The organism is Deferrivibrio essentukiensis (assembly GCF_020480685.1).
GTDB lineage: Bacteria > Chrysiogenota > Deferribacteres > Deferribacterales > Deferrivibrionaceae > Deferrivibrio > Deferrivibrio essentukiensis.
On the sequence record NZ_JAJAFU010000001.1, the window covers coordinates 173,015 to 224,694 of the forward strand.

The window sequence follows — 51,680 nt, forward strand, 5'->3', positions numbered from 1 at the left end:
GTTTTAAGCCTTCTTCTTCCTTATGATTATCCTCATCTACAAGATTATGAATTTCATGTGTCCCTTTATAAATTAGAAAAAGTCCGCCTAACAGAAGGATTAAATCTTTGAAGGAAATTCCTTTATCAAATACTGTAAATAGAGGATTTGTCAGCATCATGAGCCACGTAATGCTGAGCAGTAGAAGTAACCTTGTTACAAGTGCTAATGCTATGCCTAATTTTCTTCCAAGTTTTTGTTGATGTTCAGGTAGTTTCCCGGAAAGGATTGATATTACTACTATATTATCAACACCTAATACAATTTCAAGTATACTTAGCGTTAATAGGCTAACAAAGAAGGCTGATGAAATTTCCATATTTTACCTCACAAAATGCCACAAAGTTTTAAAAGATTTTTATTGTCAACTTTTCTACCTGCAAACTTCTCGTAAGCTTCTGTAATATTTATGCTACCACCTTTTGATAATACGTTGTCAACAAAATTGTCGGCGAGTTTTTTGTCAAATATATTGTTTTCTACAAACAGATAAAATGCATCAGCACTGAGTCTTTCAGCCCATTTGTAGCTGTAATATCCGGCAGCATAGCCACCTGAAAATATATGGGAAAATTGATTTTCAAATAGTACATATTCAGGCACTTCAAACAGAGAAGTTTTTTCTCTTATCTGTTTAAGGATATTGTGAGCAGTATCAAAGTCAGTGACATTTTTATGATGAATCTCCATATCAAATATGGCAAACTCAAGCTGTCTTAAAAACATTATGCCTGAGTTAAAGTTTTTTATCTTTTTTAATGTTTTTTTCATATCGTCAGGCATTTTTTCGCCTGATTTATAATGACTTGCAATCATATCTAAAACTTCACTTTCGAAATAAAAATTTTCTAAAAACTGTGAAGGAAATTCTACTACATCCCACTTCACGCCATTTATTCCGCTTACAAAAATATTGTCTACGTTACTTAAAAGATGATGCAAAGCATGTCCCATTTCGTGAAAGAGTGTTTCTACATCTGAAGGTCTTAAAAGGGAGCATATTCTTGATGTTGACTTTGGAAAATTTGCTACCACAAAGGCTGACGGAAGGTGAGTATTCCCTTTTAAATCTTTAAATCGTGTTTCATAGTCATGCATCCATGCCCCATCCCTTTTCCCTTTTCTCGCCTCTAAGTCCATGTAAAGTCTGCCGATAATTTTTCCATTCTTTTTTAAATTGAAAGCATCTGCTTTTTTGTGCCATAGAGGGATATCAACTTTTTCAAAAGCAATACCTAAAAATTTTTCCAGGAAAGAAAACATTCCTTTTACTACACGCTCTTTTTCAAAATACACCCTGAAATCTTCATCTTTGTATCCAAATTTTTTTATTTTTAACTTTTCTGACAAAAATGCCGTATCGTAAGGCATTATTTTGCTTATTCCAAATTCACGGGCAATATCTTTTAGCTCTGCTAATTCACTTTCTGCCTTTTTTTTACAAGGCTCTATCATTTCATAAAGGAAGTCTAAAACTTGCTGCGGAGTGTTTGCATCTTTTGTGGCAAGGGATAGCTCGGCATAATTTTTAAATTCTAAAATCTTTGCCATTTCATCTCTTAACAAAAGTATTTCGGATATAATTTCACTATTTTGTTTAGCTCTCGTGTAGTAATGTTTGTACATATGCTCCCTTTTTTCTCTGTTGTTGCAGAATGTCATGAATGATATATAGCTTGGAGCATGAAGCGTAAATTCAAATGTATTCCCTTTTTTATATGTGGCCTTATCTGATTCGGGCATATCTTTGATATCTGCCTCATCTGCCTGCATTTTAAAGGCATTAGTATCGTTTAATACATTTTGAAAGAAATTGTTAGTAAGCTCACTCAGCTTCAAATTTATCTCTTTAATTCTCTTTTTCTTGTCCTTTTCAAGGCCTACACCTGAAAGTTCATAATCTCTTATTAAGTTGGTCAACACTTCCTTTTTTTCAGTATCAATTTGAAATTGATTCTGATAAGTTTTAAGCTTTTGGTAAATATCTTCATCCTGAGAAAGCTGTGTATGAAATTCTGTAAGGTAGTTAATAGCTTTGGAATATTCTTTTTGGGTAATTTTGCTGTTTTTTACTGAGTTTAAATGGGAAAGAGGGGTGAATTCCAACCCTACTGGGTAAGTGGTTTCCTGATATTTTGATAAAAAATTATCGTCAATGTCACCATTTTTAATGTTGTTAATTTTTTCTTCAGTTTCGCTGATTAATGCTTTTAAACGTTTTGCTGAGCCTTTTGTCTCAAATTTGCTGATATCACAAAACATGTTGCCTCCAAATATATTTGTTATTTTTTGTAGTTATGTTATAATAATTTTAAAATAGTGTAAACCAATTAAATAATGAGGTGAAACATGGAAAAAGAAAAATTTATCAAATATTTTGAACATGAAAATAAAAAATATCAATATTTTGACATTTCAGAGTTATCGCCGGAGGTTAAAAATCTACCCTTTTCAATAAGGGTACTTCTTGAAAATATTTTAAGAAAGTATGACGGTAAAATAGTCAAAGATGAACATATTAATGAAATATTAGAGTATAAAGGGAAATATGACAAGCCATTTGAAATACCTTTTTATCCGGCAAGAGTGTTAATGCAGGATTTTACCGGCGTACCCTGTGTGGTTGACCTTGCAATGCTTAGAGATGCAGTTAATGAAAAAGGGCTGGATGCCTCCATGATTAATCCTCAGGTGCCAGTGGAGCTTATATGTGATCACTCTGTTCAGATAGATTATTATGGTGCTTCTGATGCGCTTAATAAAAATGTTGCCCTTGAATACAGCCGAAATAGTGAAAGATACAAATTATTAAAATGGGCGCAGAAAAGTTTTGAAAATTTCAAAGTAGTTCCGCCAAATTCAGGAATTTGCCATCAGGTAAATCTTGAGTATCTTGGCAGAGTAGCTATGACAGATGAGGTAGGTGGCTCAGACTTAGTTTTCCCCGATACTGTTGTAGGGACAGATTCTCACACACCTATGATAAATGGTATAGGTGTACTTGGTTGGGGGGTTGGTGGTATTGAAGCTGAAGCTGTTGCACTGGGGCAGCCTTATTTTATGGCACTTCCAGAAGTAATAGGTGTGAGACTCTATGGAGAATTGAAAGAAGGGGTAACAGCTACCGATTTAATTTTAACAATTACGGAGATGTTAAGAAAATATAAAGTAGTAGGTAAATTTGTCGAATTCTTTGGGCAGGGTGTTTTGAATCTTCCTATTCCGGACAGGGCTACCATTTCCAATATGACTCCTGAATGCGGGTCTACTGTCAATTTCTTTCCTGTAGACAGTCATGTTGTTGATTTTCTGGGAAGGACAAATAGGAAGAATTATGCGACACTTACTGAAAAGTTTTACAAGCTCAGCGGTATGTTTTTCAAGGGGGATGAGAATCCAAAATATACCGATTTATTAGAGCTTGACTTGTCAAAGGTGGAGCCTTGCCTTGCAGGACCTTCAAGACCTCAGGATAAAATTTTCCTTAAAGATATCAAGGTGAAATTTGATGAAATAATTGAAAATAAATATAGCCAAACCGAAATTGTACTAAATGATGAAAGGGTTACCTTAAAAGATGGCAGTGTTGTGATAGCTGCAATCACCTCATGTACAAATACTTCAAACCCTTCTGTAATGATTGGTGCAGGACTTGTTGCTAGGAAAGCCGTAGAAAAAGGGTTAAAGGTTAAACCATATGTAAAAACCTCCCTTGCTCCAGGTTCCAAAGTAGTTACAGATTATCTAAAAAAGTCAAACCTTTTGCCATACTTGGAAGCACTTGGTTTTCATGTTGCAGCCTATGGATGTACCACTTGTATAGGCAACAGCGGTCCACTTAACCCTGTAATTGAAAAGGCAATAGTTGATAACAAGTTAAATGTTGCTTCCGTATTGTCAGGCAACAGAAATTTTGAAGCAAGGGTACATAACAGGGTCAGGTCAAATTTTCTTGCATCCCCTATGCTTGTGGTTGCTTTTGCCATTGCGGGAAAAGTAAATATTGATATGGATAAAGAGCCACTTGGATATAACCCTAACGGTGAGCCGGTATATCTAAAAGATATATGGCCAAGCCAGGAAGAGATAGCAGAATATGTTCAGAACAGTATAGACCCGGAATTTTACAAAAAAGAGTATAGCGTAATTTTTGATGGCGATAAATTCTGGCAGAGTCTTGATGCTGAAAAGAGTAAAGTATATAGCTGGGATGAAAATTCTACTTACATCAAAAAACCACCTTTTGTGGATGATTTTGATAAAGTAAAAGATAATGGTGATATAAATGATGCTTATGCGCTTCTTGTTTTGGGGGACAGTGTAACTACTGACCATATTTCCCCGGCAGGCTCTATTCCAAAAGATTACCCTGCAGGGAGATATCTTCTTGAGCATGGAGTAAAGGTTGAGGATTTCAATTCTTACGGTTCAAGAAGGGGGAATCATGAGGTTATGATGAGGGGTACATTTGCAAATGTCAGAATAAAAAATAGATTGGTTGCGCCAAAAGAGGGTGGATTTACCGTTAAATTTCCTGAAAAAGAAGAAGGATATGTTTTTGATATTGCTATGCAATATTTAAAGGAAGGAAGAAACCTCATTGTCCTTGGCAAAAAAGAATATGGGAGTGGCTCATCAAGGGATTGGGCGGCAAAAGGGACAGTGCTTCTTGGTGTAAAGGCTGTAATAGCAGAGAGTTTTGAGAGGATTCATAAGAGCAATCTTGTAGGAATGGGTGTCTTGCCGCTGCAGTTTAGGGAAGGTCAGTCTTATGAAAGTCTTGGAATAAGCGGAAATGAAAAATTTTCGATTTTAGGGCTTGGTGATTTAAAGCCCGGGCAAATTTTAAAAGTTATAGCCGAAAAAGAGGATGGTGCAAAGATAGAATTTGAAGCCCTTTCAAGACTTGATACTGAAATAGAGGTAGAGTACTATAAATCTGGTGGAATATTACCTTATGTGCTAAAGAAATTTGTGGGGTAAAAAATCGAGAGGTTGCAATGGCAAAACCATTTGTTAAATGGGCGGGCGGGAAATCTCAGCTTTTAGATGAAATTGGTAAAACAATACCTGCCTGCTTTAAATACAAAAAATTTACTTTTATTGAGCCTTTTGTTGGTGGAGGTGCAGTTTTATTTTATATGATTGAAAATTATCCCGAATTGGAAAAAATAGTTATAAATGATATTAATTCTGATTTGATAAGTACTTACAATGTAATAAAAAATGATATAAATGAACTGATTTTAGTCTTGAAAGAATTGGAAAAAGAATATCACTTACTTGAAGACAATTTAGATGCAAAAAAACATTTTTATTATTCAAAAAGGGACGAATTTAATATGCGAGGTTCAAAACCAACTATGCAGGCAGCTTTGTTTATTTTTCTGAACCGCACATGTTTTAATGGTTTATATCGTGTAAACCGTAAAAATGAATTTAACGTTCCTATAGGTAGTTACAAAAAGCCCATGATTTGCGATGAGGAAAATTTAAGAGCAGTAAATAAAGCATTACAAAAAGTAATTATATTAAATGAAGATTTTGAAGAAACATTGAAATATGCTGAGGAGGAAACTTTATTTTATTTTGACCCTCCATACAAACCTTTAAGTAAAACCTCCAGTTTTAATTCTTATTCAAAAGAAGAGTTTGACGATGCGGCTCAAATAAGACTCTCTAATTTTTGTAAAAAATTAGATTCTTTAGGTTATTGTTGGATTTTAAGCAATTCCGATGTAAAAGGAAAAAATCCGAACGACAACTTTTTTGATGACTTATACAGTGAATTTCATATAAAAAGGGTGTTTGCAAGAAGGAATATAAACTCAAATCCGGATAAAAGAGGAGAATTGACAGAACTGTTAATAACAAATTTTTCTTTAAATGAAATGGAGCTTATGGATGGACAGAGAAAAAGCACATTTACTACTTCAGGAACTTAAAGGTAAGGATTTAAGAGAATTAGCTAAGAGTTATGATGTAACCGTATTTAAAAATGGGAAGAAAAATAAAGGTTGGGCTGGCCATGTTATAGAGCATTACCTAGGTTTACCTATTAATTCAGCTCAATCTCCTAACTTTGGCTCATGGGAGTTAAAAACAATATCTTTAAAAAAACTTAAAAACGGAAATTTAACAATCAAAGAAACTATGGCAATTACCATGATTGATCCGTTTAATGTTAAGAATACACCATTTGAAGAAAGTCATTTACTGGCAAAAATGAAGAAAATACTGATACTATCCAGAATATGGGAGGGTGTTAATGAGCCGGCTTCTGTGGTATATGGAATACATACATTCAATATTGAAAACGATGAAATATATGCACAAATTAAAGAAGACTATGAATTGGTAAGAAAGACGATTATAGATAAAGGGTTTGATGCATTGAGTGGTAAAATGGGAAAATTTGTCCAGCCTAGAACAAAAGGTGCCGGTCATGGTTCAACTTCACGAGCTTTTTATGCTAGGGTTCCTTTTTTAAAAAAAGTAATATTGTTAAATGATTAAACCATATTTCAAATCAAAAGACAAAGCATTTATTTTACTACACGGTGATGTGTTTGAACTTTTACCGCAATTTGACTTTAAATTTGATATGGTTTTTGCCGACCCACCTTATTTTTTGTCTAATGATGGGCTGACTATAAAAAACGGGAAAATAACGAGTGTTAATAAAGGGGAATGGGATAAATCAAAGGGTTTTAAATTCGTTAATGATTTTAATCGAAGGTGGCTAGAGCTTATTCGAGATAAAATGAAAGAGGACGCTACTATCTGGATAAGTGGCACTATTCATAATGTTTTTAGTATTGGGCAAATTTTAACTGAGCTTGATTTTAAAATATTAAATGTAATTACTTGGCAAAAAACAAATCCGCCTCCAAATTTTTCATGTCGTTATTTTACTCACTCAACAGAGCAGATAATTTGGGCAAGAAAAAATGCAAAAGTGCCGCATTATTTCAATTATGAATTAATGAAAGAATTAAATAACGGAAAGCAAATGACAGATGTATGGAGATTACCTGCTATTGCAAAGTGGGAAAAAACTTGTGGCAAACACCCAACACAAAAACCATTATCTGTATTAACACGAATAATTCTTGCTTCAACCAAACAAGATGCTTGGATTTTAGATCCATTTACTGGAAGTAGTACAACAGGAATTGCTGCGAATATATTAAATAGAAAATTTTTGGGGATTGATATTGAGGAAGAATATCTTGAAATAAGTAAAAATAGAAAAATTGAAATAGAAAATGAAACAATATTGAATGAATATAGAAAAAAACTGCAAGGGTTTAAAAATGAAAATCAGCTGGAAAGTTGCTTGCTAAGAGAGCCTATTGAAGAATATGATTTAGATTTACCTTTATAATTCAGTGATGATAAGAATAGTTATTGATTTTGTTATGGTAAATTGAGGTAAGATATGCAATAGTTTAAAACTTCTGTTGATTATTTCACTCAAAAGTAATAAATGATTCAAAAAAAATAAGGATGTAATATGGGAAAAACACAATATATTCAGGACACGCCGCTTTATGTTGGCACAAGCGGATACAAGTATGATGACTGGAAAGGGACATTTTATCCCCAAAATGTATCAAATTATGATATGTTAAATGAGTACTGTAAATATTTTAACTTTTTAGAGCTTACCTATACTTTTTATAAGATGCCAATTTTAAAAACTACTATGAGTATTGCTGAAAGGTTGAAAGGGAATACCAAAGTATCCATCAGAATAAATAAGATATTTATGAAAGGGAAATATACGGCAGATGATTTAAAAGAGTTTAAAGATGCTGTGGCCCCGTTGTTAAAAGAAGATATAGGGATAGCGTATCTGTGTGATTTTAGTACAAAATTTTCTGCTTCAAAGGCAAATTTTGAACTGATGCTTAAGCTGAAAGATGATTTTAATGAGTTACCTATATTTTTTGAGCTGCCAAGCAGGACTTGGTATAAAGAAAGATATTTGGAAGATATGAGGACACATTCTCTGGGCTTGGTTGTTGTAGACATGCCTAAAACAACAGGATTTGCGCCATATTATCCTGTAACAACAAACAGTAATACTTATTTTAGACTTTATGGTAGAAGCAATCTTTGGATGATTCCTGAAGAGAAGATTTTAAACTACTCTTACAAAGAGGAAGAGCTTCAGAAAGTTTATGAAGATATAAGAAAGCTTAGTATCGTTTCTAATAATGTGTTTGTTTCATTTTGCAATCTTGAAAATGGCAGAGCAGCAGTCAATGCGCTGTATTTTGCCGATATGGCGGGGAAAAAAGATGAATAAAATTTACAAAAAATATTCTGCAAAATTTTTTGAATCGGGGCAGCTTTTCAATGAAAAGTTTTTGAATATTTTTCCCGGCGGTGTTTGTCACGATATAAGGTTTTTTGAACCTTTCCCTTTTGTGATAAAGAAATCCAAAGGCCCTTATATATATTCTATTGAAGGTAACAGGTTGATAGATTTATGGATGGGACACTATGCAAATATCCTTGGTCATTGTGATAAAAATCTTTTAAAGCAAGTGATTCAGGCAGAAAAAAATGGATGGCATACAGGTATTATAAATGAATATCAGTTAAAGTTGGCAGAGTCAGTTAAATCAGCAATCCCTGAAGTTGAAAAACTAAGGTTTTGTACTTCAGGGACAGAGGCCACAATGTACGCCACAAGACTTGCAAGGGCATACACTGAGAAGAGTATCGTTGTTAAAATTAAAGGTGGCTGGCACGGTGGTAATTCTGACCTTGCATATCAGGTAAAGCCTCCATTTGAAAACAGATGTGATGAAACTGTTGCAATCCCCTTTAATAACATTGATGAGTCAAGTAAAATTTTGAATGCAATAAAACAGAAAGTTGCATGTATTATAATTGAGCCTGTGTTGGGTGCTGGCGGTGGTATTGCTGCGGATGAAAAATATCTTAAATTCTTAAGAAAATTTTGCGACGAAAATGGCAGTGTTTTGATTTTTGATGAGACTATTACAGGGTTTAGATTCAGGTACGGTAGTATTTCTGAGGTGTTTGGTGTGTCGCCCGATATGATTACAATGGGTAAAATCATTGGTGGCGGTTTTCCGATTGGGTGTTACGGTGGTAAAAAAGAGATAATGGAGTTGATATTAACCAAAAAGGTTATTACCGGTGGCGGTACATTTTCTGCAACTGTGCCTGCTATGGTTGCAGGGGTAACAACACTAAAGCAGCTAAAATATCTTAATTATGATGAACTGAATAAATCGGGTGAAAATCTTATAGGTGCGGTATCGGAAATTGTCAAAAACCTTAAAATAAATGCCCTTGTCAAGGGCTACAGGTCACTTTTTTCTATCTCATTTTTTGAAAAAGGATTTAGCCTCAACGATTTTTCAGTTGGTAATATTTTGAGTAATGAGTCTTCTCGACTTGATAATCTTTTTAAGGTAATTTTAATCAATAATGGCATATACACAATGCATGGTGGTGGCGCCTTGTCGTTTTCTCATATTGAAAGAAAACTCGAAAAGAAAATTGCCGATATATATTTGAAATCTCTAAAAGAATATAAAAAGTTTGCCTAATGAAATTTACAAGAAAAAAAGCTACGGCACTAAAATATGACCCTGAAAAAAATAAAGCTCCGGTGGTTACTGCCAAAGGTCAGGGGTATGTGGCTGAAGAGATACTAAAGCGTGCCCGTGAGCACGGAATTGAGATAAAAGAAGACCCAAATCTTGTAGAAGCACTTTCCAAAATAGAAATTTATACTGAGATACCGGAAGAGCTTTACAAGGCAGTAGCTTTGATATTGTCTGAAGTTTATAAAATCAACGAAAAATTTAGAAGAAAAGTTTGATTCTTGTTTAACGTGTTTTTTTAATCTTTATCCTACTAAATTTATATGTTTACTTTTTAAAATTTGCTCATATATTTTATCAACATAACAAATACAAATGATTGAGGTTAAATATGGATTTGAATAGCATGTTGGCAAATTTTAAACAAGAAAGGCTTAAAGAGATTCCAGATGAAATCAAATTAATAATGAAAAAAGCGACTGATGATTTGGTGGCATCCAAAATAGAGGAAAAATTGCCAAAAGTTGGGAGTAAAGCCATAGATTTCACGCTGAAGAATCATTTGGGGAAAGAATTCAAATTGTCAGAAGCTGTAAAAAACAGATTTGTTATTTTGACTTTCTATAGAGGTGGCTGGTGTCCATATTGCAATCTGCAGCTTAATTATCTTAATAGCAGACTTGATGAATTTAATTCTGTAAATGCTGACCTTGTGGCCGTATCCCCCGAGTTGCCAGATTTTGCTGACAAAACCATTGACAGACACGGATTAAAGTTTCAGGTATTATCTGATGTAGGGAATAAAGTTGCAAAGAAGTATAATCTTGTGTTCAAACTTCCTGATGAATTGGTTGCTCTATACTTAAAACTTGGGCATAATTTAAGTGCATATAATGGAAATGAAAATGCTGAAATACCAGTGCCTGCAACTTTTGTAATAAACAGCGATATGAGAATTAGTTACAGTTTTGGTAAGGCTGACTATACAGTTAGGGCTGAGCCTGATGAAATAATTGAAGCTATAAAAAGGGAGACAGTGTAGTTATTTTGACTTTGAAAGATATTTTTTTGATGTTTATTTACTTTAAATATGCTAAAATTATTTTGCTATGCGGACAGTTAAAATTGAAGTCAGTCTAAAACAGATTTTTTTGCTGGTGTTCCTTTTCTTGTTATTTGTTGTTGTCAATAAATTAAAAGATATAGTAACCACTTTTGCCATATCAATACTACTTGCTTATTTATTTGACCCGTTAATTGATTATTTGGAAAAAAAGAGGATGGGGCGTACTTTTGCAATTGTAGCTGTGTTTTTAATATTTTCATTAATTCTTGCTATGGTTGTTATATTTGTATTGCCTATTTTGTATTCTGAGCTTCTGACAATAATTAATAATTTTCCGAAATATTTTCAGATTTTTTCCGCAAAGATTGAAACCTACGCTAAAAATATAAACCCTGAATTTGATATAAATATGCTTAAAGATTTTGTTTTAGGAAAGTTTGATGTACTGTCAAAGTTTTTATTCTCCTTTACAAAGAATTTTACGTCCTCGGTTTATACGTTTGTTCAGTCTTTTTTTAATTTTATGATTATACCTATATTGGTTTTTTATTTTTTGAAAGATTTTGATTTGATAAAAGATAAATTTTTTAAAATCGCCAACAAAAATTTTGGAAACTTGAATATAGAGAATTCATTTTATGAGTTTAATGAAATTATCAGCAGGTATTTTAGAGGTCAGCTGTTTGTAGTCACTTTTCTCGGGATAAGTTACTCAGCTTTGCTGGTAATTGTGGGGGTAGATGGCGGACTTTTGATAGGAGTAATATCGGGGATACTAAGCTTTATCCCTTATTTCGGGTTTTTGTTTGGTTTTGTTTCTTCAATTGTAATGTCTTATTTGCAATTTGGTGATTTCTTTCACCCTCTGTATATCATAATAGGTTTTACCGTGATTCAATTTATAGAAAGTAATATTGTTACGCCTAAATTTGTTGGTGAATCTTTGGGACTTCATCCTACTGCTGTGATATTTGCTTTGATGGTGGGGGGCTATCTTTTGGGGCTTGGCGGGATGATTTTTTCTTTACCGGTAGCAGCATTCCTCAAAATTTATCTTAAAAGAAAATTTGTGTAATACAATCAATACTTAAAAAAGCTTATTGACGTTCTTTGTTAACTTGTATATACAAGTATATACAAGTTAGGAGTGTTTATGATTCCAAGTTATGTTAAAATAAAAAAATTTATTGTTGATAGTATTCAATCTGCCAGCTTGAAACCAGGAGACAGAGTATTTTCAGAAAATGAGCTCGCAAAAAAATTTAAAGTCAGTCGGATGACTGCAAATAAAGCGATAAATGAGCTTGTGTCGGATGGTTTCTTAGTGAGAATTCAAGGGAAAGGGACTTATGTGGCAGGTGAAAGCAGAGTCTCAGAAATTTTGGAAATTAAAAATATCAAAGAGGAGATAACCCAACTTGGCAAAAAATACTCAATTAAAGTTTATGAGATAGAGGATATAAAAGCAGCCTCAAGTATCAGTAAAATAATGGGGTTAAAAGCCGGGGAAAGGGTATATCGCGGAATATTTGTACATTTGGCTGATGGTGTCCCTTTTCAGTTTGAAGAAAGGTATGTTAATAAAAAACTGGTACCTGATTTTATAAAATGTGATTTTTTTATTGAAACTCCCCACGAATATCTTATGAAAACTATACCGCTAAGTGAGGCAGAGCACATAGTGCAGGCAGTATTGCCGGATAAAGATGTTAGCCAGCTTTTAGGTATATCTTTAAATACCCCTTGTCTGTGTCTTACACGTCGAACATGGTTTGATGATACAATAGTTACATATGCAAGATTTATTTCGCCTGGAGACAGGTACAAAATAGGCACTAAGTTTAAGTTTAATCAGCATGGCTCAATTGTAAGAAAATCGGTTAATTTGGAGGCAAAATGAAAAAGTTTTATTTAGGTAAAGACAAACTCACCCTTTTTATTATCAATAAGATACTAAATAAAGACGTTGTGTTGGAGATTTCAGAGGAAGTTAAAGAGAAGATTGAAAAATCATATCGTGCTACACAGACGGCAGCTGCAAGAGAAAACCCTGTATATGGTGTTAATACAGGCTTTGGCCCCCTATGTTCTACTAAGATTTCAACATCTGAAACGGTTAAACTCCAATACAATATTTTAAAAAGCCATAGTGCGGGAGTGGGTGATAATTTGCCAGATGATATTGTTAAGATTATGCTTATTCTAAAAGCTCATTCTTTATCTTTTGGATACTCAGGTGTGAATATTGATACTATAAAAAGGATGTTGTGGTTTGTGGAAAATGATGTTTTCCCTGTTGTGCCATGTCAAGGCTCGGTAGGAGCTTCTGGTGATTTAGCTCCGCTTGCTCATCTATTTTTGCCTTTGATAGGTCAGGGGCAGGTAAAATATAATGGTAAAGTTTGTGATACTTTTGAAGTGTATAGCAAGTTCGGCTTAAACCCTGTTGAATTGGGGCCTAAAGAAGGGTTGGCATTAATCAACGGGACACAATTTATGGCGGCTTTTGGTGTAAAGTCCCTGCTTAGAATGAATAATCTTCTTGATAATGCTGATATAATAGGAGCGATGTCCTTGGAGGCACTTATGGGCTCTGTCAAACCTTTTGAAGAAAGGCTACATAAATTAAGAGCCTATGTAGGTTGTCTTTATGTAGCGCACAGATTTAGAAAGCTGCTTGAAGGCTCAGAGATATTGAAAGCGCATGAATATTGCGATAGGGTGCAAGATCCATATTCACTAAGATGCATCCCGCAGGTTCATGGTGCTTCACGAAATGCCTATCTGCATATGAAAGATATCGTTTTGACTGAAATAAACTCTGTAACGGATAATCCTATTATTTTCGGAGAGGATGATATAATTAGTGGAGGTAATTTTCACGGTCAGCCTATAGCACTTCCAATGGATTATGCTTGTTTTGCTATGAGTGAAATCGGCAATATTTCAGATAGAAGGATATATTTGCTTCTTGAAGGGAAAGTGGGGTTACCAAAACTATTAATGAAAGATACTGGGATAAATTCCGGTTTTATGATTCCACAGTATACATCTGCAGCCCTTGTGACTGAGAATAAAACACTATGCTTCCCTGCCAGTGCTGACAGTGTGCCAACATCACTTGGACAGGAAGACCATGTGAGTATGGGTTCAATAAGTGGAAGGAAGCTTGATAAAGTGCTTGATAACTTGGAGAATATTTTGGCAGTTGAACTTCTGTGTGCTGCCCAGGCCTTTGATTTTAGAAGACCTTTAAAATCGAGCATATTTTTGGAAGAGTGTCACGAAGTTGTGAGAAAAATAATTGATCACGCCGATGAGGACAGAATATTTGCTGAAGACCTGAAAAAAGCGGCAGATATAATCAGGCAAGGATTGATGGTGAGTGTAACGGAAGAGATAGCAAAAACGAAGAATATAGATTTAAAAGGGGGATTTGATGAGTTATTTGGAATTTATTAAGAGATATGCAAATCATCCGGAGTACAAAGCTCCTACAGGTGATAAGCTTAATGCAAAATCATGGCAAACGGAAGCACCTTTACGCATGCTTTTGAATAATCTTGATAGAGAAGTGGCGGAAGACCCTGCAAATCTCATAGTTTATGGCGGGACTGGACAGGCGGCAAGAAACCCGGAAGCTTTAAAAAATATCATAAACATCTTGCTGGAGCTTGATAATGAACACAGTTTGTTAGTCCAGTCGGGTAAGCCTGTTGGCGTGGTGAGGACTCACGAAGAAGCACCAAGAGTACTTATTGCCAACAGCAATTTAGTCCCGAAGTGGGCTGATTGGGAATATTTTAATCAACTTAAAGAAAGAGGGCTGATTATGTATGGTCAGATGACCGCTGGAAGCTGGATTTACATAGGTTCTCAAGGAATTTTACAAGGGACTTATGAAACTTTTGTAGAATGTGGGAATAAATATTTTAATGGTGATTTGAGAGGTAAGCTTCTTGTTACAGGGGGATTAGGTGGAATGGGTGGCGCTCAGCCTTTGGCTGCTACTTTGGCAGGTGCAACATTTTTGGGGATAGATGTTGACCCTGAAAGAATTAAAAAAAGACTTGATACAAAGTATTTGGACGTGATGACCGAGTCCTATGAGGAAGCAGTCAAACTTGTATTAGATGCTAAAACACAGAAAAAATCCATCTCCGTAGGACTTGTGGGAAATGCCGCTGATGTATTGGAAAAACTGCTAGAGGATGGGATAATCCCTGAAATAGTAACTGATCAGACATCTGCCCATGACCCAGTAAATGGGTATGTCCCATCAGGTATGAGTCTAAAAGAGGCGTTTGAGCTTAGAAAAAATGACCCGAAGAAATATAGGGAATTATCCATTAGGACTATTGCCCGTCACGTAACTGCTATGCTTAAAATGAAAAAGAGAGGGAGTATAGTTTTCGATTATGGTAATAATATAAGAGAATTTGCTAAAGAGGGAGGAGTGCAAAATGCGTTTGAATTTAACGGCTTTGTCCCTGAGTTTGTAAGACCACTTTTTTGTGAAGGTAAAGGACCTTTCAGGTGGGCTGCATTATCCGGCGACCCGGAAGATATTTATGTGACTGACAGGGCTTTAATTGAAGCTTTTCCCGAAAATAAACACATGATTCACTGGCTTGAAGAGGCACAGAAAAAGATTACTTTTCAAGGTCTGCCCAGTAGAATTTGCTGGCTTGGCTTAGGTGAAAGGGAGAAAGCCGGGCTAATATTTAATAAGCTTGTAAAGACCGGCAAGGTAAAAGCGCCGATTGTTATTGGTAGAGACCATCTTGATTGTGGCTCTGTAGCCTCTCCTAATAGAGAAACTGAAGGGATGAAGGACGGAAGTGATGCCATTTCTGACTGGCCGCTTTTAAATTTAATGTCAAATACAGCCGGCGGAGCCACATGGGTATCTTTTCACCACGGCGGAGGCGTCGGTATAGGTTACTCTCAGCATGCAGGGATGGTTATTTTGGCTGATGGTACAGAGAGAGCTGAGCGCTGCATTAGGCGCGTCCTTTTTAATGACCCTGCTATGGGAATCTTTAGACACGCAGATGCGGGTTATGAAAAAGCGATAGAAGTAGGTAACAGATTTGGGATTTTGGGGTAAGCTGTGGCTAAGTATATCAATAACTTATTTGAATGGAAAGGTAGAGTGGACTCTGCCGACAATAGGCTTGCTTTTAGATGGCATCAGGTGATTAGTAACATTGACTTAATGGAAGCTGATTTTGATTTGAAAAATACGGTAGTTATAATCGGATTTTGTTGTGATGAAGGTGTTAAAAGGAATAAAGGGAGAATAGGTGCAAAAGATGCTCCGAAAACAATAAGAAATATGCTTTCGTCTCTGCCATGGCATTTTGATAAATTAAAGATTTGTGATGCCGGGGATATAGTTGTGGATGAAGATTTGGAGAAAGGGCAAGCATTACTTGGTAGTCTTGTAAAAAAAATTAAAGATTTTGGTGGATTCCCTGTTGTTTTGGGGGGTGGACATGAGGTTGCTTATGGCACTTACAAGGGGATTAAAGAGCACTCCCCTGCAATAATTAATTTTGATGCACATTTTGACAATCGCCCATTTGAAGACACTGTTTCCTCGGGTACAATGTTTGCTCAAATTGCAGCTGAAACCGGCAGTGATTATAGATATTTTTGCTTAGGTGTTCAAAATTATTCCAATACAAAGGAGCTATTTAAAAGAAATATGGAATTTGGCGGCAAATTTTTAGAGGCAAGTCATGTGAAGATGAGGATAATGGATTCAACTTTTCAGTCTTTCGTAGATAAATCGGACAGACTTTATGTGACAGTATGTATGGATGTTTTTTCTCAAGCTTATGCCTGCGGAGTGAGCGCACCCAATCCTTTTGGCATTTGTCCTGATGATTTTGAATTTTATGCAAAAGAAATTTTCTGGTCAGGTAAAGTTACAGCGTTTGACATAGCAGAAGTAAATCCTGCATTTGATTTTGACAATCAAACGTCAAGGCTTGCTGCGGGCATAGTTTTTAAAGTAGCGGAATTTATAAGTAATTGGGGTTACAAATGAGAACTGTTGTTAAAAATATAGGGCAGCTTGTCACTCCGGTAAATCCAAAATTTGCCGTTAAAGATGAAGTTAAAAAGCTCAAGATACATGAAGATGTGAATTTGATAATAGAGGATGGCATATTTGTTGATATAACTGAAAAAGATGTAAAAGGGGATAATGAGATAGATGCATGTGGCAAGGTAGTATTGCCTGCATTTGCAGATCCTCACACTCATATCCCTTTTGTTGGCTCGAGAGAGAGAGAATTCAATGAAAGAATTTTGGGAAAATCGTATATGGAAATTGCAAAAGGTGGCGGAGGGATTAATTCAACCGTTGCTGCAGTAAGAGATGCGACCTTTGATGATTTGTATAACGCGGCAAAGAAAGACTTAGAGCTGCTGATAAAGCATGGTGTCGGCTCAGTAGAGATGAAAAGCGGATATGGGCTTGATTTGGAAACGGAGATAAAACAGCTTAAAGTTATAAACAAACTGAAATCTGAATATTTAGTAGATATAAAAGCTACTTTTATGGGTGCACATGAAATACCTTTGGAATATAAAGATAAAAAGGATGCATATATTGACAAAGTGATCAATGAAATGCTGCCAGAAGTCAAACGTAATGACTTGGCGGAATATGTGGATATTTTTTGTGAAAAAGATGTGTTTGAGATTGATGACTCAAGAAAAATCCTAACTGCTGCAAGTAAAATGGGGTTTAAGATAAGGATTCATGCTGATGAAATTTATCCTCTCGGCGGTTCAATTTTGTGTGCTGAATTTGATGCCGTCAGCGGAGAACATCTGGTAAAAATTAGCGATGAAAACATTCTAAGGCTGATTGATAAAGGGGTGGTATTTAATCTTCTTCCTGCTACTACGTTTTTTCTTATGTCAGATGAGTATGCCCCTGCAAGAAAGATATTGGAAAAAGGTGGGATAGTTGCACTCTCTACTGATTTAAATCCGGGTAGCTCTTACACTCACAATATATGTTTAGTGATGGCAATTGCTTGTTTGAAGATGAAGATGACAATGGAAGAGGCGATAAACGCTGTCACAATAAATGGTGCGTACTCTCTTGGTTTGTCGGACAAAACAGGCTCGATACATATTGGCAAACAAGCGGATTTTCTGATTTTTAATGCACCTGACTATAAGTATCTTGTTTACAATTTCGGCGTAAATAGGGTGGAAAAAGTATTTAAAAAAGGGGTAGAAATATACAGTCATGAATAGAATAAATTACTTCTTATTCTAAAATCAGGCCTTTTTAAATTATATTTCTATATATATAAAAATATCTTGACATTTTCCAAATCTTGAGTATTTTTGTCAGAAAAATGAAAGTGGTTTAGTATGAAGGAAAGGAATAAATTTCTTACATTACTTGGTATTTTTCTTTACGTATTTATAGTTGATTTTGATACACCAAAGGTTTCAGGTGCAATACTTGAAGGATTTTTCATGCTTCAGGAATATATTAGAGAGCATACGTTGACATGCCTTATCCCTGCTTTATTTATCGCAGGGGCTATGAGTGTGAAAGTTTCGCAGGCATCAGTAATAAAATATTTTGGTGCCGGGGCAAAAAAAGTGGTGTCATACGGAATTGCTTCAGTGTCAGGGGCAATTTTGGCTGTATGCTCATGCACTATTTTACCTTTGTTCACGGGGATATATTCCAGAGGCGCAGGGCTTGGTCCTGCAATAGCTTTTGTGTATTCCGGCCCTGCTATTAATATCTTAGCGATAGTCTTAACTGCAAGAGTGTTAGGTTATCAGATGGGTTTGGCAAGAGCTATCGGAGCTGTATCTTTTTCTATCGTAATAGGTCTATTGATGGCTTTAATATTCAGAAAAGAGGAAAAAGACAGGCAGGTAAATATCCCAAAAACCAATATTAAAAGCCAAAGTGGCTCGCCTGCCAAAACAATTATATTTTTTATCTCTATGATTGGTGTATTAATTTTTGCTACTTGGGCAAAGCCGATAGAAGAAGGGACACTGTTTGCCACAATTTATCATCTTAAATGGTATTTGACAGCAATCTCTTTGGCATTGGTGGTTATATTTTCATTTGTTTCATTGGATAAAGACGGGAGAATATCTTGGTTTGATGAGACATGGAGTTATTCTAAGCAAATCATACCACTTCTTTTCATAGGTGTGCTTGTCGCAGGATTTTTACTTGGAAGGCCGGGGCATGAAGGGATAATTCCTGCAAGATATGTGGAAGCGTTGGTAGGTGGAAATTCTGTTTTTGCAAACTTTTTCTCATCAATTGTAGGTGCTTTTATGTATTTTGCCACATTGACCGAGATTCCAATCTTGCAAGGCCTTATGGGTGCAGGAATGGGGAAAGGTCCTGCATTGGCATTGTTATTGTCCGGCCCTGCATTGAGCCTTCCTAATATGCTTGTAATAAGAAGTGTCATTGGCACTAAGAAAACTATTGTGTATGTTATTTTGGTAGTTATTATGTCAACTATTGCCGGAATAATTTATGGTAATTTTGCAGGGTAGTGTTATGATGAATGATAATGAAAAATTTCATGATGGGCATGATCATGATAATGAGCATTCGTGTGAAGGGCATCACCACAGCCATGATCATGATCACAATCACCACCATATTGATGTAAGTGAAGTATCTGCTCAAAAGCTTTTTTGGGTTATTTTGCTAAATTTTGGTATTACTTTTGCAGAGATTATTGGTGGGATAATTTCCGGAAGTTTATCATTAATATCCGATGCATTACATAATTTTAGTGATGCAATTGCGGTAATTATTAGTTATATTGCTCTAAAATTGGGCCAGAAAGAAAATTCTTTAAAACATACATTTGGACTTAAAAGGGCTGAAATTTTGGCTGCCCTTTTAAATTCAGCCGTACTTGTGGGTATATCTGTATTCCTTTTTTTCGAAGCTTTTAAGAAATTTTATTATCCGGAACCTATTTTGGGCTCTACAATGCTTACTATTGCCATAATCGGTCTTGTAGGTAATTTACTCAGTATATATTTTCTTGAGGCTGGAAGTCATGAAAATATGAATATTAAATCTGCTTATTTGCATATGCTTTCGGATGCTATATCTTCTGTGGCGGTTATACTGGGCGCACTTGGTATAATTTTCTTTAAAATTTACTGGATTGACCCGGTACTGACAATAATAATCGGTGTGTATGTACTAATTGAAAGTTTTAAAATATTGAAAAAATCTGTACATATTTTATTGGAAGGTACACCCGTGGATATATCAATTGAAGAGATTAAGAATATTGTCGAGCAGATAGATGGACTTAAAAATGTGCATCACATTCATATCTGGTCTGTGGGAGAAAAAGATATATTTTTTGAAGCGCATGCCGAGCTTGAGGACATGATGCTTAGCGATGCGGGAAAAATACGAAAAAAGGTTGAGGAAAAATTGTTAGAATATGGTATAAATCATGTTACTTTGCAGTTGGAAGTTGATGAGTGTGTAGAAAAGGGTATACTTTGTGGTTAATGTTTTTTTAAATTTAACTTATTTTTTTAGATATATTTTTATGATTCCACAAAAATAAAAACGAGAGGTGTAGAATGAGAATAAAAGTTTTAGGAACAGGCTGCAGAAATTGTGAAATTTTATACAACACAACATTAGCAGCCGTTGAACAATTAGGTCTGGAAGATGCTTCTGTTGAGTACGTTAAAGAGATGTCTGAGATAACTAAATATGTTATGTTTACTCCAGGCCTTGTGGTAGATGATGTTGTTGTGCACGAAGGGAAACCTTTGCCAAACATTGAGCAGGTAAAAGAGATTTTAAATCAGTATAGGGGTTAACCCCTTTTTTTGGGTAGTGTCAGAGTTACTGACGGTAAAAAGATTTGTCCAGACTGTTTTGAGTATTAAACAATTAAAGGGGTCTAAATAAAATGTAGACCCCTAAATGACTTATTGTAAGGTTAATTTTCAATATAGCTTTTTAATTGTATTGTAACATTTTTGGCTGAGGGCAATCCTTCATCTGGTAAGAAGTGAGAGATTAAACTTACACTATCCCCCAATGTTATAAGATATGGCTCTTGATAGCCATTTTTATAGGTATTTCCATATCCGATATTTGCAAGGAGAGCATTGCAAAGACATTTTCGTCCAACAGTTTCTTCAATTTTTCCGCCTTTCTTTAAATATTCATTTATCGGTTCAGCAGGGCATCTGTAACCTATATTTCCATTTTCATCCTTGTAAAGCTCTGCCAGATATCTTAAGTTGCAGACTCTCGGCCTATTGTCGTAGATATCCTGTTCGGATAACGTCCCTTTGATGCTAGCAACTTTAAAAGGGAAACCAGTTGGTGAAGCAAGAGGGTCTGTGAAAATATTAATCGTATTGTTTTTTATTTTATTTACTATTTCCAGTTTAATACTTTCATCAAAACCTGATTCACTGGTAAGTGCAAATATAGTCCCTACCTGTATTCCAGATGCGCCAGCTTCATCTATCGTTTTACTAATAATCTCAGGAGTAACAAAACTGCCCGCGAGAAAAAAAGGTATGTCTAATTCCTTGATTTTATTAAGATTTACAATGTCTTTGTCACCATAAACCGGGGAGCCATTATTGTGAAACACCCCTTTTACTCTTGGGGGAGCATTATGCCCTCCGGCAGAATAATTTTCAATTATAAGCCCGTCAATTTTGCCATTCGATTTTTTTATGAGTGTTGTTGCAAGTGTATTCGACGATACAATAGGAAAAAAGTAAGGGCGTTTTAGGTTTAATTGCTTGCCCATAAACTTTTCAGGGCTAAAATACATTTTATAAGAATTGTTACTTTCAGCACCGGTAACATATAGGCTTAATTCTGCATCAAGCCCGTTTGCAAACCTATCAAGAATACCAGGAATCTCCCTTGGAATACCTGCACCCATAATCACATAATCAACGCCTGCAAGCATTGCCCCGTAAAGTGAGTAGAGAGTAGGCATTTGCACTTTTTCAAGTAAATTGATGCCTACAGGGTTGTTGTGCCCCTCTTTAGCAAGATAAATCTCAACAAAATTTGCTGCCACAGTAAGCTCAATAAGTTCTTGATCTATATTAATAGAAAAGAAAGGTACTTGAGAATAACCACCTGCACTATTTTTTTTACCATAATATTTGTTTAAAATTTTATCGGCAATATCTTTTATTGGAAAATTAAGGAGCGCTCTTTTGGTGTCTTCATCTTTTTCATTTAATCTTCTAACCATTAAGTTATCAAGCACGGTAGATGAAACAACACCGAGCCCACCTGATATGGAAACGGATTTTGCCAATTTCCAGTTAGAGACTCCAACCCCCATACCGCCTTGTATAATCTTTGGATGATTCATTTTTTCCACCACTAATCTATGATTACCTAAATACTATAACTTCAATGAAATTCTCACAAGAAAAAAAGGTGAATTATTAATCAGATTCAGCAATCCCTTACGAAATGTAAAAATATTTTACTTATATTGTAAAGTTTCTTTACGGAGGTAAAAGTTTTTATTTATCATATTAAAGCTAATATCAGTACCTACAAGAAATAAATAATATAGAAAAAATGGCATACTAATTGCTTAACTCGTGATGACTACTCTTTGTAAGGAGGAATATGTATGCATATCAAAAGAAGAGATTTTATTAAGGCGACGGCAGCTGCGGGTGCCGTTTTGGCTGTTGGATGTGGTGCAAAAACTAATGCACTTAAACCGGCTGAAGCTAAAAAAATGGGTGATGTCGGAGAAAAGCCAGGTAAATGGGTATCTACAACATGCCAGGGGTGTACTACTTGGGATCCAATTCAAGTATTTGTTCAGGATGGAAGGGCTGTAAAAGTCAGAGGTAATCCTCACAGTAAAAGCAATCTGGGAACTTGCTGCCCAAGAGCACATATTGGTTTACAGCAGCTTTATGACCCTGACAGGGTTGTAACACCGATGAAAAGAACTAATCCTAAAAAAGGTAGAGGTGTTGACCCTAAATTTGTACCTATATCATGGGACGAAGCTTTAAATATGATTGCGGACAAAATGATGGAGCTTAGAAAAAATGGTGAAGCTCATAAATACATGCTCAATAGAGGAAGATATACCTACATGAGAGATATAATTTATGATGCTATGACCAAAATCTATGGCTCTCCTAATAATATTTCTCACAGTGCCCTTTGTGCTGAAGCAGAAAAAGCAGGTGCATTTTTTACTCAAGGTTACTGGGACTATAGAGATTATGATACAAAAAATACAGAGTATCTTCTAGTTTGGGGATTAGATCCTTTGGTTTCAAACAGACAAGTTGCATTAATGATTAAGCGTTTTCATGAAGTTCTTGACAGAGGAATTGTGACAGTTGTTGATCCTAAAATGGGACCTGCTGCAGCAAAGGCACATAATTGGCTGCCAATTCTTCCCGGAACTGACGGAGCTCTTGCCGTGGCACTGGCTCATGTGTTATTGACTGAAGGATTATGGAGTAAAGAGTTTGTTGGAGATTTCAAAGATGGTAAAAACAGATTTGTAAAAAACCAGACAGTTGATGAGTCCACCTTTGAAGAAAAGCATACTTACGGTCTTGTAAAATGGTGGAATATTGAGCTTAAAGATAAGACACCTGAGTGGGCTGAAAAAGAATGTGGTATCCCTGCTTCACAAATCTATAAAACTGCAAGAGAGATTGCAGCAAAAGCTCCAAAGGTATGTGTGTGGATGGGGCCTGGTGCTGCTATGCAGATTAGAGGTACATATTCTGCTATGGCAGTTCATGCTTTAAATGGCCTTTTAGGGTCAGCTGATGTTGAAGGTGGCGTACTGCAAAAGATGAAGCAAGTAGTAAATAAAATGCCTAAAGTTGATAAATATAAGGATGAAATAGCTAAAAAGAAATTCAAGAAAATTGACCAGAGAGGTTATCTTGAGTTTCCTGCATTAAATAAAGGTAAGCCAGGTGGCGGGGTTGTTACAAATAATGTTGCTACAGCAATGTTAAATAAAGACCCTTATGAAATTAAAATGTGTATAGGATATATGAACAATTTTGCTTTTTCTGGGACAGAAGGGCAAAGATGGGAAAAGGCATTTTCCAGTCCTGAACTGTTCTTTGTTCATTTGACTACGCATGCTTCAGAAATGACAATGTTTGCTGATATAGTGCTGCCTTGTGCAATTACTACATTTGAAAAATGGGGATATTTGAAGTCAATTGGTAATGCAAATGCCCAAGTTTGTCTTGTTCAGCCAGTGGTAGAGCCAATTTTTGATGTTAAGATTGATGAGACTGAGATTCCATATTTGTTGGCCAAGAAGTTTGCTGAGAGAGGATTTCCAAATCTTTTAAACTACTACAATAATGAGTTTAAAGATCCAGAGACAGGAAAATCTCCAACTAATGAGAAAGAATTTGCCCTTTATGCAGTAAAATATTACACAGCTCCATTGTGGGACGGAAAAAAGGAACCTTATGGGGATAAGATAAATGGCTGGAAAGATTTTACTGAAAAAGGTGTATGGAATACAGGGCCTTATAAATATAAGAGTCATTGGGACAAATTTAAAACTGAGACACATAAGTTTGAGTTTTACAGCAAGACTCTTGAGAAGGCTTTAACAGAGCATGCAAATAAACATAATGTAGATGTAGACAAAGTGATGGAAGTTACCAAATATGAAGCTCGAGGGGAACTTGCATTTGTACCTCATTATGAAAGACCTTTGAGGTATGGTAGCAAGGAAGAATATCCATTTACCTTCTTTGAGTATAAATCAAGACTTAACAGAGAGGGGCGCTCTCAAAATACTCCATGGTATCAGGAGTTTAGAAAGTGTGATATGAAAGATGTTCCTTGGGATGATGCTTTGAGAATCAATCCTGAAGATGCTAAGAAATTAGGTATAAAAGATGGAGATACTATAAAGGTAACTTCAGTGTTAGGAAGCTTTATAACAAAAGCAAACCTTTACCCGGGAATCAGACCAGGAACCGTTGCAAAAATGTATGGTCAGGGTCACTGGGCTTATGGAAGGGTTGCTACAGGTAAATTCGGTGTTGCTCCTACAAAAGGATTTAACAATAACGAATTAATGCCAGCGGAATATGACCGTATTTCTGGCTCTACCGCAAGAAATGGTGGTTTTGTTGGCGTAAAAATTGAGAAAGTATAAGGGGGTAAAATATGCCTAAATATGCAATGGTGATAGATTTAAAAAAATGTGTTGGCTGTGGGGCATGTGCAATTGCCTGTAAGACAGAAAATAATACACAGGAAAGAAAAAATGGTCAAAGCTATAACTGGGCTGACTTTTATATCAAAATGGAGGGAAGCTTTCCAAATGTAAAATATACTCCATATCCCGTGTTGTGTAATCACTGTTCAAAGGCAGCCTGTGTTGAGGCTTGCCCTGTGACTCCGAAAGCAATGTTCAAAACAAAAAATAATGTAACAATGCATAATGACGAACGTTGTATAGGTTGTCGCTCTTGTCAGGATGCTTGTCCTTATAGTGTTTGGGATCTTGACGAGGAAAAAGATGCTCAATATAGTGTAATTAGTTTCAATGTAGAAGGGGAAAAAGTTTTTGCAAACTACTCTGATACTACAAAGGTTGTCGCTGGTGCAGCCAGTGGTGCAGAAATTGCCAAAAGAACTGCAACTCCACCATACAAAACCGATTACAAACACCCTGATTACGAAGCTGTAAGAAAACCTGGAATTGTTGAAAAATGTATATTCTGCGATCATAGAACTCAAAATGGTGAATTACCTTACTGTGTGGTATCATGTCCATCTGGAGCAAGAGTATTTGGAGACTTGCAGGACAGCAATAGCGAAGTATCAAAGCTACTTAAGAAACATAAGGCTTACAGGCTTAAAGAGGAAGCAGGTACTGAACCTAATGTTTATTACATAAACAACTTTAAAATTTAATAAAAAAGTTCTATATTATTTCTCCGGCGGCTTGCAGCCGGAGAAATTTTGATATTAAGGAGAGATAATGAAAGATATTGATTGCCTGACGGAAGCGTCACATTTATTGTCTGTTTTATTTTATGAGCCGTCAGAAGTCTTTGTTGATGGCAATGAAGAATTTTTTAATGAATATGAAAATATTGTAAAAACATATTGCCCTGAATTTAACGGACTTTTTAAGAGGTTACGCAATTCGTTTTATGATGAAACATTTGAAAATTTGAGAGTTGATCATGCAGCTTTGTTTTTTGGACCATTCAAAAAGTTGGCATATCCCTATGGTTCTGTATATTTGGAAAGTGAACGATTGATAAATGGGGTTACAACAAAAGAGGTTGAAAAAATATATCTAAAAGCTGGAGTAGAGGTATATGAAGATCAGAAAACAGTTCCTGACCATATTGCTATTGAGCTTGAGTTCATCCATTTTATGCTTGTAAAAATTCAAACTGAGGGAGATGTTCAGGAGAATAAAGAGCTGCTTGATACATTTGTAAACAATTACTTTACGCCATTTGCAGATAAATTAGCTCAAGATATAATCGAAAAAGCTGAAACTGAGTTCTATAAAACAGTTGGAGAAATGTTAAAGCTTTTTGTTGAGAGAATAAAATGAAAAAAATGCTGTTTGAAGTAGATGGTATGGGGATAAAGGGTGGATTTTTATGAATGGGGTGTCCCGATGCCATAGTGCAGCATCTTGCCGGGTTGCAGGGTGTCAAAAATATAGACTTTGACATTAAATCCCGTATGTTTAGTATGGAAGCAGAAGATGACTTCGGTAAAGAAATTTTGAAGAGGGCACTTATTGATGTCTCCTTGCAGGAAAAAAGAGAATTTACTTTGAGCAGGTATGAAGAAATTTAGCTACATACTAATATTTAGTTTGTTTATAGTTACATTTTCATTTGCTGAAACCATAAAGTTTGGTGTTTCCTCAGTTATTTCTGCAGGAAATACCGTTTATTTGTATGAGAGACTTAACGAGTATATTTCAAAAAAACTTGGGCAAAATGTTGAGCTTGTAAGCAAAAAAAATTATTCAGAAATGAATGAGTTGATTGAGAATGCGGAGGTTGACATCGCAAGTGTGTGCTCGGGTGCAATTGCATTTTTGAAGGATGATTCATACGTGCTTTTGGCAATTCCTGTGGTAAACGGTAAGTCAAAATATCAGTCCTATTTTATTGTTAAAAAGGATTTTGATTATAAAGACTTAACATCATTAAAGGGTAAAACAATTGCCTTTACAGACAAGCTCTCATTTAGCGGTACTATTTATCCTTTGTACTTTTTTAATAACAATAACATCGATGTGGAAAATTATTTTTCAAACATTTATTTTACAGGTAATCACGATAAATCAATATATTTGGTAAGTAAAGGTGTGGTGGATATTGCACCGGTGGATAGTCTTATTTATGAACATGAAAAAATAGTCTCTCCTGAAGTTATTAATAATACAAAAGTGATATTTAAATCCCCTGATTTTCCTATCCCTCCTATTATTGCTTCAAAAAAAATAAATGTAAGATTATTAAATAGGATAAAAAGTATTTTGATTAATATGGACAAAGATGAAAAGGGAAGAAAGATTTTAAGGCAGTTAAATATTGACAGATTTGAAGATGGCCTTGGTTACGATTATTCAGATGTGATAAAGATTAGCCGTGAAGTCGAAAATTATAAAATTATTAATACCAAATAGCTTTAGAACGAGGGTAATTCTTCTTACCATCTTTGCGTCTTTTTTTACTTTATTAGTTACAATAACGCTATCTTATAGTTACAGCAAAAGGTTTTTAACCGAAACGGTAAATAATTCCATAAAGCAAAACGTATCCATATTAAATATAAAGCTTGGCGAAGCAATTATTTATAAAGATATCTACACAATGTTTACAATTGTGGAGTCTATTCAAAAATCATCTGATTACTTAAAAAATGTTTATCTATTTGATAAAGATATGAATTATATTACAGACGCTCTTGCAGCAAAGCAATATTCTGAGAAAGATAATAAGGCTAATTTGATAAAATTTCCTATAACAATTGGGGACAATCATGGTGTCGTGGGATATATTATTTATGAGATAAATCCTAGTTATATTATCGATGTGGCAATAAATGATAGTTTAAAGATTGGTGTTACAGAAATACTTACATTTATTTTTCTGCTTATTGTAGTAATATTTTTTACAAATTTACTTATAACTCCTATGCAAGTGTTAAATGAGTATGTTCAAAAGATGGATTTATCTAATCTGACTGAAGATATCAAATTACCCTGGTACTCTTCAAAAGAGATTCGTGATATTGCAAAAAATCTGACAGATATTTCAAGAAGGCTTGCAGAGGCAATTAATAAAAATATGGAGCAGGAAAAGAAGATTATGGCTAATTCAAAGATGGCTTCAATAGGTATGATGTCATCAGGGCTTGCCCATGAGTTGAAAAATCCTGCTATGACAGTGCTACTACTTGCTCAGACTCTTGCCAAAGAATTGGATGAAAGATATTCAAAAGATACCGAATATCTTATTCGTGAAACAAATAAGATTGTGAAAATCGTTAATGAATTTTTAGAAATTGCAAAGCCTATAAGCATTAAAAAGAGTGATGTTAAAGTAAGTGAAATACAAAAGGTTTTGGAAGACTATATTTACATCAACTACTCTGATAAACTTGAGTTAATATTTATTAACAATATAAAAAGTGACACTATATTTACTGATGGGGAAAAGGTAATAGAAATACTTATCAATCTTATAAATAATAGCTTTGAAGCTGCGGCTACAAGGGTAGAGATTGTTTTTGAAGACCAAGACAGCTATGTCTTAGTCGGTTTTCGTGATAATGGATTTGGGATAGATGAAGAGAATATTGATAAAATATTTTTACCGTTTTATACTACAAAGAAGACAGGGACAGGGCTTGGACTCTTTTATATTGAGTCCATAATAAATGCCCTAAATGGGCAGATAAATGTTTCTTCTAATGAATATGGGACTACTTTTATAATCAGGCTTACAAAGGAGTAGTATGGATAAAATTTTATTGATAGATGATGATGAGGCTTTAGGGTATAGTATAAAAAGGTCTTTGGCAGACAGGTATTTAGTTGAGACAGCAGATACCCCAAGATTGGCATATGAAATATTGCACAATACACCAGATATATCCCTTATATTCTTAGACATACGGCTTGGTGACTCAAATGGTCTACATTTATTGGAAAGAATCAAGAAAGATTTCCCTGATATCCCTGTAGTTATGATAACAGCATTTGGCACAAGTGATACAGTTTTGGAATCTATCAGGCTTGGAGCAAAAGATTTTTTAACAAAGCCTGTAAATATTGAAGATTTGATAGAATATATTGAAAAATATAAGCAAAATAAAAGATTTAAGATATGCGGAAATGAGTATATAGATGTTGAAAATATTAATTCAAAAGGATTTATAGGAATTTCCAAAGATATAAGGGAAGTGCTGAAAATTGTAGCAAATGTATCCCCTACCAAGACACCTGTTCTGATACTGGGGGAAAGTGGTACCGGTAAAGAGTTTATAGCTAATATGATTCATGATTATAGCGGCAGAAAGGGGCCGTTTGTCCCAATTAATTGTGCTGCTATACCGAGAGATTTGATAGAGAGTGAACTGTTCGGATATGAAAAAGGGGCTTTTAGCGGGGCTGCATCGTCCAAGCCCGGCAAGTTTGAGCTTGCACAAAATGGCACTATCTTTTTGGATGAAATAGGGGAAATTTCAAAAGGTTTACAATCAAAATTACTGAGAGTATTGGAAACAAGTGAGATTGAACATTTGGGTGGCACAAAAAAGATAAAACTTGACATAAGACTAATCGCTGCAACCAATAAAAAGATAAATGAATTGATGGATGAAAATGTATTTAGGCCCGACTTGTATTTTAGGATAAGCGGTGTTACTGTTAATCTGCCCCCTTTAAGAGAGAGAAAAGAGGATATCACTCAATTGACAAAATATTTTGTCGGTGTTTTTGCAAAAGAGTACAAAAAGGAGATTACTTGTATAAATAAGGATGTCATATCCTTGCTTGAAACTTATGAGTGGCCGGGTAATGTGAGAGAGTTTAAAAATGTGATTAACACTGCGGTAATGCTTGCTGATGGCAGAAGTATAGAGAAAGAGCATATTAAGCTTAATGAAATTGTCAACTCGAATTCTAAAATGGAAATATTTAATACAAATTTAAATGAGGCAGTTGAAAACTTGGAAAAAGAGATGATTTTAAAGGCACTCAAGGAAAACAGCTATCATCTTAGCAAGACTTCGGAGCAATTGGGGATATCAAGAGTCACCCTTAATGCAAAAATAAAGAAATATAATATTATCATTAAATAATATTTGTATGTATAAAAAAAGCCCCTAAAAAGGGGCTTTTGATTATTTTCTTCTATCAGGTTTCCATCCTGCAAAGATTGAGCTTATTTCTCCCGATTGTGATTTGAAGTCGAAAAGAACGGCACTGTAAAGGTGGTTGATTACAAACCCTGCTACTAAAAACATAAAAATGTAATGATAAAATCTAACCCATTGGTTGCTTACAAAAGTAAATATCCAGCCTGTTATTGCATATAAAGTGCTGTTAGGGTCAGCCTGGCCCCAAAGTGCAAACCCTGTAAATATTTGTAATATAAACAGGTTAAATAGCACTATATAAGCCACCAATGCTACAGGGTTGTGTCCTAAAACGTGAGGCGGATTTTTTTCAAGGAATATATAGTATTTAAAATATCTCCAAAAAATTTCCCTATCTTCTTTTTTAAAAGGGTTAGAGAAAGAAGCCCAACTAGAGTATTTATTTCCTACAAACAACCAGAATAGTCTGAGAATTACACTGAAAGCAAATATTACACCTACAAGATAGTGTGTATATCTAACTACACCCATAATATAAGGTGCATTAGTAAAGCTTGTTGCTTCAATAAAAGGGTAGTGTATGTATACGCCTGTGAAAGATAAGAAGATCATACAAAAGAAGTTTATCCAATGAGATATCCTTACAGGGCCTTCCCAAACATACACATACCTTCTGGCAGCACATCTATTATCAGCCATAAGAGCCCCCTTATAAAACTTTTACTTTGGACTTTAACTCACCCTTTTCATCATATACGTGAACTGCACAGGCAAGACACGGGTCAAATGAGTGTATTGTCCTTAAAATCTCAAGAGGCTTTTCAGGGTCAGCAATCGGTGTCCCGATAAGTGACTCTTCGTATTGGCCTCTTACTCCGTTTGTATCCCTTGGACTTGCATTCCATGTTGATGGGACGACAGCTTGATAATTCTTTATTTTCTTATCTTCAATTACAATCCAGTGACCGAGTGCACCACGTGGAGCTTCATGCCAACCGTAACCTTTTGCAGATTTTGGCCATGAATCTGGATCCCATTTTTCATTGTTGTGAATTGTCAAATCTCCAGATTTAATGTTATTTACCAACATATTTACCCACTTTGGCAATCTGTTGATAGTAATGAGTGTTTCAATTCCTCTTGCAGCTGTTCTTCCTAATGTAGAGAAAAGCACTTCAGGTCCTACACCTAATTTATTAAGCACAAGGTCAACAGTTTCTTTTATCTCTTTATGCCCTTTAGCATAGCCTACTAACATTCTTGCAAGAGGACCGACTTCCATAGGTTTGTCATCATATCTTGGAGCTTTTACCCAAGAATATTTGTTATCTGTGTCAAGATATTCAAAAGGAGGTTTTGGCCCGGTATATTTCCAAATTTGCTCGCCGTCATATGGATGTTTGGCCTTATCATCACCACCTGTATAGTCATACCATGAGTGTGATACATATTCGGTGATCTTTTCCTGATTTACATCATATACTTTTGACAAGTCACCGTTTAATATGACCCCTGCTGGCATCCACATACCGTTAGGATACCCCGTCTGATCTTCAGGGAATTCACCGTATGATAAATAGTTAAGATGCCCGGCTCCGTATTTTGCCCATTCAAGATAAAATGGAGCTACAGCCAAAAGATCAGGGATATATACTTGCTCGACAAACTCTTTTGCCATTGCAATGTACTTATTAATTTCAGCTATTTTGTCGGCATTGAGTGCATTTTGGCTATTCGGGTCAACAGGGATAGACATCCCGCCTACGAGGAATGTTTGAGGATGCGGGTTTTTAGAGCCCAAAATAGCATGTATTTTGATAATTTCTTTTTGTAAGTTTAATGCTTCAAGGTAATGGGCAACGGCCATCAGGTTAGCTTCAGGTGGTAATTTATACGCACTGTGCCCCCAATAAGCATTGCCAAAAGGTCCAAGTCTTCCTGTTTTTGCAAAGGCAGCTACCTTATTTTGGACACTTCTAAAGTAGTCTTCACTTGACAATTTCCAGTCGGAAACTGATTGTTGAAGCTGAGCGGTTTTTTTAGGGTCAGCACTAAGAGCAGAAACTATATCCACCCAGTCAAGCGCATGAAGATGATAAAAATGTATTACGTGGTCTTGAACATTTTGAATCCCGATAATGATATTTCTAATCATTTCGGCGTTAAAAGGGATTCTTATGCCCAAAGCGTTTTCCACGGCTCTAATTGAGGCGATTGAATGTACTGTGGTGCAGACGCCGCAAAATCTTTGGGTAAAATACCAAGCATCTCTTGGGTCCCTTCCCTGAAGGATTTTTTCTACCCCTCTAAACATTGTGGAGCTTGACCATGCATCAACAATCTTACCATTTTCTACTTTTGCTTCTATCCTTAAATGACCTTCTATCCTTGTAATCGGGTCGACTACGATTTTTTTGTTAGCCATTTTATCCTCCCTACTCTTCGTCTTCAAATTCGTGCTCTACTTTTTTGACCATACCCTTATTTCTTATAAGGCTTACTATACCGTGCGTACCAAATACCACAGCCGATATTCCCACTACAGCAGCGCCAATCTTTGTGGCTGTGGCTTCAACACCAAATCCGGGGATATTAGGCAACCTGTTGTATATTGGTGTCATAGTATCCCAAAAGCCCGGTTCACTACAGCCCACACATCCATGCCCTGATTGAACAGGCCAGCTTGTCCCTTCATTCCATCTGACAGTCGGGCAGTTATGATATGTTTCAGGGCCTTTACAACCCATTTTGTATAAGCACCAGCCCTGTCTATGCCCTTCGTCACCCCAAGCGTTGACAAATTGTCCGGCATCAAAGTGAGCCCTTCTTTCACAGTTATCGTGTATTCTCTTACCGTATGCAAATTTAGGTCTTAAAAATTTATCCATTGCAGGTGGAGCACCGAAGAGAAGGTAATGCACAATTGTGCCTGTAAGGTTATCAACATTCATCGGGCAACCGGGGAGATTAATAACCGTTTTGTTAGGCAAAAGCTCTTTTACGCTTTTTGCTCCGGTAGGGTTTGGATAGGCAGCGGGAAGCCCACCATAGGAAGAGCATGTGCCAACTGCTATTACAAAAGCTGCGTTGCCGCCCACTTCATTTAAGATATCTACTGCAGTTTTCCCGCCAATAGTGCAATATACTCCGTCATCATTGACAGGAATAGAGCCTTCCACAATGCAGATATATTTCCCTTTATATTTTTCAACAGTCGCTTTTTTGGCTTCTTCAGCCTGATGCCCTGCAGCAGCCATAATTGTCTCGTGATAATCTATTGATAAATAATCGAGGACTAATTCTGCGACTGTAGGTCTGTTTGCTCTTAGTAAAGATTCGGAATCACCGGCACAATCTTGAAATTCAAGCCATATTACAGGCGGTCTGTCGTCTTTTTCAATTGCTTCTGCTACCTTTGGAGCCAATGCCGGTGAGAGGGAAAGGGTAGCACCAAGAGCAGTGCAATATTTTAAAAAGTCCCTTCTGCTCACACCATAACTGTCGAGTATTTCCTGAAATTTGCTCATATTAACCTCCCAAGTATTTAAAACACCATATTATAACTGAAAAATCACTACAATTTCAACTAAAATTTTGTAAATTTACTAATTGTGACAAAATTTTACTTCTTATTTCATCTACACTTGGCAACGGTAAAATAATTTTACCGTTTTCCATAAATTTTTTTGTAATCATTTTCATATCGGTGTTACATTTAGAGCATACAATTTTTTTATTTTTATTAATGTCATAAGTCTGCTTAAGGCATGTCGGGCATGAATAAGCAAATTTAAATCCGGACATTTTTCCTTTTTTACTAAAAGGTTTTCCATCTATCTCTACAATATCCATAGAAAAGTCCATTACTTTGGCGTTTGAAATGGTAGTGCCGACACCAAATCCGTCAATAATATCTGAGAGTTCGGTTAATTTTTTTTCATCAAGGCCGCCACTTGCAAACAACTTTACATGCTCAAAGCCTCTTATATCAAGCTCCCACCTTATTTCTTCCGCAATTTTTTTCAAATCTCCTCTTCGTGAGCCGGGAGTATCAAGCCTCACGCCGTTCAAATCGTTTTGCAATGCTTTTGCTACGTTAAGGGTTTCAAATTTTTCATCGTTAAAAGTGTCGATTAGGGCAATACGAGGGACAGATTTGTCAATATACATATTAAAAAGCTTCATGGTTTCAGTGGTATCCCCTACTTGTAAAATCAAAGCGTGCGGTATTGTGCCGCTTGCCTTTTTGCCGATTAGTTCTTCTGCGAAAAGGACAGAAAAACCATCACATCCCCCGATGTAAGCGTATTTATCAATCATACCACTTATGGCAGGATGAGCCCTTCTTGCACCAAAGCTGAGGACTGTCTTACCTTTTGCTGCCAATTTACATTTGGATGCCTTTGTTGTGATTCCTGAGGCGTGGCAGATAAATCCCAAAATTGCCGTTTCGTAAACTCCAAAATCAAGATAGTTTCCTACAATAGATAAGACAGGGGTATTTTCAAAAAATACACTCCCTTCTTCGATTGCGTATATATCTACCGGTTTACCTTCAAGCAGCTCCAACACGTTGGAAAGCCCGGTGAATATTCCAAAAGGGTATTCTTCCGGCATCCCTTTTTGGGCTACTTCCATCGTTACTTTTTTATTTATACCTGCTTTTCTCAAAACCTCTTCAGTCCTGATAAAGTATACATCTGTTGTCTTCCCCGCTAAGATATCTTCGGGGAGTGCAATGTCAAATTTGGCCATTATTCATCTCCGATTTATCAAATTATACCACGTTATTAAGCAAAAATAATAAATATGCAATTTTTTTTCTAAAGAATTTTGATATTCTTCCGATAATTTCACCAGACGCAAGGAAGCGTCAGGAAAATTTAATAGGGTAAACCTCTATTGAAAAAATCAAGGAGGATAGCATGAGTTTATCAATTTACAACAATGTCATGTCTTTGAACTCTCAGAGACATCTTGGCGGGACACAGTCCGCTCTCGGTAAATCCCTCGAAAGATTATCAAGCGGTTTGAGAATCAACCACGCTGCAGATGATGCATCAGGGATGGCAATTTCTGAAAAATTAAGAGGGCAGATATCAGGGCTCAAAAGGGCGATGATGAATGCTCAGGACGGTATTTCTATGCTTCAGACAGCTGAAGGTGCGCTCGGTGAAGTATCTTCTATGCTTCAAAGGATGCGTGAGCTGGCAGTACAAGCCGCAAACGGCACTTATACTTCAAACGACAGGGTAGAGCTTCAAAAAGAGGTGGAGCAGCTTAAGGCAGAGATTAATCGTATATCTACGTCGACCGAATTTAACACCAAAAAACTTTTAAATGGTGATGGGACAGCTCTGTGGTCAGCAAGCAGTAATAAGATTAGTGCGCTTATAAGAGGGAATGTGGCTGAAGGCAACTACCAGATTTCTTTGGAAGCTAACAAAATAGGCCAAAGCCAAGTATTTAAAACTGATATTATGACGCTTCAAGATGATAAGATTGGAGCGGAATATGTGGATAGCACTGCGAATGCGACTGATGATACGAATATTTCAAAAGTTAGTAATCCTAAATCACTCTGGGCGACTGGAGACAATGATTATACTTTGACATTACATGGTTCAGGGATTACAACCAGTTCAGCTGTTGCAACAATAGGTTCATATTTACAACCAGGCTCAGCAGGGACTATAAAAACAGATAGCAATAGTATTTCTTCATCGTTAACTTTTGATGGTTATGCATTAGTTGAGATTACAGGAGATAATGCTTCAGCAGCAATTACATATTTTTATAGTGCAACTACTGGTGAGTTGTTGGGCTCAAGTACTGATACAGATATTTCTGACGATATAACTACAAATGCCGGATTTTCTTTGTCTGCTACAGGTACTTTTCAAAAAGGTGATAAGTTTCTCTTTTCAGTATCAAGAGGAATCGTTCCGTCAAACAATGGACAAGGTGCAATAGAAATAACCGATGGTCCTACAGCTCAAGAACAGAAGATAACAATAAACTTTACTGCAGCAAGCTCGTTAGCTTCTACTACCGAAGAGATAACTAAAACTATATATCTTGCTGATCTTGATGAGCAAACAGGAAATTTGAATATAGGTAATTTAGATATTGTTTTTGCAAAGACTGATGACGGGGCAATTAATACTGGAACAGGGACACTTCATATCGCCGGTGGTGGTGAAGCGGCTACCACTACTACAAAGTTAAAAGATATAGCAAGATTTATCGATGCAGATGGAAATAATCTTTTTGAAAACAAGCAGGAGCTTACAATCTGGGGCAATGGCAAAAGTGCAACTATCTATTTAGAAGGGGATGACACTATAGCAGATCTTGAAACCAAGATTACAGACGCTCTCGTAAACGAACTTGATCTTGGTTCAAGTGATGAGCAGGTTAATTCACACCTTGTAGATTATATTTCTGTTCCAAGTAATGATGGTAACAGGACAGTTAAAGGTACATTTATTATACAGACAGCACTTACCGGTGAACAGGGTGAAATAGCCTTTAGCGGTGACCAAAGATTGATAGATGCTTTTTCTTTGGCAGAGATTCAAGAGTCTGTTAGCAATACGACTTTAGTTACTGTTAAAGATGCTCATACCGGTGATTTGATTGGTGTTGATGAGACAGGTAATGACAGAGTAAACGGTGTGATTGAAGGTATTGAGCTGGTTGTAGATTCAAGGGCTACTGTTGAATCTTACTGGGATGCTGCAACAGAAACAATAAAGTTTAGAGAAAATGCAAATGCCAATGAAAATCATTTCCTCCATGTAGTAGATAACTCTACAGATTTACAAATAGGTCCAAATCAGGGGCAGACCCTTTCTGTTTCAATCCCGCAGCTTGATGTAAAAGGTCTTGGGCTTGAGAATATGTTTATAGTATCTCAAAAGCTTGCTCAAAGAGCAATTCCTGATATTGATAACGCTCTTACACAGGTAGTTACAATAAGAGCTACAATTGGTGCCCAGATTAACAGGCTTGAGCATACCATTGCAAACTTGAGTGTTGCCCATGAAAATATGACTGCAAGCGAATCAAGAATTAGAGACCTTGATATGGCTGAAGAAATGTCACAGTTTACAAGAAGCCAGATTTTAAGTCAGGCAGGTACTGCAATGCTTGCACAGGCAAATCAGGTACCACAGATGGCATTACAACTTTTACAGGGGTAAAATAGCTAATTCACAAGGATAGTGAATAAATATACATGGAGGTAAATTATGGCTGCTGTAAATATGAAAAACAATGATAAATCGCAACTAACAAAATTGTATGAAATTTTGAGAGATATGTTTCAGAATCAATATTATGGGTCGCTGGAAGTAAAATTTGAAGCCGGGAAGGTGACAATTGTCAAGAAAACAGAGAGCATAAAAATTTAAAGGGGCTTTACGCCCCTTTTTTATGGCACAAAAATTGATATTCACTTACAATATAATGGCAAATGGGAAAAAGTTTCTTCTGGAGGAAACATGTTTGATGGTGCAAATATTTTGATAACTGGTGGCACAGGCTCATTTGGGAAGTGTTTTGTAAAGTATGTTCTTGAGAATTTTAATCCTAAGAGGGTAGTAATTTTAAGTAGAGATGAGTTTAAACAATATCAAATGAAAAGTGAGTTTGGGCATGATAAAAGACTGAGGTTTTTTCTTGGGGATGTAAGGGATAAGGACAGACTTTACAGAGCATTTTATGGAATAGACTATGTAATACATGCCGCTGCCTTAAAACAGGTGCCTGCTGGGGAATACAACCCATTTGAAACAATAAAGACAAATATATTGGGTGCTCAAAATGTAATCGAGGCTTGTATAGATAATGGTGTAAAAAGGGTTATAGCACTTTCTACGGATAAGGCTGCAAATCCACTAAATCTTTATGGTGCGACAAAACTTTGCTCGGATAAACTTTTCGTGGCGGGTAATTCTTATGCGGGTGGAAGAGTTACCAGATTTGCTGTTGTAAGATATGGAAATGTCCTTGGAAGTCGTGGTTCGGTGTTGCCTTTATTTCTTAAACAAAAAGAAGATGGAGTTATTACAATTACTCATAGAGATATGACAAGATTCTGGATAACGCTCCCCCAGGCTGTTGAGCTTGTTAATAAAGCTTTCAAACTTATGACTGGCGGTGAAATATTTGTGCCTAAAATTCCAAGTATGAGGATGGAGGATTTTGCAAGGGCAATTGCTCCTGAAGCTGAAATAAAAGAGATTGGGATAAGGCCTGGCGAAAAAATGCACGAAGTTATGATTCCTGAAGATGATGCAAGGCACACAAGGGAATACGACGATCACTACAGAATAATTCCGGAATTTTTAAACTGGCAGGCTCCAAAAGATTTTGGAAACGGTGGGAAAAAATTGCCTGAAGGATTTTCATATAGAAGTGATAACAATACTTGGTGGCTAACGAAAGATGAGTTATTAGAGATAATAAGTGGCTTAGAGTTGTGAAGTTATGGAGTTATGAGGTGATGGAGTTGTGAGGGTGAAAGATTATGAGTTTAACTACTTTTAGAGATTTAGAAATTTGGAAGATATCGAAAGATTTGGCTGTTTATATATACAGAATAACTGAAAATGAGTTGTTTAAAAAAGATTTTAATTTGAGAGATCAAGTAAGAAGGTCTGCTGTTTCTATTCCTTCTAATATAGCAGAAGGTTATGAAAGAAATACTAAAAAAGATTTTATAAGGTTTTTATATATTTCTAAAGGTTCATTAAGCGAATTGCAAACACAAATAGAAATAGCTAAGGAACTTAATTATCTGAAATTGGGTGAATTTGATAAAATTGAAAGTATTTGCCAAAGATTAGCAGGAATGATTACAAATTTTATAAGGTATCACGATGAAAATAAATAAAACATCAAAACATCAAAACATCAAAGCGTCAAATCCCAGAGCAGTCCCCTACGGAAAACAATCTATAGACAACGATGACATACAGGCCTTAGTTGAAGTTTTAAAGTCAAACTTTATTACTCAAGGACCAAAAATTAAAGAATTCGAAGATAAATTGGCAGAGTATTGCGGTGCTAAATATGCGGTAGCATTTAATAGCGGGACATCAGCACTGCACGGAGCATATTTTGCCACCGGGTTGTCCAAAGATGACGAATTTATAACTTCACCTATGACTTTTGCCGCTACAAGTAATGCAGGAGTATATTTAGGTGCAAGACCAATATTTGTAGATATTGAAGAAGATACCGGAAATATAGATTGTGAGAAAATAGAAGGCAAAATCACAAATAAGACAAAGTTGATCGTCCCTATTCATTATGCAGGTCATCCTTGTGATATGACAAAAATAAAAGAAATTGCTGATAAATATAATTTGAAAGTAGTGGAAGATGGATGCCATGCTTTAGGGGCAAAGCTTAAGGTTCAAAGTTCAAGGTTCAAGGTTCAACGTTCAACGTTCAATGTGGGGTCTTGTCAATTCTCAGATATGACTGTCTTTAGCTTTCATCCTGTAAAACATATTACTACCGGTGAAGGTGGAGCAGTTTTGACAAATAAGCAAGAATATTATGAAAAGCTGCTGATGTTTAGAAATCATGGAATTACAAAAGATAGTTCAAAGTTCAACGTTCAAAGTTCAACGTTTGTGGGTGAGTGGTATTATGAAATGCAACTTTTGGGGTATAATTATCGAATGACCGATATTCAGGCGGCTTTGGGGGTAAGTCAGCTGAAAAAACTTGATAGTTTTGTTGAAAAGAGAAGAGGTATTGTGCAAAAGTATAATGAAATTTTTGTTAACAATCCATATTTTGAATTGCCTGTTGAAAAGGAGTATGCGCATAATAGTTATCACTTATATCCTATAAAGCTTAAAGACAGCTTGAAACAAAAAAAACGTGAACTATTTAATAAATTAAGAGAATGTGGTGTTGGTGTCCAGGTGCATTATATCCCTGTATATTTTCACCCGTTTTATCAAGATCTCGGTTACGAAAATGGATTATGTCCAAAGGCCGAAGAATTTTATAGAAGTGAGATAAGTTTGCCGATTTTCCCCGGGATGACTAATGAGGAACTTGATTTTGTAGTGAATAAAGTGCAAGAGGTGTTTGAATCTTTATGAAAGTAGGAGCAATAATTCAGGCAAGGACATCATCTACTAGGCTGCCAAAAAAGATTTTAAAATCGCTACCTTTTGATAGTGATATTACTGTTTTACAGCAAGTTATTAGAAGAGTATTAAAAGCACAATCATTAGATGAAGTGATAATTGCAACAACTACAGATAGTGAAGATGAGGAAATTGTAAAAATATCTGACAAAGAAAATGTAAGATGGTTTAAGGGGAGTAAAGATGATGTGTTGAGCAGATATTATCTGTCTGCTAAGGAAAATAATCTTGATGCAATAGTCAGAGTAACTTCCGATTGCCCTTGTATAGATTGGAATATTATTGATTTAGCAGTTGAAAAACACTTAAATGAAAATGCAGATTATACATCTAACACGATTAAAAGGGCTTTCCCTCATGGTTTAGATGTTGAAGTAATCTCTTTTGATGCACTTGAAAAGGCATATTTTGAAGCTAAAGAAATATTTGAAAGAGAGCATGTATGCCCTTATATACATACCACGAATAAAGATAAGTTTAACATATCATCTATTGAAGCTCCACAATATTTAACTGCACCAGATATTAGAATTACACTTGACGTGGAAGAGGATTATGCACTTTTATGTGCAGTATTTGATTATTTATATTATGAAAATGAGTATTTTGAAGCCTTAGATATTGTGAAACTTTTTGGACAAAAACCTTGGCTGAAGCTGATAAATAAAAAAGTTGTGCAAAAGAAGATTTTTACAAATTTGAGCGATGAAGTATCTGAAGCTGTAAAGGTTTTAAAATTGCAAGATTTATATAACAGTGCAAATTTTTTGGAAAATATTGTAGCAAAAGAATGATAAATATAAAAAAACTGAATTAGTTTTATAACTATTTGTAATACTTTAAATAAATAATTGCAAAGATTTTTGAAGGCGTTATAATGTGTATATGGAGGTGTATTATGAGGACAAATATTGTGATAGATGATAAGTTATTGGAAGAAGCTATGAAACTCACTAATATTAAAACTAAAAAAGAGTTAGTGAATACTGCTTTAAAAGAATTTGTAGAAAATCTAAAAAGAAAAAATATTAAAGAGCTAAAAGGTAAAATAAAGTTTAATGAAGATTATGATTATAAATCAATGAGAATAGGGATGTAAAATTGATTTTAGTAGATACTTCGGTTTTAATTGATTATTTAAAAGGTAATTGTAACGATAAAACTGATAAACTTGATTTTATAATTGATAGAGGGATAGAATTTGGTATAAACAATTTGATTTATCAGGAAATATTGCAAGGTGCTGCAACATCAAAAGAATTTAATATTTTAAATGATTATTTGTCATCTTTGAAATTTTATTATTTAAAATTAGGTCTAAAATCATACGAAAATGCAGCAAAATATTATTTTGAATGTAGAAAAAAGGGGATAACAGTTAGAAGTACTATTGATATGTTAATTGTCGAAACTGCTTTGGAAAACGATTTATACCTTTTACATAATGATAGAGATTTTGATAATGTAACAAAAGTTATAACAGGTTTGAAAATATATCAATGATTTGGAGAATAGCTTGTTAAATGTTTATATTCTGACTGAAGCAGGTAAAAATATAGGATTTGGTCATCTTATGAGGATGATTGCAATTTATCAGGCATTTGAAATTAAAAATATAAAGCCAAAATTTATTATTAATGGTGATGAATCTGTTGAAGAGTATCTGAAAGAAACTGAATACGAAATTTTTAATTGGATTGATAATCAAAAAAGACTTTTTGATATGATTAAAGATGCAGATATTGCTATAATTGATAGTTATTTGGCAGATTTAACTCTTTATGAGAAAATCAGTAAATTAGTAAACTTACCAGTTTATTATGATGATAATAATAGAATAGAATATCCAAGCGGAGTTGTAGTAAATGGTAATATTCATGCAAAAGATTTAGATTATCCTAAAAGAGATGATATTAATTATTTGCTAGGTTTAGAATATTTACCACTTAGAAAAGAGTTTTGGGAAGTGCCGGAAAAAAAGATAAAAGAGAATGTAGAAAGTATAATGATTACATTTGGCGGTGATGATTTTCGTAATATGACGCCAAAAGTTTTAAAATTATTGGCTGAAAACTATCCGAATATTAAAAAGAATGTTATAATTGGTAAAGGTTTTAAGAATATAAAAGAGATAGAAAAAGCTTCAGATGAAAATACAGCTTTAATATATTTTCCTGATGCTCAAAAGATGAAAGAAGTAATGCTTGAAAGTGATATTGCTATTTCAGCCGGCGGGCAAACATTGTATGAGCTTGCAAAAGTTGGAGTTCCTACAATCGCAGTAATAGTTGCAGACAATCAATATCTTGCTGCGAAAAAAATGTTTAATATGGAAATGATACTAAGTGTCTTTATGTACCCTGAATTGAGAAATACATTTGGTAAGCTTGTTGAAGATATCAATTTACCCATAGATAAAAGAAAATTTTCAAAAAATAAAATGGGAATTTTAAAAAAAATCTATCCTCCAAGGGTAGTAAATGAATTATTAAAACTTTTTCATATATTAAGTTAGGAGTTTCAATGAGTTTTAATGTAATTTATATAGGAAATCTATATTATGTGCCTGAATATATTTTAATGAACGATAATCTAAACCTCAAAGGGATAGTAGTTGAAAGGGGAAAATTTGATGATAATCTGTTTACTTTTTCATTGGTTAGAAATATAGATGTTGTAGAAGTAGAAAATATAAATAAAGTAGAGGAGTTTTTAAAGGAGAAAGACATTGATTTTTGTATTATGTGCTCTTTTGGAAAAATGCTTACGGAATCTTTTTTAGATCTATACGAAGTATACAATATTCATTACAGCTATTTACCATATTATAAAGGAAGACATCCCACTTTTTGGGCAACAATTAATGAAGAATTAAAAGTAGGAATTTCAATTCATAAAGTAACATCAAAAGTTGATAGCGGTGATATAATTTCACGCAAATTAGTTTCTTATTACTTTTGGGAGAATGAAAAGGATATTTTTCTTAAGTTAACTAATATTATTCCTGAACTTTTAAATGATCTTGTTGACTATAAAAGAGGACAATTAAGAGTTGTAAGGAACATAGAAAATAAATATTATTATCCTCCTGTTAAAGAAGATGATTATACTTTTGATTTAAAAAATGATCCTCCAAATATACTTTTTAATAAAGTAAGAGCTCAAGCTAGATATAAAGGTGCTAAGCTAATATACAAAAATAAGGTATATTACGTGAAAAAATTATATTTTACTCAGAAACCAAACATTAGTGATAAAAAAATAATTCCTTACAAAAATAACATTTTTATAGTATTGGAAGAATTCACGGAGGAGAATCTAAGTTGAAATGTGCTATAATGCAGCCAACATATAACCCATGGATAGGCTACTTTGATTTAATGGGCAGCATTGATGTTTTTGTATACTTAGATGATGTCCAACTTGTCCGTAGAAGTTGGCAAGTTAGAAATAGAATTAAAACATCCCAAGGTGAATTATTTTTATCTATACCATTAAAAAAAACATCACGAAGAGAAGAAGTCAAAATTAAAGATGCATACATAGATGATTCCCAGCCGTGGAGACAAAAACATCTAAAGGCAATTAATCTCAACTACAAAAAAGCACCATATTATGAAGAAGTTTTTCCTTTTGTAAAGAATTTGATAGAAGTTCCTTTTGATAAACTAACAGATTTCAACATAAATTTTATAGAAAAAGTAAAAGATAAAATTGGAATAAGAACACAAACTATTAGGAGCTATGATTTAAAAGTTGACGGAAAAAAGGACGAAAAACTATCAAACATATGTAAAAAGTTAGGATGTGATACATACATATCTCCTCAAGGTTCGGCAGAATATTTAGAAAAGGAAAAACCGGGTGGGCTTATTGTTAAAAATGGGATTAATCTTTTTTACCACAATTATATCCACCCTGCATATAGACAGGTTTACGGTGAATTTTTGCCTTATATGGGAGTTATAGATTTGCTTTTTAATGAAGGTTTTGATAATGCTCTTAAAATAATAAGAAGCGGTAGAAAAGAGCCAATTCATTACTTAGTGTTTAGAAAAAATTTTTTACAGGACAACGAAAATGAAAATAGCAAACTTTGATTTAAATGAAAAAGTTTTAATAGTTGCAGAACTATCTGCAAATCACAAGCAAGATATAAACTTAGCAAAGGAGACAATTTATGCGATGAAAGAAGCAGGAGCTAATGCTGTAAAATTACAGACTTATACTCCTGATACTTTGACAATAGATTGTGACAATAAATATTTTCAGATTAAGCAAGGCACACTTTGGGACGGAAAAACACTTTACGAACTTTACAAACAAGCATATACCCCATGGGAGTGGCATCTTGAACTGAAAGAGTTAGCTGAAAAGCTTGGTCTTGTTTTCTTTTCCACACCTTTTGATAAGACTGCCGTAGATTTTCTTGAGGAGCTGAATGTCACAATTTATAAAGTTGCTTCATTTGAGATTACAGATATTCCACTCATTGAATATATTGCATCCAAAGGCAAGCCGATGATTATATCTACAGGGATAGCCACTATTGAAGATATTAAGCTTGCTGTTGAGACATGCAAGAAGAATGGTTGCAATGATATTACGCTGTTAAAATGTACATCTGCTTATCCTGCACCATTTGAAGAAGCAAACTTGCTTACCATTCCCGATATGAAAAATCGGTTTGGGGTAACAGTGGGGCTATCTGACCATACTCTCGGTATATCTGTGCCAATTGCAGCAGTTGCGCTTGGTGCAAGGGTAATTGAGAAGCATTTTATACTTGATAAAAAGCTTGGTGGCCCGGATGCGGCTTTTTCATTAGAACCGAAAGAATTTAAAGCGATGGTAAGCTCTATTAGAGAGGTAGAAAAAGCTCTTGGCAAAGTTACGTATGAAATATCGGAAAAAGTGGAGAAGAGTAGGATTTTTGCAAGGAGTCTATTTGTAGTTAAAGACATTAAAGCAGGTGATTTTTTGACTAATGATAACATTCGCTCTATAAGACCTGGCTACGGCTTACATCCTAAATATTTAAAAAGTGTATTGGGTAAAAAGGCAAAATATGACCTTGCAAAGGGCACGCCACTAAAGTTAGAATTTATTACAGAATAAGGAGTTGATGTGAATATTTATGAAAAAAATCTTCAGGCACTTAAAAAATTTAGACCCGATTTGGCAAAAAAAGTTGAATCATATAAAAGTAATGGTAAGTATAACACCATATCTTCTAATCATCCCGACAAAATTCCAAATTTAATTTATTTGCCTGAAAAGCTACTTGCTTATGACAACAATGACCCGCTGGCTTATGTCCAAGCTGATTTGAGAAACAAAATTAGACTCCCGGTTTTGAATATATTTTTTGGATTTGGGCTTGGGTATGAAATATTGACTTTTTTACAAAAATTTGCGGTGCAAGAGTCTGTTTTAATTGTATTTGAGCCTGAATTTGAGCCTTTTTATGTTGCACTTTACACAATAGACTTGACACCGGTAATATCTGATTCACGTGTAAAGCTTTTAATTGATATTCCAATTAACGATGTGTTTGTGAATTTGCATGCCATATTATTTATGGGTAATTTAAAGCTTTTTGTTAAAGCAATTAATATTATAGATAATAGCTTATCTTTAAGACTAAGCGGAGATTATTATAAGAAAGTTATGTCTCATTTAAAAGATGCAGTAAAAGAAGTTTTATTGCACTTTGGCAATGACCCTTGGGACTCGCTAATTGGTATTGTAAATACATTTTTAAATATCAATGAGATAATTGGCTGGCCCGGGATTAAAGATTTAGAAGGCATTTTTGATGGGAAACCAGGCATTGTCGTGGCAACAGGTCCATCTCTAAATAAGAACATTCACTTGCTAAAGGGGCTTGAAAACAAGGCCGTTATTTGTGCTGCAGACGCATCTTTGAGGGTAATGAAAAAGAATGGTCTCAAGCCGCACTTAGTTACTTCCCTTGAAAGGGTAATTGCTACTTCAAAGCTCTTTGAAGGGCTTACCCAAGAAGATGTAAAGGATGTTTATTTGTCAGCATGTCCTGTAATCCGCCCTGAAACATATGCTAATTTTCCCGGAGAAAGGATAATTGTCTATCGAAATTTTGCTACTTTTCAGTGGCTTGAGATTGAAAAAGGGACTTTAGATATTGGTCCTTCTGCTGCGAATATGGCGTTTAAGATTTTGGAATTTTTGGGGTGTAATCCTATTATCCTTATTGGTCAAGATTTGGCTTTTGGAGAGAATGAAGTGACCCACGCCTCCGGTGCTACATTTGGTGAAAAAGAGGAACAATATCATACTAGACGTCAAATCTTGGAAGTAGAAGGTAATTATGTGCCAAAAATCAAGACAACTGATGTATGGTACAAATTTATGAAATACTATGAAAAAGATATAGCAGGTTTTAAAGGTGAAGTGATTAATGCTACCGAAGGGGGAGCAAAAATTTATGGCACAAAAATAATGACCTTCAAAGAGGCAATTGAAAAGTATATTAATGAAGATATCGATGTAATAGATAATATTAAATCAAATCTCAAATATCCTGATGAGGCGGAAAAGGAAAAGTATAAAAAACAGTCTATGGACAAGGTAAACGAAGCTATACAATATTCGGAAAATGTTATCGAAAGGCTTACATACGGTTTTAACAAAGCTGTTGAGTTCATTAACAATGTCATTGTTAGGTATGAAAAAGAAAAGGTCATAGATGAAGAGTATGCAAGAAAAACTTTTGACGAAGTGCAGAAAACATTGGCAATTTTTGGTGAAAGGAAGTTTTTTGAGATATTTATGCATTTTGTGCAGTCTTATTATTTGACTACGATTATAGAAATAAATGGCGTGAGAAATTCTAACAATCACCCTCGTGATATAAATTTTACAGTAGTAAAGCTACTTTATGATATGTATGGTGTAATGATAAAGCTCATCGAAGCTATGAAAAAGTCTTTGTATGAGATGAAAGCCAAATTGGAAGAAAATTAGATTAAATAGCTGTAAAAGAGATCATCCCCGGCAAGCTTTTGAGTTTGCCGGTCAACTTTTCAAGCTGGTCTTTGGATGCGATTTCTATTGTAAAGTTTTGCCTTGCCCTGCCTTCTGACATCGGTTTTGCGGACAGCTCTATGATGTTTATCCCCATATCCTTAATAACAGTGGTAATTTCATTGAGCATCCCCGGTCTGTCCTCAGTGATACTGTTTATCTTTACTTTTGACTTAAATTTTTTGGTCTCATCCCATATTACTTCTATTAATCTGTCTTCACTAACTGTCATATTTTTAAGATTTTGACAATCAGCTTTGTGAACAATAATACCTCTTCCTACGCTGATATACCCTTTTACATCATCCCCGGGAAGTGGGTTGCAGCATTTTGCCACTCTCACCATTACGTCATCTATCCCTTTTATCTTAAAAGGCTCAGCCTTAACTTTTGTGGGTTTTGAAATAACATCTTCTTTTTCGTCAAGCCTTGCAAAAAGGTTTGCTACCTGCTTTGCGGATAATCTGCCGAAACCTACGGCCTTGAGAAAGTCATCAACTGATTTAAGGTTAAATTTTTCAAAAATCTTATTTAGACTTTCTTTACTGTGTAATATCTCTTTAAAATTAAGTCCTCTATCTGAAAATTCATTTTCAAGAAGATTGTGAGCGGTATTGACAGCCCTTTCATCCTCTTTCTTCCTCAAATATGCCCTGATTCTTGACTTTGCACGGTTAGTTTTAACAAAATTTAGCCAATCCCTTCTCGGCTCTTGATTGGGAGATGTCAATACTTCTATCTTTTCGCCGCCTTTTAGTTTGTATTTGAGCGGTACAATTCTACCGTCAATTTTAGCCCCAACGCATTTGTTACCTACTTCCGAATGTATTGCATAGGCAAAATCTATCGGTGTTGAGCCCCTTGGCAACTCTACCACGTCCCCCGCCGGAGTGAATACATATATTTGAGCAGGAAGAACATCTTCTTTTAATGCTTCTACAAGCTCTTCAGGATTTTTAAGCTCTTTTTGGTCAAGCAGCTGTCTTAGCCATACAAAAGCCTTGTCCTCTTTCGGGTCAAACTTTTTCCCTTCCTTATATCGCCAGTGGGCAGCAATCCCTTCCTCTGCAATTCGGTGCATCTCTTCCGTACGAATTTGAAACTCTACCGTCATCCCTTTCGGGCCGATTACTGTTGTGTGAAGTGATTGATATAGATTAGCTTTTGGCATTGCAATATAATCTTTAAATCTTCCCGGCAGAGGTTTCCAAATACTGTGGATAAGCCCTAATACCGAATAACACTCGGGGAGCGTTTTCACGATAATTCTCAGAGCTAAAAGGTCATATATCTCATCAAAACTCGTCTTTTTTAAGACCATTTTTTTATAGATGGAGTAAAAATGTTTTGGTCTTCCTGACACATCGGCATCTATATTGTTTTTTTTGAGCTGTTCTTTAACAATTTTTAGAATGTTATTTAAATATTCTTCCCTTTCACTTCTTTTTAACTTAACTTTATTGTAGATTTCATAATATTTCTCTTTATCAAGTATGCGAAATGCCATATCTTCAAGCTCCCACTTTATCCAGGCGATACCAAGCCTGTGAGCAAGTGGTGCGTAGATTTCCATTGTTTCCTGTGCGATTCTTTTTTGCTTATCCTCTCTCAAATAGTCGATGGTGCGCATGTTATGAAGCCGGTCGGCAAGCTTTATTACGATAACTCTTACGTCTTGTGACATCGATATGAGCATTTTGCGGAAATTTTCCGCCATTTTTTGCTCAGAAGATTTAAATTTTATTTTCCCTATTTTTGATACGCCGTCTACAAGAAAAGCTACATCACGGCCGAATAGCTCTTCCAATTCCTCAAATGTAGCATCCGTATCTTCGAGAGTGTCGTGAAGCAGTCCTGCTATGACAGTGTCGATATCCATATTCATTTCTGCAAGGATATAGCTTACGCAAAGAGGATGAGAAAGATACGGCTCGCCGCTTTGTCTTAACTGACCTCTATGCTTTTGAGCGGCGTAAACGTAAGCTTTGTGCAGCTTTTCAAGGTCAGCCTGTGCATGCTCACTACTCTGCAATACTTTTTCTTGTATATCCATTATTCGGATATTTCTTGACTTAACACTCATCCGATTCTCGAATATCTTTCAATTTTAATTGGACAGTCTTTTCCCCAAGCCAAGTGTTGTATTCAGGTATAAATGCTATGTCAAAGTATTCACTTTTTTTAAGGATTTGTTCATACTCTGGCATGTTGTAGCCGATTACCTGGAATACCTTGCCATTTTTTTCCAAAAAGCCCTTTATATGTTTTTTGTCTTTACCTATGTAGAAAAACTGCTGGTATTTTCTAAGCCCTTTCATAAGGAAAATTGGCTCACTGTTGCCGCTTCCAAATGGTCTCATCTTGTTAAGCCATTGTATAAGCTCATCATTTACCTGATTTTCAGTGACAATGGCATCAATGTTAATTTCAGGAATAAAATCTTCATCGGTGAGTTGAGATGAGATTATATTGTGAAATTCTTTTTGAAGCGTTTTGATGTTTTCAGCATTAATTTTAAGCCCGGCAGCATATTTATGCCCACCAAAGCTTACCAAAAGCTCTGAAATATCTTTAAGCCCGTCATAAAGATGAAATGCAGGGATACTTCTTGCTGAGCCCTTCCCAAGACCGTTTTCCATCGTAATTACGATTGTCGGCCTGAAATATTTTTCTACTACCCTTGAAGCTACTATCCCTATTACTCCGGGGTGCCAATCTTCAGAGTACAGCACAATCCCTCTATATTTTTCATGAAGCCGGTGCCTTTCAATTTTTGCATAGGATTCAGCCAGAATTGTTTTTTCAATCCCCTGTCTGTATCTGTTTTCCATGTCAAGCTCTTCTGCAAGCCAGCGGGCTTCATTTCTATCATCAGTAATTAGAAGCCTTACCCCTCTGTCGCTGCACCCCATACGTCCTACGGCATTTATCCTTGGGGCAATTATAAATCCTATGTGAGAAGCATTTAGACTGACATTTGTAAGCCCTGTAATCTTTTTAAGCTCTTCAAGGCCCACTCTTGAGCTTTTTTCACTAAGCATTTTAAGCCCGTGTTTTACAAAGATTCTGTTTTCTCCGATTAGCGGGACAACGTCGGCTATTGTGCCGAGAGTAACAATATCGAGATATTTCTTTAAATTTGGCAAACTGTATTTGTAGTCAGTAGAATTGTGTAAATGGTATCGCAGTGCCATAAGTAGCTTAAAGGCTACGCCGACACCGGATAAATGTTTGAATGGGTAATTGTCATCAAATTGCATCGGGTTGACAATTGCATAGGCTTTTACAGGGAGCTCATCCCCTTGCTGATGATGGTCTGTAATGATTACATCTATCCCTTTACTTGCAGCGTAGGCTACCTCACTCACAGCCGTGATACCACAATCAACGGTAATCATCAAATCTACATTTTGTCCGGCAATGTCATCTATTGCTTCTTTGTTAAGCCCGTAACCTTCTTCCAGCCTATTGGGGACATAATATATCACCCGTGCGTTTAACTCTTTCAAAAAGAGATAAAGTAGAGATGTAGAAGTAATTCCGTCAACATCATAGTCACCGTAGATACATATCTTTTCGCGGTTAAAAATGGCTTGTGTTATCCTTTTTACCGCTTTTTCCATATCTTTTAAGAGAAATGGATTGATTAAATCTTTGAGGGGCACATCGAAGTAGATTTTTGCATCATCCACGCTTATTATGCCGCGTTTGATTAAAGCCTCTGCGATTGGGATAGGTATCCCAAGAGAGGTATTTAATTGAAAAATATTTGATTTATCAGCCTGTTCGTAAACCCAACGATACTTGATACTCTTGGCTAAGCTAACATCCTTATCAATCCCCATTTACCTACCATTCTTTTATATATTTTTAATTATTTTAATACCCATTTTGATTAAAAGCAAGAAATTAATTTTTTCTGCCGTTACCACATTTTTTAAACCACAGGGGTTAGTGTAAGAGTGTTCAATGTTCTATGTTCAAAGTTTTTGTTAGTGCTAAGCGTTAAGTGCTAAGTGCTAAGTGCTAAGTGTTACGTACTAAGTCATTCATATTAACTTTATACAATTTATTGTCCGCGAATAACCGATCACCATCCACTACTCACCATTCACTGTTCACGGTAAACTTTCACCTTTCTTATAACCATTATATTTTCTACCAATATCCATATGTTTACTTGATTTTTTTCTGCGTTTAATTTGATTTATTGGACAAGAAAAAATTTATAACACGATGTTAAAAAAAAAGATTAATTTTGCAGTCTCCCCGTTTTTTTTAATGGAATTATGTAACTGATTGGTTTTATA

General features: G+C 35.4%; 46 protein-coding genes (1 of these 46 cut by a window edge). 37 read left to right on the plus strand and 9 right to left on the minus strand.

Annotated features, from left to right (window positions below; translation table 11 throughout):
* A protein-coding gene (locus LF845_RS00855; protein WP_242819092.1) for a TerC family protein crosses the window boundary here: on the minus strand, window positions 1-358 show its 5' portion. 359 nt of this gene lie to the left of the window's left edge; only the first 358 of its 717 coding nucleotides appear in the window; the start codon lies at window positions 356-358; the stop codon falls past the left edge of the window.
* Between the two features lie 8 nt (window positions 359-366).
* Window positions 367-2,301: a M3 family metallopeptidase gene (locus LF845_RS00860; RefSeq protein WP_242819093.1), complete on the minus strand. Its 1,935-nt coding sequence runs from the start codon at window positions 2,299-2,301 to the stop codon at window positions 367-369.
* An 87-nt stretch (window positions 2,302-2,388) separates the two neighbouring features.
* Here LF845_RS00860 and acnA point away from each other — a divergent pair, with 87 nt between their 5' ends.
* The 17 genes from acnA to LF845_RS00945 all read left to right on the plus strand — a co-directional run bounded on the left by acnA (window position 2,389) and on the right by LF845_RS00945 (window position 20,571).
* Window positions 2,389-5,022: an aconitate hydratase AcnA gene (acnA, locus tag LF845_RS00865; protein WP_242819094.1), complete on the plus strand. Its 2,634-nt coding sequence runs from the start codon at window positions 2,389-2,391 to the stop codon at window positions 5,020-5,022.
* 17 nt (window positions 5,023-5,039) lie between these two features.
* On the plus strand, window positions 5,040-5,984 hold the full coding sequence (locus tag LF845_RS00870) for a DNA adenine methylase (protein WP_242819095.1): 945 nt from the start codon (window positions 5,040-5,042) through the stop codon (window positions 5,982-5,984).
* Window positions 5,944-6,555 carry an MvaI/BcnI family restriction endonuclease gene (locus LF845_RS00875; protein ID WP_242819096.1) on the plus strand — a complete coding sequence of 204 codons (612 nt, stop codon included), beginning with the start codon at window positions 5,944-5,946 and terminating at the stop codon, window positions 6,553-6,555. The genes LF845_RS00870 and LF845_RS00875 overlap by 41 nt, the downstream gene beginning before the upstream one ends.
* The gene (locus LF845_RS00880; RefSeq protein ID WP_242819097.1) at window positions 6,548-7,426 is read left to right on the plus strand and encodes a DNA-methyltransferase; all 879 of its coding nucleotides are present in this window, start codon (window positions 6,548-6,550) and stop codon (window positions 7,424-7,426) included. The genes LF845_RS00875 and LF845_RS00880 overlap by 8 nt, the downstream gene beginning before the upstream one ends.
* Before the next feature lie 129 nt (window positions 7,427-7,555).
* On the plus strand, window positions 7,556-8,353 hold the full coding sequence (locus LF845_RS00885; RefSeq protein WP_242819098.1) for a DUF72 domain-containing protein: 798 nt from the start codon (window positions 7,556-7,558) through the stop codon (window positions 8,351-8,353).
* Window positions 8,346-9,632, plus strand: a complete 1,287-nt coding sequence (locus LF845_RS00890) for an aspartate aminotransferase family protein (protein WP_242819099.1) — start codon at window positions 8,346-8,348, stop codon at window positions 9,630-9,632. The genes LF845_RS00885 and LF845_RS00890 overlap by 8 nt, the downstream gene beginning before the upstream one ends.
* A complete protein-coding gene (locus LF845_RS00895; RefSeq protein WP_242819100.1) occupies window positions 9,632-9,907 on the plus strand; it encodes an EscU/YscU/HrcU family type III secretion system export apparatus switch protein in 276 nt (91 codons plus the stop codon). The genes LF845_RS00890 and LF845_RS00895 overlap by 1 nt, the downstream gene beginning before the upstream one ends.
* A gap of 113 nt (window positions 9,908-10,020) precedes the next feature.
* On the plus strand, window positions 10,021-10,671 hold the full coding sequence (locus tag LF845_RS00900; RefSeq protein ID WP_242819101.1) for a peroxiredoxin-like family protein: 651 nt from the start codon (window positions 10,021-10,023) through the stop codon (window positions 10,669-10,671).
* A 67-nt stretch (window positions 10,672-10,738) separates the two neighbouring features.
* A complete protein-coding gene (locus LF845_RS00905) occupies window positions 10,739-11,770 on the plus strand; it encodes an AI-2E family transporter (protein ID WP_242819102.1) in 1,032 nt (343 codons plus the stop codon).
* A 78-nt stretch (window positions 11,771-11,848) separates the two neighbouring features.
* Window positions 11,849-12,595: a histidine utilization repressor gene (gene hutC, locus LF845_RS00910; RefSeq protein WP_242819103.1), complete on the plus strand. Its 747-nt coding sequence runs from the start codon at window positions 11,849-11,851 to the stop codon at window positions 12,593-12,595.
* The gene (gene hutH, locus LF845_RS00915) at window positions 12,592-14,157 is read left to right on the plus strand and encodes a histidine ammonia-lyase (protein ID WP_242819104.1); all 1,566 of its coding nucleotides are present in this window, start codon (window positions 12,592-12,594) and stop codon (window positions 14,155-14,157) included. Before hutC ends, hutH begins: the two co-directional genes overlap by 4 nt.
* Entirely contained in the window at window positions 14,135-15,805 is a 1,671-nt protein-coding gene (hutU, locus tag LF845_RS00920) for a urocanate hydratase (RefSeq protein ID WP_242819105.1), read from the plus strand. The genes hutH and hutU overlap by 23 nt, the downstream gene beginning before the upstream one ends.
* Window positions 15,806-15,808: 3 nt before the next feature.
* Complete coding sequence (gene hutG, locus LF845_RS00925) at window positions 15,809-16,750, plus strand: formimidoylglutamase (protein WP_242819106.1); 942 nt, start codon at window positions 15,809-15,811, stop codon at window positions 16,748-16,750.
* The gene (gene hutI, locus LF845_RS00930; RefSeq protein WP_242819107.1) at window positions 16,747-17,976 is read left to right on the plus strand and encodes an imidazolonepropionase; all 1,230 of its coding nucleotides are present in this window, start codon (window positions 16,747-16,749) and stop codon (window positions 17,974-17,976) included. The genes hutG and hutI overlap by 4 nt, the downstream gene beginning before the upstream one ends.
* A 120-nt stretch (window positions 17,977-18,096) precedes the next feature.
* A complete protein-coding gene (locus LF845_RS00935) occupies window positions 18,097-19,263 on the plus strand; it encodes a permease (protein WP_242819108.1) in 1,167 nt (388 codons plus the stop codon).
* Complete coding sequence (locus LF845_RS00940; protein ID WP_242819109.1) at window positions 19,244-20,251, plus strand: cation diffusion facilitator family transporter; 1,008 nt, start codon at window positions 19,244-19,246, stop codon at window positions 20,249-20,251. Before LF845_RS00935 ends, LF845_RS00940 begins: the two co-directional genes overlap by 20 nt.
* Before the next feature lie 74 nt (window positions 20,252-20,325).
* Entirely contained in the window at window positions 20,326-20,571 is a 246-nt protein-coding gene (locus LF845_RS00945; protein ID WP_242819110.1) for a thioredoxin family protein, read from the plus strand.
* Between the two features lie 122 nt (window positions 20,572-20,693).
* On the opposite strand, the gene LF845_RS00950 is transcribed toward LF845_RS00945, so the two are convergent.
* The gene (locus LF845_RS00950; RefSeq protein ID WP_242819111.1) at window positions 20,694-22,106 is read right to left on the minus strand and encodes a nitronate monooxygenase; all 1,413 of its coding nucleotides are present in this window, start codon (window positions 22,104-22,106) and stop codon (window positions 20,694-20,696) included.
* 270 nt (window positions 22,107-22,376) lie between these two features.
* On the opposite strand from LF845_RS00950, the gene LF845_RS00955 reads away from it, so the two are divergent.
* The 7 genes from LF845_RS00955 (at window position 22,377) to LF845_RS00985 (ending at window position 30,112) form a co-directional block, all read left to right on the plus strand.
* A complete protein-coding gene (locus LF845_RS00955; RefSeq protein WP_242819112.1) occupies window positions 22,377-24,917 on the plus strand; it encodes a molybdopterin-dependent oxidoreductase in 2,541 nt (846 codons plus the stop codon).
* Between the two features lie 11 nt (window positions 24,918-24,928).
* Window positions 24,929-25,681: a 4Fe-4S dicluster domain-containing protein gene (locus tag LF845_RS00960; protein WP_242819113.1), complete on the plus strand. Its 753-nt coding sequence runs from the start codon at window positions 24,929-24,931 to the stop codon at window positions 25,679-25,681.
* 67 nt (window positions 25,682-25,748) lie between these two features.
* Window positions 25,749-26,339 (plus strand): TorD/DmsD family molecular chaperone, encoded by a 591-nt coding sequence (locus LF845_RS00965; RefSeq protein ID WP_242819114.1) that lies wholly within the window; start codon window positions 25,749-25,751, stop codon window positions 26,337-26,339.
* 53 nt (window positions 26,340-26,392) lie between these two features.
* Entirely contained in the window at window positions 26,393-26,590 is a 198-nt protein-coding gene (locus tag LF845_RS00970) for a hypothetical protein (RefSeq protein ID WP_242819115.1), read from the plus strand.
* Window positions 26,577-27,431, plus strand: a complete 855-nt coding sequence (locus LF845_RS00975; RefSeq protein ID WP_242819116.1) for a substrate-binding domain-containing protein — start codon at window positions 26,577-26,579, stop codon at window positions 27,429-27,431. Before LF845_RS00970 ends, LF845_RS00975 begins: the two co-directional genes overlap by 14 nt.
* Window positions 27,394-28,764 (plus strand): ATP-binding protein, encoded by a 1,371-nt coding sequence (locus LF845_RS11980; RefSeq protein ID WP_242819117.1) that lies wholly within the window; start codon window positions 27,394-27,396, stop codon window positions 28,762-28,764. The genes LF845_RS00975 and LF845_RS11980 overlap by 38 nt, the downstream gene beginning before the upstream one ends.
* A gap of 1 nt (window position 28,765) precedes the next feature.
* Window positions 28,766-30,112, plus strand: a complete 1,347-nt coding sequence (locus LF845_RS00985) for a sigma-54-dependent transcriptional regulator (RefSeq protein ID WP_242819118.1) — start codon at window positions 28,766-28,768, stop codon at window positions 30,110-30,112.
* Window positions 30,113-30,154: 42 nt separating this feature from the next.
* Here the strand turns inward: LF845_RS00985 and cybH are convergent, their stop codons facing one another.
* The 4 genes from cybH to LF845_RS01005 are packed head-to-tail and all read right to left on the minus strand — an operon-like array spanning window position 30,155 to window position 34,885.
* Window positions 30,155-30,829, minus strand: a complete 675-nt coding sequence (cybH, locus tag LF845_RS00990; protein ID WP_242819119.1) for a Ni/Fe-hydrogenase, b-type cytochrome subunit — start codon at window positions 30,827-30,829, stop codon at window positions 30,155-30,157.
* 10 nt (window positions 30,830-30,839) lie between these two features.
* Window positions 30,840-32,555 carry a nickel-dependent hydrogenase large subunit gene (locus LF845_RS00995; protein WP_242819120.1) on the minus strand — a complete coding sequence of 572 codons (1,716 nt, stop codon included), beginning with the start codon at window positions 32,553-32,555 and terminating at the stop codon, window positions 30,840-30,842.
* Between the two features lie 10 nt (window positions 32,556-32,565).
* A complete protein-coding gene (locus tag LF845_RS01000) occupies window positions 32,566-33,657 on the minus strand; it encodes a hydrogenase small subunit (protein WP_242819121.1) in 1,092 nt (363 codons plus the stop codon).
* A gap of 55 nt (window positions 33,658-33,712) precedes the next feature.
* Window positions 33,713-34,885 (minus strand): nicotinate phosphoribosyltransferase, encoded by a 1,173-nt coding sequence (locus LF845_RS01005; protein WP_242819122.1) that lies wholly within the window; start codon window positions 34,883-34,885, stop codon window positions 33,713-33,715.
* Window positions 34,886-35,055: 170 nt separating this feature from the next.
* On the opposite strand from LF845_RS01005, the gene LF845_RS11815 reads away from it, so the two are divergent.
* The 13 genes from LF845_RS11815 (at window position 35,056) to LF845_RS01075 (ending at window position 47,310) form a co-directional block, all read left to right on the plus strand.
* The gene (locus tag LF845_RS11815; protein ID WP_278252112.1) at window positions 35,056-37,335 is read left to right on the plus strand and encodes a flagellin N-terminal helical domain-containing protein; all 2,280 of its coding nucleotides are present in this window, start codon (window positions 35,056-35,058) and stop codon (window positions 37,333-37,335) included.
* A gap of 48 nt (window positions 37,336-37,383) precedes the next feature.
* Window positions 37,384-37,545: a hypothetical protein gene (locus LF845_RS01020; protein ID WP_242819123.1), complete on the plus strand. Its 162-nt coding sequence runs from the start codon at window positions 37,384-37,386 to the stop codon at window positions 37,543-37,545.
* A gap of 90 nt (window positions 37,546-37,635) precedes the next feature.
* Window positions 37,636-38,619 carry a UDP-N-acetylglucosamine 4,6-dehydratase (inverting) gene (gene pseB / locus LF845_RS01025; protein ID WP_242819124.1) on the plus strand — a complete coding sequence of 328 codons (984 nt, stop codon included), beginning with the start codon at window positions 37,636-37,638 and terminating at the stop codon, window positions 38,617-38,619.
* 44 nt (window positions 38,620-38,663) lie between these two features.
* Window positions 38,664-39,029 (plus strand): four helix bundle protein, encoded by a 366-nt coding sequence (locus tag LF845_RS01030; protein WP_242819125.1) that lies wholly within the window; start codon window positions 38,664-38,666, stop codon window positions 39,027-39,029.
* Window positions 39,016-40,257 carry a UDP-4-amino-4,6-dideoxy-N-acetyl-beta-L-altrosamine transaminase gene (gene pseC, locus LF845_RS01035; protein WP_242819126.1) on the plus strand — a complete coding sequence of 414 codons (1,242 nt, stop codon included), beginning with the start codon at window positions 39,016-39,018 and terminating at the stop codon, window positions 40,255-40,257. Before LF845_RS01030 ends, pseC begins: the two co-directional genes overlap by 14 nt.
* Window positions 40,254-41,099 (plus strand): glycosyltransferase family protein, encoded by an 846-nt coding sequence (locus tag LF845_RS01040; RefSeq protein WP_242819127.1) that lies wholly within the window; start codon window positions 40,254-40,256, stop codon window positions 41,097-41,099. The genes pseC and LF845_RS01040 overlap by 4 nt, the downstream gene beginning before the upstream one ends.
* 104 nt (window positions 41,100-41,203) lie before the next feature.
* Window positions 41,204-41,404, plus strand: a complete 201-nt coding sequence (locus LF845_RS01045; protein ID WP_242819128.1) for a type II toxin-antitoxin system VapB family antitoxin — start codon at window positions 41,204-41,206, stop codon at window positions 41,402-41,404.
* 2 nt (window positions 41,405-41,406) lie between these two features.
* Complete coding sequence (vapC, locus tag LF845_RS01050; RefSeq protein WP_242819129.1) at window positions 41,407-41,808, plus strand: type II toxin-antitoxin system VapC family toxin; 402 nt, start codon at window positions 41,407-41,409, stop codon at window positions 41,806-41,808.
* A gap of 13 nt (window positions 41,809-41,821) precedes the next feature.
* Complete coding sequence (gene pseG / locus LF845_RS01055; RefSeq protein WP_242819130.1) at window positions 41,822-42,820, plus strand: UDP-2,4-diacetamido-2,4,6-trideoxy-beta-L-altropyranose hydrolase; 999 nt, start codon at window positions 41,822-41,824, stop codon at window positions 42,818-42,820.
* A gap of 8 nt (window positions 42,821-42,828) precedes the next feature.
* Complete coding sequence (locus tag LF845_RS01060; protein WP_242819131.1) at window positions 42,829-43,632, plus strand: formyltransferase family protein; 804 nt, start codon at window positions 42,829-42,831, stop codon at window positions 43,630-43,632.
* Window positions 43,629-44,405, plus strand: a complete 777-nt coding sequence (locus LF845_RS01065) for a WbqC family protein (protein WP_242819132.1) — start codon at window positions 43,629-43,631, stop codon at window positions 44,403-44,405. The genes LF845_RS01060 and LF845_RS01065 overlap by 4 nt, the downstream gene beginning before the upstream one ends.
* Window positions 44,386-45,423, plus strand: coding sequence for a pseudaminic acid synthase (gene pseI / locus LF845_RS01070; RefSeq protein WP_242819133.1), 1,038 nt, complete (start codon window positions 44,386-44,388; stop codon window positions 45,421-45,423). Before LF845_RS01065 ends, pseI begins: the two co-directional genes overlap by 20 nt.
* A gap of 9 nt (window positions 45,424-45,432) precedes the next feature.
* Window positions 45,433-47,310: a motility associated factor glycosyltransferase family protein gene (locus LF845_RS01075; protein ID WP_242819134.1), complete on the plus strand. Its 1,878-nt coding sequence runs from the start codon at window positions 45,433-45,435 to the stop codon at window positions 47,308-47,310.
* Window position 47,311: 1 nt separating this feature from the next.
* Here the strand turns inward: LF845_RS01075 and LF845_RS01080 are convergent, their stop codons facing one another.
* Both LF845_RS01080 and recJ read right to left on the minus strand, forming a co-directional pair.
* Entirely contained in the window at window positions 47,312-49,423 is a 2,112-nt protein-coding gene (locus LF845_RS01080) for a RelA/SpoT family protein (RefSeq protein WP_423220565.1), read from the minus strand.
* A gap of 19 nt (window positions 49,424-49,442) precedes the next feature.
* Window positions 49,443-51,215: a single-stranded-DNA-specific exonuclease RecJ gene (recJ, locus tag LF845_RS01085; protein ID WP_242819136.1), complete on the minus strand. Its 1,773-nt coding sequence runs from the start codon at window positions 51,213-51,215 to the stop codon at window positions 49,443-49,445.
* Window positions 51,216-51,680: the final 465 nt, after the last annotated feature.

Excerpts from the sequence above, each read along its gene's own strand:
- LF845_RS01080 (WP_423220565.1), bottom strand. The coding sequence starts at position 49,423 with ATGGATATACAAGAAAAAGTATTGCAGAGTAGTGAGCATGCACAGGCT.
- LF845_RS01000 (WP_242819121.1), bottom strand. The coding sequence starts at position 33,657 with ATGAGCAAATTTCAGGAAATACTCGACAGTTATGGTGTGAGCAGAAGG.
- pseI (WP_242819133.1), top strand. The coding sequence starts at position 44,386 with ATGAAAATAGCAAACTTTGATTTAAATGAAAAAGTTTTAATAGTTGCA.
- LF845_RS00900 (WP_242819101.1), top strand. The coding sequence starts at position 10,021 with ATGGATTTGAATAGCATGTTGGCAAATTTTAAACAAGAAAGGCTTAAA.
- acnA (WP_242819094.1), top strand. The coding sequence starts at position 2,389 with ATGGAAAAAGAAAAATTTATCAAATATTTTGAACATGAAAATAAAAAA.
- LF845_RS00995 (WP_242819120.1), bottom strand. The coding sequence starts at position 32,555 with ATGGCTAACAAAAAAATCGTAGTCGACCCGATTACAAGGATAGAAGGT.
- cybH (WP_242819119.1), bottom strand. The coding sequence starts at position 30,829 with ATGGCTGATAATAGATGTGCTGCCAGAAGGTATGTGTATGTTTGGGAA.
- LF845_RS01040 (WP_242819127.1), top strand. The coding sequence starts at position 40,254 with ATGAAAGTAGGAGCAATAATTCAGGCAAGGACATCATCTACTAGGCTG.
- LF845_RS00880 (WP_242819097.1), top strand. The coding sequence starts at position 6,548 with ATGATTAAACCATATTTCAAATCAAAAGACAAAGCATTTATTTTACTA.
- LF845_RS00975 (WP_242819116.1), top strand. The coding sequence starts at position 26,577 with ATGAAGAAATTTAGCTACATACTAATATTTAGTTTGTTTATAGTTACA.
- LF845_RS00955 (WP_242819112.1), top strand. The coding sequence starts at position 22,377 with ATGCATATCAAAAGAAGAGATTTTATTAAGGCGACGGCAGCTGCGGGT.
- hutC (WP_242819103.1), top strand. The coding sequence starts at position 11,849 with ATGATTCCAAGTTATGTTAAAATAAAAAAATTTATTGTTGATAGTATT.
- LF845_RS00875 (WP_242819096.1), top strand. The coding sequence starts at position 5,944 with ATGGACAGAGAAAAAGCACATTTACTACTTCAGGAACTTAAAGGTAAG.
- pseB (WP_242819124.1), top strand. The coding sequence starts at position 37,636 with ATGTTTGATGGTGCAAATATTTTGATAACTGGTGGCACAGGCTCATTT.
- LF845_RS01060 (WP_242819131.1), top strand. The coding sequence starts at position 42,829 with ATGAGTTTTAATGTAATTTATATAGGAAATCTATATTATGTGCCTGAA.
- LF845_RS00985 (WP_242819118.1), top strand. The coding sequence starts at position 28,766 with ATGGATAAAATTTTATTGATAGATGATGATGAGGCTTTAGGGTATAGT.
- LF845_RS00895 (WP_242819100.1), top strand. The coding sequence starts at position 9,632 with ATGAAATTTACAAGAAAAAAAGCTACGGCACTAAAATATGACCCTGAA.
- LF845_RS00860 (WP_242819093.1), bottom strand. The coding sequence starts at position 2,301 with ATGTTTTGTGATATCAGCAAATTTGAGACAAAAGGCTCAGCAAAACGT.
- LF845_RS00960 (WP_242819113.1), top strand. The coding sequence starts at position 24,929 with ATGCCTAAATATGCAATGGTGATAGATTTAAAAAAATGTGTTGGCTGT.
- hutU (WP_242819105.1), top strand. The coding sequence starts at position 14,135 with ATGAGTTATTTGGAATTTATTAAGAGATATGCAAATCATCCGGAGTAC.
- LF845_RS01045 (WP_242819128.1), top strand. The coding sequence starts at position 41,204 with ATGAGGACAAATATTGTGATAGATGATAAGTTATTGGAAGAAGCTATG.
- LF845_RS01030 (WP_242819125.1), top strand. The coding sequence starts at position 38,664 with ATGAGTTTAACTACTTTTAGAGATTTAGAAATTTGGAAGATATCGAAA.
- recJ (WP_242819136.1), bottom strand. The coding sequence starts at position 51,215 with ATGGGGATTGATAAGGATGTTAGCTTAGCCAAGAGTATCAAGTATCGT.
- LF845_RS00885 (WP_242819098.1), top strand. The coding sequence starts at position 7,556 with ATGGGAAAAACACAATATATTCAGGACACGCCGCTTTATGTTGGCACA.
- LF845_RS00940 (WP_242819109.1), top strand. The coding sequence starts at position 19,244 with ATGGTAATTTTGCAGGGTAGTGTTATGATGAATGATAATGAAAAATTT.
- LF845_RS00870 (WP_242819095.1), top strand. The coding sequence starts at position 5,040 with ATGGCAAAACCATTTGTTAAATGGGCGGGCGGGAAATCTCAGCTTTTA.
- LF845_RS00905 (WP_242819102.1), top strand. The coding sequence starts at position 10,739 with ATGCGGACAGTTAAAATTGAAGTCAGTCTAAAACAGATTTTTTTGCTG.
- LF845_RS00935 (WP_242819108.1), top strand. The coding sequence starts at position 18,097 with ATGAAGGAAAGGAATAAATTTCTTACATTACTTGGTATTTTTCTTTAC.
- LF845_RS00945 (WP_242819110.1), top strand. The coding sequence starts at position 20,326 with ATGAGAATAAAAGTTTTAGGAACAGGCTGCAGAAATTGTGAAATTTTA.
- LF845_RS00970 (WP_242819115.1), top strand. The coding sequence starts at position 26,393 with ATGGGGTGTCCCGATGCCATAGTGCAGCATCTTGCCGGGTTGCAGGGT.
- LF845_RS00890 (WP_242819099.1), top strand. The coding sequence starts at position 8,346 with ATGAATAAAATTTACAAAAAATATTCTGCAAAATTTTTTGAATCGGGG.
- LF845_RS00950 (WP_242819111.1), bottom strand. The coding sequence starts at position 22,106 with ATGAATCATCCAAAGATTATACAAGGCGGTATGGGGGTTGGAGTCTCT.
- LF845_RS01005 (WP_242819122.1), bottom strand. The coding sequence starts at position 34,885 with ATGGCCAAATTTGACATTGCACTCCCCGAAGATATCTTAGCGGGGAAG.
- LF845_RS00965 (WP_242819114.1), top strand. The coding sequence starts at position 25,749 with ATGAAAGATATTGATTGCCTGACGGAAGCGTCACATTTATTGTCTGTT.
- LF845_RS11815 (WP_278252112.1), top strand. The coding sequence starts at position 35,056 with ATGAGTTTATCAATTTACAACAATGTCATGTCTTTGAACTCTCAGAGA.
- hutI (WP_242819107.1), top strand. The coding sequence starts at position 16,747 with ATGAGAACTGTTGTTAAAAATATAGGGCAGCTTGTCACTCCGGTAAAT.
- hutH (WP_242819104.1), top strand. The coding sequence starts at position 12,592 with ATGAAAAAGTTTTATTTAGGTAAAGACAAACTCACCCTTTTTATTATC.
- pseC (WP_242819126.1), top strand. The coding sequence starts at position 39,016 with ATGAAAATAAATAAAACATCAAAACATCAAAACATCAAAGCGTCAAAT.
- LF845_RS01020 (WP_242819123.1), top strand. The coding sequence starts at position 37,384 with ATGGCTGCTGTAAATATGAAAAACAATGATAAATCGCAACTAACAAAA.